This is a genomic window from Parablautia sp. Marseille-Q6255 (assembly GCF_951230155.1).
In the GTDB taxonomy this organism is placed as follows: domain Bacteria; phylum Bacillota; class Clostridia; order Lachnospirales; family Lachnospiraceae; genus Choladousia.
Genome location: NZ_CATNVD010000018.1, coordinates 1 through 57,671 on the forward strand (window position 1 = coordinate 1; position 57,671 = coordinate 57,671).

The window sequence follows — 57,671 nt, forward strand, 5'->3', positions numbered from 1 at the left end:
GTAAGATTAGAAGAGCTGGCTATGGAGTAAACCATAGCTTTTTATGATTTTCCTAAGTAAAGATTTGAAAATAATAGAAAAGAAAAACTTCCACTTAAGAAGAAATGGAAGTTTTTCAGTGCCCTTTAAACATGAGGGATACAGCGATTTTTTCTTTTTCTAACTGTCAAAGATGGGAGTATATCACAGCACCTGAAATTTTACTATAAAAACTTTTTCATTTCATTTACTTTTCACTTTTCTTCCAAAATCCGGCATGCTAGTCTGCTTTTACCAGCCTGGCAAATGAAGCAAACATTTTTTTGACACCGACACGGTCAAACTCTACCGTCACTTCGTAGTCTCGCCCGCCTTCAACAATCTCCTTTACTGTTCCTTCACCAAATTTAATGTGACGGACACGATCTCCTGCCGTATACTCCAGTCCCTGCGCTTTTTTTACCTGGAACTGCTGTGGAGCAAATACCTTTGCCTTAAATGTCTCCCGTGCCTGCTGATATGGCGTAACTGTTTTTTCCCAGGTGCGCTCCTTTTTCGCTGCCGTCTGATCTTCTTCCTGAAGCAGATTCTTTGGAATATCATCTATAAACCGGGAGACTCTGCTGTAATGTACCTCTCCGCGCACCATCCGCTGTCTTGCCGCAGTCAGATACAGTTTTTTCATTGCGCGCGTGATCCCCACGTAGCACAGTCGCCGCTCCTCTTCCAAATCCAGAGGATCTTCGGAGGCGATGCTCATATAGCTTGGAAATGTGCCATCCTCCATCCCAACTAAAAATACAACCGGAAATTCCAGACCCTTGGCGCTGTGCAGCGTCATCATCAGCACGTGGTCAGGATCCTCTTCCAGATCATCTATGTCAGCCACAAGCGCCACTTCCTCAAGGAATCCTCCCAGGCTGTGCGTTTCATTCTCCTGACTCTCATCATATGCCGCTGCCTTATTCAAAAGCTCATCAATATTATCTATCCGCTCCTGCGCTTCTTCGGTCCCTTCTGCTTCCAGTTCCCGTATGTAGCCCGTCACTTCAAGGACGTCTTCAATCAGCTCCTTTACTGAAAAAAATTCTTCCTTGCTGCGGAAGGTCTGGATCATCTGAACAAAATTCTGGAGTTTCATGACACTTTTACCAATGCCGGGAATCGTCTCGGCAACGCGCAGTGCGTTGTAAAAGCTTGCGTCATGAGCAATCGCGTACTCCTGCACGCGTGAAATTGTCGTTGCACCGATCCCACGCTTTGGTACATTGATTATCCTGCGCACAGCCAGATCATCCTCCGCATTCGCGATTGTCTTCAGATATGCCAGAACATCCTTGATTTCTTTTCTCGCATAGAAATTCACACCGCCTACGATCTTATATGGAATATTTGCAAGCAGGAATTTCTCCTCAAACATGCGTGACTGTGCGTTTGTCCTGTATAGGACCGCGCAGTCGCCGTATTTCCATGCGCCGCGACTGACCTGTCCGTTGATGATCCCTGAAACATATTCCGCTTCTTCAAATGCATTCATAAATTGACGGAATTTTACGCGGTCACCTTCTCCGTTGGCGGTCCAAAGCCGCTTGCTCTTTCTGCCTTTATTGTGACTGATCACTTCATTGGCCGCATCCAGGATATTCTGCGTGGACCGGTAGTTCTGTTCCAGGCGGATCACTTTTGCATCCGGAAAAAAATGTTCGAAATTCAGAATATTTCCAATATTTGCACCACGGAACTTATAGATGGACTGATCATCGTCACCAACTACGCACAGATTTCCATACTTGGAGGCCAAAAGACTCACCAGCTTAAACTGTGCTGTATTCGTATCCTGATACTCATCTACCATGATAAAACGAAATCGCTCCTGATAGTAGTCTAAGACATCAGGACAGCTCTGGAACAGCTCTACCGTCTTGCCGATCAGGTCGTCAAAATCCAGTGCGTTACAGCTGTGGAGCTGGCGCTGATATTCTTCATAGACCTCGGCCACTTTCTTAAGCCTGAAATCTGACTGCGCTTTCGCTGCATACTCCTCGGGACTTATCAGCTCATCCTTTGCGGATGAGATCATGCTCATGAACATGCGCTCCTTGTACATTTTCGTATCAATCTTCAACCGTTTGCAGATTTCCCGAACCACAGATTTCTGATCATCTGCATCATAAATCGTAAAATTTGTGCTGTAGCCGATCCGGTCTATGTATCTGCGCAGAATGCGGACGCAGGTGCTGTGGAACGTCATCACCCATGCTCTCTGTGCCTCCCCGTCCAGCATCCGGTTTACCCTGTCTCTCATCTCGGCAGCAGCCTTATTCGTAAAAGTAATCGCCATGATATGCCACGGGTCAATCCCCTTTTCCTCCATCAGCCATGCGATCCGGTGCGTCAGCACTCTCGTCTTTCCGGAGCCTGCTCCTGCCAGGATCAAAAGCGGTCCCTCATAATGACACACCGCTTCATACTGTTCCGGGTTTAAAGAATCATATATACTCATATTTTTCACCTTATCCATTCGTTTTTTATCTGCTTTCGTATCTGCCTGATCTGTATCTCTTTGCAGCGCTGCGGCTTTTCATCCTTACTCATCAAATTCTGCCACAACCGTATAACCGCTCTCGTCCGTCCTCACCTGTGTGACAACACCCTCTCGCACACTCAGGCGTTCCCGGTTTCCATAATTTGCAGACATTGCGATCGCCGGCTCGATTGTATAATACCAGCTTGACGGAAGGACACCTTCTGACACTGTAATCTTGTCCCCCGGCTTTACGAGTCCCTCCCGCTCCATTTTAAACTCCATTTCCCGCATCTTCCTATCCACTCCTTCGTCTGACAGGATACCTTTTACTCTGTTTTACTGTTTTACTGTTTCGCTGTTTTGCTGTTTCGCCGTTTTTCTCTCTTCATTTCTGCCTACTTATTCTAACTGATAGCCCTGTGACTTGCAAGCGCAATATTTCATTATTTACTACTTGTCATCTCGTTTCAAAAACTATATACTATATAGTATATTACCAGAGTCCGTGTACGGGATCTGTTTCCGTACGTGCATTGACTCTACTATACGTTCAGAGGTGATTTTATGCAGCAGGAATACACAAACCTACTCTCCGGTATCTTAAGTAAGATGGGCAACACGGATCACATACGTCTTGCGGATATTCCAGACATTGATTTATATATGGATCAGGTCACGCATTTCATGGAAGAGCATTTAAAAAGCTCCAAGCGATATGAGACAGACAAGATTCTGACAAAAACGATGATCAACAACTACACAAAGAACAAGCTTCTGCCTCCATCCGAAAAAAAGCGCTATACGAAGGAGCATCTGCTGGTGCTGATTTTTATTTATTATTTTAAATCCTTCCTTCCGCTTTCAGATATACAGGCGATCCTTCATCCCCTTACAGAACGTTTTTTCAACTCTGATGAAGAATTCGGTATTGAAGATGTTTACTCGGAGATTTATTCACTGGGGAAAACTCAGATCAGCGAAACCATCCATGATATTATGGACAACTTTCATTCTGCGGGAAATTCTTTCCGCGACTGTCCAGAAGAGGATCGGGAGTTTATGCAGATATTTTCCTTTATCTGTCTTCTGAGCTTTGATATCTATCTGAAAAAAGAAGTGATCGAAAAAATGCTTGATTCTCTGCCCCGGCACGTGACAGACAAAAACTCCGGTGATCATCGGCCCAAAAAGACTTCCTGAACTATCACAAAACCGCTGCCCGGTCATCCTGCCCGGTACAGCGGTTTTCCTGTCTGTCACTTCATCCTGCCTGGAGGTCTTAGTCCTCCTTTGTTTCTCTCGTATCGCCTGTCTTCAACCGGGAAAATACCATCTCATAGCCGTCATTTCCATAATTAAGCGAACGGTTCACACGGCTGATCGTGGCCGTGGAAGCTCCGGTCTTCTCTGCAATTTCAAGATAGGTCTTCTTTTCCTTCAGCATATGTGCCACCTCAAAACGCTGTGACAACGATAAAAGCTCATTGATCGTGCACACGTCTTCAAAAAACAGGTAGCACTCCTCCTTGTTCTTAAGGCACATGATCGCCTCAAATAGTTCATCCACCGCATCTGTACGGATTTTTTTGCTCATACTTCTACCCCTTCTCATCTTCGTATTCACTGCAGGTCTTCTGCCACGCCTCTTCTGTATTTTACCATGTTACTTTAACAGTGTAAAGCGATTAATATATTTTTTATATTCTTCCACACTGCGGTTTACGATCAGATGCTCCGGAAATCCCGTTTCCTCAATCAGTCTGTCTGCGAATTGGTGATCTCCGACATCAAATGCACAGTGCGAGTCACTGTTGACGATGATCTGCGTCCCGTATTTACGGCAGGCCTCCAGCATTTTTATATCATTTGGCACCGGATCTGTGCGGGATCCTTCTGGATTCAGGGAGCTGTTATTGAGTTCGAGCAGCACATGGTGCTCCTTCGCGGCTGCTGCCAGCTCATCATAATCCACCGGATACCGGCCGTCATCCGGATGCCCGATAATGTTGACCAGCGGATTTTCAACTGCCTTGATATATGCCCGTGTATTTTCCGCCATTGTGCCCGGGCGGACACACGGAATATGCATGCTGGCGATCACCACATCCATCCGCTTTAAAAGCCGTTCAGACATATCAAGTGTCCCATCATAATCCATAATATTTGCTTCCGTGCCAAATAAAACCTCGATCCCGCACATCGTTCTCGGCAAAACACGCAGATTCAGAAAGTAAAATTCATGACACGTTCCTGGCATTGCCATCGCATGTTCTGTCAGCGCCAGCAGCTCAAGTCCCTTATCCGCCGCTGCCTGAGCCATCTCCTGAATCGTATGATACGCATGCCCACTCGCGATCGTATGCGCGTGAGAATCCAACACATGTTTTCTCATCATGTACCCTCCTGTAAAAAACTGCAAAGTTTTGTATATATCCTGTATGTCACAATCCCTCCTGCACTGCAGAAGATTGCTGCCAAAATCTTAACATATGGAGAAAATTTTCCACACAGCAGAAAAAGCAGGACAGTGCACTGCATAAAGCCGCACATCTATCCCGCTTTATTATACCTTCATTTTCTCAAAATAGCAATCTGAGACACCTTCTGAATTCCTATTGAATTCCTGCTCGTGAATTTCCAGAGAATTGCTCGGGCTGTCCGCGGTCAGTCCTCCCATGGACGGATGCGGTACGTTACGTTCAGCCGCTCACAGAGTGCGCGGCACTGTTCTTCCTCTTCTTTTGTAAGCGTGGTATCCACCGTCGTCATCACAACACTGGGCACATATTTCCTGCTCTCGGTGGCAAACTCCAGCATGGCGTCAAAAGAGCGCTCCCCAAATCTGGAGCGCACCAGCTCATGATACCGGTCTGCATTCGGTGTATTCAGACTGATAGAAACTGTGTCGATCAGCCCTTCAAAAAGCGGTGCGATGTTCCTGCCGTTGACCAGGCTTCCAAGTCCGTTTGTGTTCACACGCAGCGGTTTATGATACGTTTCCTTTGCGAAGCGGGCGACAGAAAGCAGCACATCAAGCGCCTCTGTCGGCTCGCCAAAGCCGCAAAATACGATCTCTTTATACTTATCCATATCCCGCTTTTCCAGTTCTGCGATCACCTCCGCATAAGAGGGCTCATGCGTAAGCCACAGTGTACCGGATGCATCCATCTCATCCCTCGTCTGCCTCAGACAGAAGGTACATGCACATGGACATTTGTTTGTCAGATTTATATAAAGATTATCATATACCTCATATAAAATAGTCATTGCCGTATGCTTCATACCGTGTTTCCTCCTGCTCTTCCTTATAGTCCTTATCATACAGAGGTTATGGTATTTTAGGAATAACCAGTTTTATGAAGTTTGAGAATGCCAGTTTATTTTGCACATCCCTGCAGCTTCTCCAGTTTTCTGATACAGTATACACACATCGGCACCAGGTACAGACAAACAGACACCCAGGCCGCCTGATCAGCAAAGCAGATCGCCAGATATCCGAATACCGGCGTAAATCCAAGGCTTACGATACAGCGGGCTGCCATTTCGACCGCTCCGGCAAACACAGCTCTGCCGGAAAATCCCATCCCCTGGATCGCCTGACGCGATACATTGAGAATGCCGAGCGTCCAGTAAAAATATCCCATGCAGCGCAGATACTGTCCCGCCGCATCCATAACTGCTCCTGCTCCGCTTCCTCCTGATACGAACAGACCGGATAACTCCCGCCCAAAAAAGATCAGTACAAGCCCCGAAATTATACCGTAGCCGACAGACACTGCCGTACCTGCAGCGATCCCGCGGCGCACACGGTCCATGCGCTTTGCCCCGACATTTTGCCCGCAGAAGGTCGCGACTGCCGTAGCAAATGCGTCAAACGGGCACATAAAGAGCTGCTTGATCCGCACGCCCGCTGTAAATCCTGAGACATACACTGTGCCGAGTCCATTATTTGCAGCCTGCATGACCATGCTTCCGATCGCCGTGATCGAGAACTGCAGCCCCATCGGAAGCCCCATCAGAAGCAGCCTGTTCGTGTACTCCCGCCGCATGCCTCGATGCTCCCGTTCAAAACGCAGAGCCGGACATTTCTTTATAATAAAGATCAGACAGAAAAACCCGCTCATCGCCTGGGACATGATCGTTGCGATCGCAGCGCCTGCCACGCCCCATTTCAGCACAACAATGCAGAACAGATCCAAAACGATGTTCAGACATGTCGATACCGCAAGGAACAAAAACGGCGTCCTGCTGTCCCCCACCGCGCGCAGCAGCCCTGCCAGAAGATTGTATAAGATATTAAACGGGATCCCCAGAAAAATGATCAGCAGATATATGTACGCTCCATCGTAAATCTCCTCCGGCGTGGACATCATATGGAGGATCTGCGGACACAGGCAGGCGCAGACAACTGTCAGGACGACTGCGATCACAGTGGACAGTACCGCCGCATGATATACATAGATTTTCATGGAAGCATAGTCCTGCGCTCCGAAGCGCTGGGCGACCGGGATCGCGAAGCCGCAGCACATCCCAATACAAAATCCAAGGATCAAAAACTGGACGCTGCTTGAAGCTCCTACACTGGCCAGCGCATCTGTCCCCAGAAAACGTCCCACGATCGCCGCGTCCATCGTGTTGTACGTCTGCTGAAACAGATTGCCCAGAAGAAGCGGCAGCGCAAACTGCATCAGAAGCCCCAGCGGCTTCCCTTCTGTCATACTTTTTGTCATAACACTCTCTCCTCTTTCTCTTGCAGAAATGTCGCAAAATGCACCGACAGCTATCCCGCCTGTGCTATTTGCGACATTTTCATTCTAATCTTTTTTTCTGAATATGCAAGAGATTTTTCTGTCCGGACCCGCTTTTTTTCCTTCGCCTCTTTCTCCTTGCAAAAGCGGTGTTATACGGTCCGGACCGCTTTACAGATATGCTCTTAATTCTGTTACCAGCGCTTCCTCTGCCCCGATAATATCCTCTGTCAGCTTTTTTGCCTCCTTGTCTGCCGCCGGATACTGATGCAGGTAGCGGTACAGGGATTTGATCCCCATATTGCAGCCGTCCGTGAGCAGATCTGCCGCTGTGCGGTCAGACTCCTCTCCCGCAAGCTTCACATTCGTCTTTACCCATGACATTACCTTTGCCATCGCGGCAGGCTCCTTTCCGCTGTCGTGGCATTTAGCAAGATATTCGTGCGCTCTGTCGCCAAGGCGTTCGTGCGTCTGCCTGCTGTGCCGGAGCAGCTCCCGCAGCTTCCCTTCCCGTACATGGTCCATCACATCATCCAGTGATGAGATCCCCATCTTCACACCTGCATTGCACTCGCGCAAAAGTCTGACCGTATCGTCTTCCATGATCTTCCTCCTTATCTGCCGGACTATGCCTGCTGCCGGATTTTCCGCAGACCGTCCCTGCTTTACTGCTTTCTTCTGCATTGCTGTTCAGAAAAAGCATTTCCGGAAGATCTTCTTTTTATGTATGGCCGTTTTTATTTTATTAATAAATTCGGAAGCCATGTCACAATCTGCGGACAGTATGTACACAGGAACAGGACTGCGATCAGCGGTACCAGGAAAGGCAGGATCGACTTGTAAAGTGTATCCAGCTTGACCTTTCCGACATCAGAAATAACGAACAGACAAACGCCAAACGGCGGCGTTACCTGACCGATCATCAGGTTCAGTACCATGATCAGACCAAAATGTATGAGGTCGATCCCAAGCGGCTTCACGATCGGCAGCAGCACTGGAAGCATCAGTGTCAGGATCGCTCCCGGCTCCATAAACATACCGAGGATCAGCAAAATAATATTGATGATCAGAAGGATCACTGCCGGATTATCGCTGATGCTGAGGATGAAGTCTGCGATCTGTGCAGAGATTCCTTCCTTGACCAGCACGTATGTAAAGAGCGTTGATGTACCAATAATAAACAGGGTATTGGCTGAGGTGATCGCTGAATCCAGAAGGCATTTTTTGAATGTCTTCCAGTCCATCGTCCGATATACGAGGAGTGAGATCACCAGCGCATACGCTACTGCGATACTGGATGCTTCTGTCGGTGTAAACCAGCCCGTTGTAAAGCCTGCCAGAATGATCAGCGGTGTGATCAGTGAAAGCAGGGACGAACCAAACTGCTTTACCATCTGCTTAAAGTGGAACGGATGCCGCTCAAATTTATATCTGACTGCAAAAATAAATACGAGGATCATCAGCGCCACACCCATAAGCAGCCCCGGTATCACGCCTGCCATAAAGAGCTTGGCTACGCTGACGCTGGCCGTCGCACCGTAGATGATCAGCGGGATGCTCGGTGGAAAGATCGGACCGATCACAGAAGAAGCTGCTGTCACGGCAGCCGAGAATTTCGGCGTATAGCCGTTCTTTGTCATCGCCTCCATCTCGATCGTCCCAAGTCCTCCCGCATCGGCTGTAGCACTTCCTGACATCCCCGCAAAGATGATACTTGCGACAATATTCGCATGTCCCAGTCCTCCCGGGATCCAGCCGACCAGCTCTTTACAAAAGCTGAAGATTTTTTCCGTGATTTTTCCGGCATTCATCAGATTGCCTGCCAGGATAAACAGCGGGATCGCGATCAGCAGATAAGAGTCAATGCCGGTCACCATCTTCTGCCCGATGACCATCAGCGGGTATCCAAGGGAAAGACAGCCCAAAACAGCGCTGGCTCCAATCGAAATGCTGATCGGAGCACCGATGATCAGCAGTACGAAAAATGTGATAAAAAATATAGCCATGTCCTATTTCCTCCTTTATACCTGATCGCCGCCGCGGTTTATGATCTGATCCAACACCTGGTAAATGCTGTCCAGTACAATAAAGCCGCCTGCAAGAGCCATAGGGAGAAAGTGCCATGCCTTAGAAATAAACTGCATCGTAGAGAAATAGCTTGTGCTGTTGATCTTATACATTCCACAGTACGCAACAAGCATCGTCACTCCCAGACCTATCGCAAATATTTTACTAATGTACCAGAATACAAGCTGCCATTTTTTCGGCGCGCTCCTGTAAAAAATGTCAAGCGAGATCAGACCGTTGCGGTCGTACAAAACGATAACGCCGAGAAACGCCATCCACATAAACAAAAATCCACACAGCTCTGTAGAAAACCGGAAGCTTTTGTTGAAGAAGTTTCTGGCACACAGCTCTGTCAGCATCATCGCAACGATACCGACAACCAGCAGCATCAAAATCCCCGATACGATCTTGACTAAAATATCCAGTAATTTTCTGAAATTTTTCATTTAAGTCCTCCTGAAAATGAAAGTGAAGAAAAGCAAAATCAAAATCTGCCTGAAAAAGCCAGGACGCGCCGCCGCATCCTGGCTTTTTGTGCAGCTCTCACAATCCTCTAAACCATACCGGCAGATTCTTTCTTATCGCCGGACTGGCATCACGTTCATTAGTGTGCAAGAATCTCATCGAGGATCGCCTGGTCAAACCATGCCTCCTCTGCGTATCTCTGATAGTATTCCTCACCGCCAAGCTTATCCTTAAAGCTCTGGATATCCGGCTCTTCATCAAATTCAATACCCGCATCCTTCAATGTCTGTGTGGCAGCTTCATTATCCTCTGCGATGGTATCAAAAGAGTATTTTGCCGCTACTACTGCCTGCTCTTTCAGGATTGCCTGATATTCTTCCGGAAGTGAGCTCCATGTATCCTGATTTGCCGCCATCGTGCAGCCCATCCACATATAATTGATGAAGCTGAAGTATTTAATATCGTCATACGTTGCATTTGCCACCAGATGATAGGTCGCATTATCCTGTCCCTCTGCCGTACCGTTAGAAAGTGCGATCGCCAGCTCATTTAATGCAAGTGCGACCGGATTTGCTCCAAGCGTCTCCCAGCAGTCCAGATACATCTGGCTCGTCGGTACACGCAGCTTCAGTCCCTCTACGTCCGCCGCCGTATGAACTGCCTTATTTGTAGTAGATATCTGTCTCATACCATTGTCGCCCTCGGCAAGATATACAAGCCCTGTATCCGGAAGATCTGCAAAAATCTTTTCACCGATTTCTCCGTTTACTACTTCATAGGCCTCCTCTGCAGAGTCAAACAGGAAAGGAAGATCCAGGATCTTTGCATTCTCATAGAACTCTGTAAAGCCGGACGTACCTGCGAAGATCAGATCGATCGTCCCCATACGCGCAGACTGCAGCGCCTCTGCATCATTTCCGAGCTCACCGGAATGATGTACATCCAGTGTGATCTGACCGTCTGACGCTTCTTCTACCAGCTTTGCATACTCGATGATCGTCTTGGTCGGAACCGAGTTCTCATTTCCCGGCGAATAGATCGACAATGTCACCGGATCAAGAGAAGACAGATCTTCTGCACATGCTACATTAGAAAAAGCGGTGAGTGAAAGGGCTGCTGCCGCAAGCAAAGCTACTTGTTTCTTCATAATTCATTTCCTCCGTCATCATTTAAACTTTTACGTTCTTGTTGTAAGATTGTAGAACAACTTGTTGCTTATAGTATAAATACTACAGAAATAAAAGTCAATATAACAGAGTGCATAAAATATTTTGACCATTTTTGTCTATTTTCCACATTGATTTTTGTTCAAAACGTATGATATCATTCTCAATTGTAGGACAACTAGACATTCGACACTTTTAACTTATTTTTAACTTATAGAGATAGTTCAGAAACCATTTTAAAGCATTTTGACATTTTAAAGCATTTTAAAATGTTTTAAGCTTTCACCCTTTCACCGTTTCTGAACACGAAAGGAGAAACAGACAATGACAGGAAAAGATCCTTTATTTGACGTAACTGATAAGATCTGTATCGTGACCGGAGGGCTCGGACAGCTCGGAGCACAGTATGTAAAAGCGCTGCATGAAAGAGACGCAAAGGTTGCCGTCTGGGGCCGCCATATGAGCAGGGAAAGAGCAGAAAAGAAGTTTGCCGAGCTTGGTTTTACCTTAGATGAAAATATCCGCCTCTATCAGGTAGATATTTCCAAAAAAGACGACCTGAACCAGGCGCTCGACGACATAGAAGCCGTCTGGGGAGCGCCGGACGTACTTGTCAACAACGCCGGTATTGACACACAGCCAAGCGCCCCGCCAGAGGTATCCGGTCCGTTTGAAAACTTCCCGGAGGAAGTGTTCCGCGAGGTCGTAGAAGTCAATCTGGTCGGTACCTTCCTTGCCTGTCAGGCAGTCGGCGCACGTATCAAAAAGGCCGGAAAACCGGGCTCGATTATTAACATCGGCTCCATTTACGGCATGGTCTCCCCGATCCAGGATATTTATGCCTACAAAAAGGAGCTGACCGGTGTTCCATTTATCAAGCCGGTCGCATACTCTGCCGCAAAATCCGGTATTTACAATCTTACCCGGTATCTCGCAACCTACTGGGGCAAGGATAACATCCGGGTCAATACTCTGACGCCGGCAGGCGTATGGAGAGATACACAGGACGAAATTTTCCAGGGAAATTTCTGCGCAAGAATGCCAATGGGACGCATGTCGCGGGAGGATGAGTACAACGGCTCCCTGATCTTCCTGGCTTCCAGCGCTTCTTCCTTTATGACCGGCGCAAATCTCGTAGTAGACGGAGGATGGACCGCATGGTAAATAAAAAAGACCTGGAAAAAATTTTTTCTGCTCTGATCGTCCCGATGAATGAGGATCAGAGTATCAATTACGATGCGCTCAGAGAACTGATCCGCCAGCAGCTTGCTGATGGCGTGGAAGGCTTCTACGTATGCGGCTCCTCCGGCGAGGGGCTGCTGCTTTCCTGCGAGGAGCGCAAAAATGTCCTTGCTGTTACGGTGGAGACGGTAAAAGACCGCGTGCCTGTGATCGCCCATGTCGGAACGATCCGGACACAGGACGCCGCCGATCTGGCGCGCCATGCGCAGCAGACCGGCGCCTGTGCCATTTCCATGATCCCGCCCTATTATTACCATTTCTCTATGGACGAGATCCTCTCCTATTATGAGGATATCCTGCATGCAGTTCCAGGTATGCCGGGCATTATTTACAATATCCCGCAGTTTACAGGGGTAGAGTTTAATAAAGAAAACGCAGGGCGTCTTCTGGAGAATCCTGCGATCATCGGTATCAAGCACACCTCTCAAAATCTCTACGCAATGGAGCGGATGCACGACAGCTACCCGGATAAGATCCTCTTCAACGGATTTGACGAGCAGTTTATCGCAGCATTGCAGATGGGCGCTTCCGCCACAATCGGTACTACCGTAAACCTGTTTGCGCCGCTGTTCCTGAAAGCGCGCGAGCTGTTTTTGCAGGGGGAGAACGCACGAAGCGCCGAGATCCAAAAACAGATCAACGCCCGCGTGGAGACGATGTGCAGCGTCGGGATCTTTAATGCTGTAAAATATGCGTGGACGCTGCGCGGTATCCCCTGCGGTGACTGCCGAAAGCCTTTCAAACCGCTGACCGACGAACAAAAGCAGGTAATCCGGGCTCTGATGGAGGTTTAGCATCACATCGTTTCTTGTTTTTTATAGAAATATGTGCTATATTTTAATGGATAAAATCGATTGCTGAAGCGAGGTAAATATGAAGTCGATTGAAAAAGTATCTGTCGTACAGCTGGCAGAGACGGAAATTAAAAAATACATTCTCAGCGAACAGGTAAAGATCGGGGACAAGCTGCCGTCAGAAAAAAAATTCTGCGAAGAGCTGGGCATTGCCCGCGGTTCTGTGCGCGAAGCGCTGCGTCTCCTGCAGGCCAAGGGATATCTGGAGATCAGTCATGGAAAAGGCGCCGTTGTTCTGCGAAAAGAAGAGATCACCCAGGAGGAGATGGCTGTCTGGTTTCAGGACAATGAGGTAGAACTAAAAGACGTGATCGAAGTGCGCATGGCCATCGAGCCCATCGCTGTCCGCCTCGCGATCGACCGTTACACGCCAAAAGAGCTGGAACAGCTTAAAGACATCCATCGAAGAGCCGTCGATGCCGCCTGCTCTCACAGCATACTGGAAATGGGCGTGCTCGATGAGCGCTTTCACACCGCGATCATCGAATGCAGTCACAACAAGCTGCTGATCAGTATCAACAAGGAGATCGTAAAGACGCTCAAGCAGTTCCGGAAAAATACCTTTCAGATCGAAGGCAACATTGAAAACTGCATCCCCTACCACACTGCCATCCTGATGGCGATCGAAGAAAAAGATGTAGAGCGGGCGCAGCAGAAGCTTCTGGAGCATCTGGAGTGTGTCGCAAGTGATCTGGAGATGAGCAAGCTGAAAACATGGCACAAAAATGAGGACTCCCTCGAAGCAAATGAATAAAAATACCGCAGGCTTTCCGGTATCAGTCATGATCCTTGAAAACCTGCGGCATTTTTTTACGTCAGAAAGTCTTTGAGCCTCTTGCTCCTTGACGGATGGCGCAGCTTACGCAGCGCCTTTGCCTCGATCTGACGGATACGCTCTCTGGTGACGTTGAACTCCTTTCCAACCTCTTCCAGTGTGCGCGCGCGTCCATCTTCCAGACCAAAGCGAAGACGCACTACCTGTCGTTCCCTGTCAGTCAGAGACTCGAGAGCTGTCCCAAGCTCTGCGCGCAGCATGGAAAATGCTGCAGAATCTGCCGGGGAAAGAGCCGTATCGTCCTCGATAAAATCGCCCAGATGGGAATCATCCTCCTCACCGATCGGCGTGTCAAGCGATACCGGATCACGCGAGATCTTCAGCACCTCACGCACACGGCTGACCGGCACGTTCAGACGCTCTGCTACCTCCTCCGGGGTCGGCTCCCGTCCAAGCTCCTGTAAAAGTGTTCTCGTCATACGCAGCGTCTTGTTGATCGTCTCTACCATATGTACCGGAACACGGATCGTCCTGCCGGTATCCGCAATACCTCTCGTGATCGCCTGACGGATCCACCACGTCGCATACGTACTGAACTTATATCCCTTTGTATAATCAAACTTGTCCACTGCCTTCATCAGACCCATGTTTCCTTCCTGGATCAGATCAAGGAACGGCATACCTCTGCCGACATACTTTTTCGCAATGCTGACTACCAGACGCAGATTGGCCTCTGTAAGCGCCTTTTTGGCCTCTTCATCACCGGACTCTACACGCTTTGCCAGCTCTACCTCTTCATCACCGGAAAGCAGCGGGACATTACCGATCTCCTTGAGATACATGCGCACAGGGTCCTCTGTGCTGACACCCTCCAGCACGTCCACATCACTGATCAGCTCTATCTCTTCATTGTCAGACAGGAGAATGTCCTCCTCTGACTCCAGAAGCAAATCATCCTCCGCGTCATCTGGAGACTTTCCCTGCAAAATATCAATATGGCTTTTCTCGAGATACTCGAGAATCATATCCATTTTATCTTCTGTCAGTTCGATCCCGGTAAAGGCGCCAAGAATCTCATCGTATTCCAGTACATTCTTTTTCGTCTTCGCCAGTGCCTTAAGACTTTCCAGCGTCTTTAAAAACTGCTCCTGTGCTTCATTCATGAATGATCTCTCCTCATCATTGTCGTTCTCTCTAACATAACATTTTTGTCAATCGCTGTCAATGTCTGTACAAAAATTGCCAGAAAGATCCTGTTTACCTGTTGCTGCTCTGTGCGCTCATCACTGCTTGCTCTCTATCTGCGGTACGACGCTGCGCAGAGTGATCACCGGTCCTCCTGTATGCTCAATATATTCTCTCGTAATTTTTACGCTTCCGATATTTTCATCCTTCGGTATCTCATACATAATATCCAGCATAAATTCTTCGATGATCGCCCGCAGCGCGCGTGCGCCTGTCTTCTTTTCCAGCGCCTTCTGCGCGATCGCCTCCAGAGCGCCGTCATCCATCGTAAGCTCCACCTCGTCGAGAGCCAGAAGCTTCTGGTACTGCTTGATGATTGCGTTGCGCGGCTCGCGCAGGATGCGCACCAGCATCTCCTTTGTCAGCGCCTGCAGGGAAAAGATGATCGGAAGTCTTCCAATAAACTCCGGTATCATGCCGAACGTCCTCAGATCCTCCACCGTCACCCGCTGTAAAATATTCGGGTCTTCATCATATTTATCCTTAAGGTCTGAGAAAAATCCGATCGCTGCCTGTTTATTCAGACGTTCCTTTACAATGTCCTCCAGTCCCGGAAATGCTCCGCCGCAAATGAACAGAATATTTTTTGTGTTGACGGTTGCCATGGGGACCATCGCATTTTTGCTGGCCGCACCGACCGGCACCTCCACTTCGCTGCCTTCGAGCAGCTTGAGCATTCCCTGCTGTACCGCCTCGCCGCTGACGTCTCTCTGATTCGCATTGCGCTTCTTCGCGATCTTGTCGATCTCATCAATGAACACGATACCCTGCTCTGCGCGGTCAACGTCATTATCTGCTGCCGCCAGTAATCTTGAGATCACACTCTCGATATCGTCACCGATGTATCCTGCCTCGGTCAGAGAGGTCGCATCTGCGATCGCAAGCGGCACATCCAAAAGCCTTGCAAGCGTCTTTACGAGGTACGTCTTGCCGCAGCCTGTGGGTCCCAGCATCAGCATATTGGATTTTTCAATCTCAATATCATCTGCATCTGCCGTTCCGATCCGCTTATAATGATTATACACTGCGACAGAGATCACCTTTTTGGCATGCTCCTGGCCTACCACATACTCATCCAGCTTTGCCTTGATCTTGTGCGGTGCAGGGATCGCTTTAATATCAAACTCCTTTTTCGCCTCTTTATCCTTTGACTTTTTCTTTTTTACCTGCTGACGCTGGAAGCCCATGCCGCCAAGCAGATCGGAAAGATTGATCATACTGATGTTCGGTATGCCGGAGTCTTTGTTTTCATTTTTTTCACTGTCTTTCGGGTCCTGTTTCTCATCGCCCTCCCCGGTCAGTACGACCTGAGCAGGCATACTCATATTCATCATGTCCTGATAGGAGAGACCGGAATTCTTCATCGAGTCGATCGCGTTCTGCATACAATTTGCGCATACGCAGATGCCGCCTCCCATATCCACCATTTTTCCGGCCTTGCTCTCCGGTCTTTTACATAAGAAACAGATTTTTTCGTATTCGTCTTTTTTTTCTTCGTTATTGTGATCCTGCATTTTTTACTCCTGTTTATCCTGTTGTGCGGACTGCTCTGCTGCTTTCCAGTATCCCCTGTTCATGCTGCATTTGTATACGAGTTTTGGCGGAAGCCGCTTATAATTCTTTCCGAGCCGATAGCCCGCATATTTTGCCGCACTTTGTACCAAAAGCTTTGGCAGCAGATAGGCCCTGGCATGCTTCACAAGATATCCGGCCGTCTGTTTTACCATACGGATCCCCTCGCTCTCCGACTTTACACAGTCAAATACTTCGGGATGATCTGCCTGAGATACGCCGAGATCAAAATTCCTGTGAAACTGCTGTATGCTGCTGTAATTGTGAGAATGGATGACCCTTGCCTGCGCGCAGTAGGCTACCGCTCTGCCGCTTTGGATCAGCCTCGCGGCAAAGATCATGTCTTCATTGAAAATCGTATGGCGCACAAAGCCTCCCAGCTCCTCGTAAGCGCTCCTGCGGTACATCGCGCACACATTCGAGCAGAAATAGGTTTTGATCCCAAGCCCTGGCAGGTCGTCTGCCGTCTGAATCCGGCTGTCCGGTCCATAATTGAAGCTGCGCGTATATCGCTCGATCGCATTGCAGTCCCTGGCCGGAAGCTGTCTGGCATATGCTGCGCAGACATTCGGATCTGCAAACGGACGGCACAGCTCCAGCGTCAGCTGATCATCCGCCGGCACAGCATCCTGCGTCATAAACAGGATATACTCACCTGTCATTTGCATCGCCGCCATATGTCTCGTGCCGCCATGATCAAATTCCTCTTTTGTGATGTGTATTACCTGCGCGTCACGGATACCCTCCATGCAGCTCTCATCAAACAATTCTTCGTGCGTATTGACCAGCAGGATATGCTGCGGGCGAAGCTTCTGCGTTTCCAGGCGCCGGAGCAAAAGCCGCAGCTCCTTCCCCGGGCGATACACCGGAATGACCACATCAATTCTGGTATCTGGCATAAATCCCTCCGATGCTGTTTACTGGATCCCTGTATCAGAAATAATCTTGTTGCTGATCTCCTGTACGGTCTGGGACGGTGTATAATTCTCCTCCCCGAAGAGGTAGCTGTGCAGCTGCGTCACATTCGCTGCGAGATTGACCGGCACGACACAGTCGCCGGCAGCGATATTTGCCGCCTGATGCTCAAACGGGAAGCCCGTCGTATCTGCGATCTTGTACTTCGCGATCCCGGACGCCAGAGAAATGATCTCTGTATTGCTAAGGCTCGTTGACACGTAATCCATCATGACATTGACCAGCGGGATCAGTCCTGTCACGCCCTTTTCCTGCGCTTTCTGGAAAATCTTCTCCAGCACGACCCTCTGGCGCTCCGTACGTTTATAATCCCAGCCTTCCGTATATCGGATACGGCAGTACGCCATCGCCTGGATACCTGTCACCGTCTGCAGGCCAGGAGCGTCGATCGTCGTGTACGGGACTCCCGTCACCTCAGAGGTCTCTACGAGATAGCCGTTGAGCCAGCCCCTCTCCTCCTCTGTAATATCCAGCTCGATGCCTCCAAGCAGGTCCACTGCCTTGATAATGGCATTGAAATCAACTGTTACAAAATCCTTGATATCAAGGTCCAGGTTTTTGTTCAGCATATTGACAGAGCGCTCCGCTCCTCCTCCGGAAAAGCACTCGGTCGCCTTGCGGTATTCTCCGTTTGTATTGTCCAGGTACGTATCGCGGTATACAGACACCAGCTTGATCTCACCGCTGCGCTGATTGATGCTCGCCACCATGATCGTATCGCTGTTGGTGCCTCCCTCCAGCTGCCCGGAACGGGAATCCACACCAAACAGTGCGATATTGCGGTAACCCGATTTGACGATCCCGCTGTTTACCAGGACATCAGAAAGCTTTACACGATCCACGCGCCCAAGCTGCGCAAATGCAAAGATGCCAAGCGCCAGGATCAAAAGCAGCAGGATCTCTATGACAAGAAGCACCTTTCTGTGCTTCTTTTTTTTCTTTTTCTTCTTTGCCGGTCCCTGCGGATCCTGATAATATCCCTGCGGACCATTCTGCGGACCATAGCCGGGCTGTCCATAATATCCGCCCTGCGGCTGTCCATAGCCCCCCTGGCCCTGATATCCGCCCTGTGGCTGTCCGTAGCCTGCCTGACCCTGATATCCGCCCTGCGGCTGTCCGTAACCTGCCTGACCCTGATATCCGCCCTGCGGCTGTCCATAGCCTGCCTGACTCTGCGGTCTGCCCTGCGGCTGTCCGTAGCCTGCCTGACCCTGATATCCGCCCTGCGCTTCTCTGCGCCCTGTCTGGCCCTGATATCCATCCCGCTGTGTGCGGTCTGACTGCCGCATACGGCGTCCGCCGTCTCTGCCGGGCTGCTCATCCCTTACTCTTCGTTTTTCTGTCATGGCTTTCCCTTCTTTCAATATGCGTTCTTGTTTACAAATCCCTTAAATACGGTCAGAAACAGGATCTTAATATCCAGTCCGATCGTCCAGTTTTCTATATAATACAGGTCATAATCGATCCTTTTCTTGATCGATGTATTGCCGCGATAGCCGTTGACCTGCGCCCACCCGGTCATTCCCGGGCGTACCTGATGCTTCACCATATAGCGCGGTATTTCCTCACGGAATTTTTCTACAAACTGAGGCCGTTCCGGGCGCGGTCCGATCAGGCTCATCTCTCCCTTGAGCACATTAAAGAGCTGCGGGAGTTCATCAATGCTTGTCCTGCGGATAAACTTTCCGATCCCTGTCACACGGGGATCATTCTTGGTCGTCCATCCCTCTTTTTCCTCCTGCTTCGATTGTACCTCCATGGACCGGAATTTATACATCTTAAACGGACGGTTGTGAAGTCCCACACGCTCCTGTGTAAAGATCAGCGGCCCCTTGGAGGTCAGCTTGATCAGGATCGCAGTCAGAAGCATCACCGGAGAAAAAAGTACGATGCAGATGCTTGCTCCCACCAGGTCGAACACCCGCTTTACCATCATATTGAAGGTATTCGTCAGCGGCACATGGCGGATATTCACAACGGGAAGTCCCAGCAGATCCTCCGTATACGGCTTGGTCGGTATGATCTTGCTGTAATCCGGAATAAACTTTGTATGCACGCCGGATTTCTCGCACATCGCCACAATGTGCTCCAGCTTGTCGTATTCGTTCAGACCCAGAGTGATCGCGATCTCATCCGGGTGGCTGTCCTCCAGAATATGAGAAAGGCTCTCCGTAAACCCGAGCACCTCGATATTTTTGTAAAGCGTCCCCGCAACGACATTATCATCCAAAATCCCCAGGATCTTGTAGCCCCACTGCGGATTCTGTACGATACGGTCAATATACTCCTCCGCCGCGCGGCTGTAGCCGACAAGGATCACATATTTCTGATTCAGGCCGATCCTGCGCGCATTCATCAATACCATCCGCACGACATTGCGCTCGATAACAGTCAGCGTCACATTAAGGGCAAGGAATACACCCAAAACGATACGGGAAACATCGCCCTGCTTAAACCAGAACAGCGCCGCCATCAGTGTAAGGCCGCAGATCGTATTTGCCTTGAGGATATTTCCTCCCTCCAGCCGCCTGCCCTGTATGCGCTTTGGCGCGTACAGATTGCATGCATAGTACAAAAGCAAAAGGAATGGCACCACCATCAGAAGCACCATCAGGTATACCTCCGCCGGAAGTACCCCGACCTCATCTCTGTCTACAGAGCGTATCATGATATACCATGCGATCAGGTATGATATCACAATAACCAGCCCGTCTAAGACTACCTGAAGACGATTAAAATATTTTTGATTATCTCTGATCAATATCTGTCCCCCCTGTACTCTCCCGAACTCAGATACCCGCCAGACGGCGGACGATATTTATCCAAAGCTCACACTGTATTCTCAGATAATGGGGCAGATTCCTGCTCCGAAACGGTACCTTTTTGCTGTGTTCGCAAAGCCTGATCCCTTTGCCAAGCCCTGTCACGTACTCCCGGAAATACCCCTTCCGGGCAAAAAACACCGTCTTTATCAAAAATCCTGCTGCCAGAAACGGCAGGTTGAGCAGGATCTGCAGCCACGGCATGTTCTTGTATACAAGGTAAATACTGTTGCGCGAGGAATGCCGGATCTTAAATTCATTATAGATCGAACCGCTTGTCGCGCTCCCCACGTGATGCACCACAGCCTCCGGGATGTAGTAGTTGTGATAGCCCGCGATCTTTGCCCGGTACGCAATATCCACATCCTCCAGATACGCAAAATGCGCTTCATCAAACAGGCCGATCTCATCAAACACAGACCGGCGGTAGATCGCCGCCCCGGCACACGCAGAAAAAATCTCCCGGCGTTTCAGATAATGACGCACCGGCCGGTCCTTGCCGTACGCATACGCCCAGCCGAGCGCACAGTAGTAATCTCCCGCGTTGTCGATCAGTCCTGCATCCTGCATCTTTACCATCCGGGATGCACAGGAAAAACAGTCCGGGTGCTCCTCCATCGCAGCGATCAGCTCAGAGACAAACTCCGGCTCACAGACTGTATCATTATTTAAAAGGATCACATACGGCGTATCGGCTCTTCGTATCCCCTCATTGACCGCCCCGCAAAATCCCCGGTTCTGTGCAAAACAGACAAGCTCGACCTCCGGATAATGCGATTCCACCAGACGGACACTGTCATCCTCAGAGCCGTTGTCGATCAGCAGTACCTTAAAATCATGTCTGCTCTGCTCCCGCAGAGAATCAAGACAGCCTTTTAAATATTTGATTCCGTTATAATTCGGTATCACGACCGTTGCTTCCATAACGCGTCCTCTTTATCGTTTTTTCAGGGAGTAATCGCACGTTTTCAGAGAGAAATTCGGATTGTAGTAAGGATCCCCCTCCTGCAAAAACTGCTTCCAGCGCTCCTGCATAAAATTAATTTCGGATTGAAAGCGCTGCTGTTTTTCGGGAGTATCTTCATATCCGCGGCTCTTGGATTCATAGTGGTACAGCTCCACATTCGGCTCGTATACCACCAGATACCCCTGCTCCCTTACTCTCAGGCAAAAATCAATATCGTTGAAGGCGACGGCAAGCTTCTCATCAAATCCGCCGACTGCCTCCCATGCGCGCCGGTCCACCATCATACAGGCCGCTGTCACAGCGCTTAAATCCTGCTGCAGGATCGCCTTTCGCAGATAACCGCTGCGCTCCCTGGGCATGCCGACAAACAGCGCTCCCGCCACGCCTCCGATACCGACGATCACCCCCGCATGCTGTATGGTATTGTCCGGATAGTAAAGCCTTGCCCCGACAATACCGACTTTGCGCCGCTGGCACTGCCCGATCATGCGCTCCAGCCAGTCCGGCGTGATCACCGTAATGTCGTTGTTCAGGCACAGAAGGTATTCGCCTCCGGCAAATGTACTGCCGAAATTGTTGAGCGCAGAATAATTAAAGCCTTCCTTCCAGTAAACGACACGCACACGGTCTTTCCCGTCAATTTCTTTATAATAATCAAACGTTTCTTTTTCCGTACTGTTATTTTCGATAATGATGATCTCATAATTGCGGTACGTTGACTTCTCTTTTATCGAGGTCAGACACGCCCTCAGGGTATCCCTTTCATCCTTATTCGGTATCAGGATCGAGACGAGCGGTTCTCCCTCCACCCGGTACTTTACACGGTAAAATCCCGGAAACTTCGTATCTGTCACCTCTGCCTCTTCTCCGCAGCGTCTGATATGATCTGCCACTGCGCGCTTTCCCGCATCAAAGGCGTACGCTTTGCTGAGCGGATTGTCCGCCGTAGAAGCCTCGTGCACCCGCCAGTGATACAGCACCTTCGGCACGTGCGCGATCCGCTGTGTCAGCTCTGTACACCGCAGAATGAAATCATGGTCCTGCGCCCCGTCATACTCCTGCCGCAGCCCTCCGACCTCAGCAAGCAGCGCTCTTCGCACAACCAGAAGATGGCAGATGTAATTGTTTGCCCGCAGCAGATCCAGATTAAAATCCGGCTTAAAATTCGGCTGATACCGTTCCTTTGAAGCGCCTTTTATCTTATCCTCGTCTGTATAGATCACATCCGCATCCTGCTCTCTTGCCGCCAGCGCCACTTCAAAAAGCGCGTTTTCGCACAGCAGGTCATCGTGATCGAACAAAGCGATATACTCGCCCTTTGCCATAGCGAACGCTTCGTTTGTATTGCCGGATATGCCGAGATTCTTTTCCAGTCTTTTATAACGGATCCTCCGGTCTGACAGATACTCTCCGATCACAGACTGCGTCACGGATACATCCGGGCTTCCGTCTGCGATACACAGCTCCCAGTGCGGATACGTCTGCGCAGTGACAGACTCGATCATCTCCCGCAAGAACTGCTCCGGAGTCGCAAACACCGGGACAACGACACTGATAAGAGGCGGGTTCTCCCACTCCTTCTCCGTCTGCAGCGCCCGCTCCTGCGGCGTGAGCACATCCTTTTTGCACCAGTCGGCGTAATCCGTCTCGACCTCTTCAAAGCGCTCCGACAGACGGACCTGAAACTCCTTGAGCCCATACTGGCGCAGATACGCAAGCCCCTTTTTTACGGTATAGACATTCAGGCTTTTTACAACCTTCTTTACATCCATGCTTTTCCTCCATGCTGCTTCCAGAATACGATACGCCTACTGTCGGAAGAAGCTGTGTATCTCCTCCACCACACGCGCCCGGTCTTCCGGTCTGAGACCATAATACATCGGCAGCCGCAAAAGCCGCTCGCTCTCCTTTGTCGTGAAGCGGTCCTCTCCGTGGAAACGCCCGAACCGCTGTCCGGCCGGAGCCGAGTGGAGAGGCACATAGTGGAACACCGTGCTGATGCCACGTTCCTTCAGATACCGGATCAGAGCTGCGCGCGTCGGCTCATCTGCAAGCTTAATATAATACATATGGGCATTGTGCGCTGCGTAATCCGGCACGAACGGCTGCTCGATACAGCCCTGATCCGCCAGATCTTTAAGCTCCTTATGATAAAACTCGTACGTCTCCATGCGGTCTGCATCGATCGCGTCAGCCAGCTCCAGCTGCGCCCACAGATATGCCGCATTGAGGTCGCTGGGCAGATAGGAAGAACCATAATTTACCCAGGTGTATTTGTCAATCTGTCCCCGGAAAAACTTGCTCCGGTTTGTCCCCTTCTCCCGCAGGATCTCAGCAGCTTCCTTGCTCTCATCGCTCTGGAATACGAGCGCGCCGCCCTCTCCCATAGAGAAGTTCTTTGTCTCGTGAAAGCTGTAACAGCCAAAATCGCCGATCGTGCCAAGCGCTCTGCCTTTATAGTATGCGTCTACGCCCTGCGCCGCATCCTCCACGACCTGCAGATGATGTCTGCGCGCAATATCCATGATCGTATCCATCTCGCACGCTACTCCTGCATAGTGTACCGGGAGGATCGCCCGCGTCCGGTCCGTGATGGCGTCTTCGATCAGCGTTTCGTCTATGTTCATCGTGCGCGGGTCAATATCAACAAACACGAGCGTGGCGCCGCGCTGTACAAATGCGTCTGCAGTCGAGCAAAAGGTATAGGACGGGAGGATCACCTCGTCGCCCTCCTTCACTCCTGCCAGATGCGCCGCCATCTCAAGCGCATGTGTGCACGAAGTGGTCAAAAGCACATGCTTCACCTGAAAGCGCTGTGCCATCCAGTCCGAACAGTATCTCGTAAACTTGCCGTCTCCGCTTATCTTGCGCGATGCAACGGCCTCCTGCATATATTCAAATTCCTTGCCTGTAAATGGCGGTACATTAAAACCAATCATGATTTTCCTTCTCTCTGCAATAACGCAAGGCTCCAGGCACAATCTCCCCAAAAAACTGTACCTCGAACCGCCTCCTGCTTTTCTGTATTCAACTGATACCTACAATAATATTAAAATAACGCTTTTCTGTCAAGTCTGCCTTTTCAATCTAAGTAGCCCATGTTAAAATAAGCTTGCTTTAAATTTTAACAAAAGAAAGGTATCGCTATGTCATACATGAAAAAACTGTTCCAATCCAAGCGTTTTGTGTCCCTGCTCCTTGTATGGGGCATGCTCTTTGTCAGCTGTCTGGTCATCTTTTCTGACTTCCTCTTCGGAGATTCTCTTGCCGTCTTTAATGACGCAGGATCTGATACCCGTCAGCAGTACCTGATGCAGTATGCCACGATCGTGAACCATTTAAAAAACGGCAACTATTCTCTGTGGGACTTAAACAACGGCTTTGGGGCCAGTATGTTTTCTTTGAATATATCAAATATATTTCTGATCCCCGTATACCTGGCAGGCTACCTGTTCGGGATCGGCCGCATACCGGGAGTGATCGTTTACCTGCTGATCACACAGATCCTCCTGGCCGGCACAGTATGTTTTTTATTCCTTGATCAGTTTTCTTTCTCCGGGCGCAGCAAGATCATTGCTTCTTATTTATATGCCTTAAACGGCTATCTGCTGGTGTGGGGGCAGCATTATCAGTTTGGCTCCTTTGTGATCTTTCTGCCGCTTTTGCTGCTTTTCGCCGAGCGCGCGATCCGCAGGAAAAAATTCAGTCTGGGTATGCCGCTTACCGCAGCTGCTATGGTCTGCGCGAGCGTCTACATGTCCTATATGGCCTTTATCATGGCAGGCTGCTACCTCCTGTACCGCATGATCCTCCTGGATGAGGACCGCCGGGTGCGCATCCGTCAGTTTTTCATGCACTGCGCAAGCCTTGTGCTCGGTATCGGCATGGGCGCCTTTATCTTCCTGCCTATGGCATATTACCTGATGACAAACAGCAGCCGGCTGGACAGCAGTGTCCCGTTTCTGGAAAAGCTTGCAGGCTTTTGCTCTTTGTACGGCTCCGACTTCTATCAGACCGCATTCCTGCGCTCCTTTTCCTCGGTTGCTCAGGGACTTTCCGACTACAGAGGATACTCCAATTTTTACGAGGCCCCTGTACTGTTTTTCTCCGTGCTGTTTTTGATCCTTGCCTTTCAGTATATCTTTACGATACACAGGCAAAATGCAGCAAAAAAAGCAAAGGTTCTGCAATATACGGCGATCGCCTTTTTCATTTTCTGCCTGTTTACACGGCTGGGAGCGGCGGCCTTCAATGCCTTTGCCTATCCGTTCGCGCGGCATTCCTTTATTTTTATGCCGCTGTTCGCCATTATTTCGGCTTACACGCTGGATCAGATCCTTGTGCGCAGACAGCTCTGCCTGCCCGCGCTGGCGCTTTCAGCTGTCTACATAGCCGCAGCCGGATTTCTGTCTTTTTCCGAGGTAACAGAAAAAGCGCTGAAGGCAAACGCAGTCCTTTCTGTACTGATCGCTGTGTTCCTGTGCGCCCTTTTCTTCCTCACCGCGCACAAAAAGACGCTGCCTGCTGCCGCTTTCTTAAAAAGGCACAGCGGGATGCTTTCTCTTTTGCTGCTTGCATGCGCCATGCTCAATATGACGGCAGAGGGATATTTCTGCTATAACCGCCGAAATGTGCTCACCAGGACCGATCCGGTCTACTGGCAGAGCCTGTACAATCCAAATGTCACGCAGGCGCTCGAGTATCTCCATGAGACTGATCCCTCCCTCTACCGGATAGAGAAGGATTACTACGGCGGAAGCTTCTGCATGGACGGCATGGCGCAGGAATACCGCGGGATCAGCGCATATAATTCTACTCCAAACAGCAATCTGGAGGAGTTTGTCAATCTCGTGATCCCAAATTTCCCGATCATGGCACGATATGAATATTCCTATCGCCAGATTGGCTATTACACCGGTCACAGCACGCTCTTTGGTATAAAATATCTGCTTTCTCAGCAGCCTGATCTGCAGCTTGACGGTTTTACACTGCTCAAACAGTTTGGCGATATTTATATTTACCAGAACCACAATACCGCTTCCCTTGCGCGTTTTTATGCGGATACGGCAGACAGCGAACTCCTCCGGGACGCATATGGGACCCTGGATCTGGAACGCATGCTGCTGGAAACACTCTTTCTTGATGCTGCGGGCACTACAGATGGCCTGATCGGCAATCCTGCCGCTGACAATACCGACACGGCCAAAGCCGCCGAATATGGAAATACTGTCTCAAAGGACGCCGTGCTGGAAGAATACGCACTGGAAAAGCTTCCCGTCCGTATGAAAAAGATCAAAGCAGACGGAAGTACTGACTCTGTCACGATCCCGTTAAATGCGAGCGATCTGGAAGGATATGAGCGCACCTATCTGGAATTTGACATCACAGCGCCAAAGGTGAGCGACTTTGTCGTTAATGACGGACAGCCCATGCCGTATCATTTCCGGGTAAATGCCGGTGAGAAAAAACATGTGCAGCTCGCCATTCCTGGATCCGCAGATGCCATCACCCTCACCCGGGTAGACGGCTGCTTCGAAGGAACAGTGCGAAATATCCGCCTGCTCGGCTCCCGCACCTCCTGCACGCAGGATGCACAGTCCTCCGTTTTTATGGAGGATCCGGTCAATGATTCCAGCCTGAGCGGAACCGTCACAGCCGCGCAGGACGGCTATGTATTCCTGCCTGTCCCCTATGAAAATGGATGGAGCGCCGCCGTAGGTGGCACACAGGTGCCCATCCTCCGCGCAGATATCGGCTTTATGAGCATCCCGGTAAGCGCCGGTGAACACACCTTCACCTTCACCTACCATCAGCCGTATATGCAGGAGGGTATCGGTATTTCTATCCTCTGTATCCTGATCTGGATCTCTGTCCCGGTAAAGAGACGTCTCTGCGCCAAAAAGGCAGCCGGGAAGCAGGCCTGCTAGCAGATCCTCCGGCTTTTACCCGCTTTAGCGCTTCAGACGCCATGCAAAAAGGCTGCGGCAAACGATCATCTCCGGTAAACATACCGCCGGATGATTCTGCCGCAGCCTTATTTTGTCCTTTTGAGGACTGTTTTTCTTTACGCAAGCCAGCGGATCCCTGCTCCCTGTGCTTACTCCTTTTCGTCGATCAGATTGATCCTGTTCTGATGTCTGGGCGCTCCGGAAAATGGTGTATTCAGGAATGTGTCCAGAATCTTTACTGCCAGTCCCGGTCCTACCACTCTGCCGCCAAGCGCCAGGATATTCGCGTCATTGTGCTGTCTCGTAGCCTCTGCACAAAAGCAGTCGGTACAAAGCGCCGCGCGGATTCCCGGAATCCTGTTTGCTGTGATCGAGATACCGATCCCGGTACCGCAGATCAGCACGCCTTTCTCGCAGCTTCCGTCAAGGATCGCGGAAGCAACCTTTCTCGCATAGATCGGATAATCAACCGCCTGCGTGCTGTCACATCCAAAATCCTTGTAAGCGATCCCTTTTTCATCCAGATATTTTAAAATTTCCAGTTTTAATTCATAACCACCATGGTCACATCCAATTGCCAGCATTGTCTTCCTCCTGTCCGCCTGTGCTGTTTCTGCCAGTTTTTTTGCTCTTAATTTGTTTTCCTTTTCTGTTCTTTTTCTGTACCCTTTTCGGGGTCCTTTGTTCTTCTTTCTGTTTGCTTCCCGCCGTCGCTGACGTCCCTGCCGCTTATACCGGTCACTGACGGTATTCTTTGAGGATCTCCATAAATGCCTTTGTTCTGCCTGTAATATCCTCTCCAAATACTGCCGAGCCTGCGACACAGATGTTTGCTCCTGCTTCAAGCACACTGCGCACCATATCTGTCTTGATACCGCCATCCACCTGGATGTCCGTCTCCAGCCCCATCTGTGTCAGTCTCTGACGCAGCGTGCGGATTTTCTCGGTCATCTGAGGAATGTATTTCTGCCCTCCGAATCCAGGGTTGACTGTCATGATCAGGATCATATCCACATCCTCCAGCACGTGATCCAGCGCTGACAGCGGAGTCGCGGGATTCAGCGCCACGCCCGCCTTTACACCGCACGCATGGATCTGCTGGATCGCCCGGTGCAGGTGCTTTGTGGCCTCTGCATGCACCGTGATCCCGTCCGCTCCGCACTGTGCAAACCGTTCAATATAGCGCTCCGGCTGTTCCACCATCAGATGCACATCAAAAAAGCAGTCTGTGCATTTGCGGATGGACTCGATCACCGGCATGCCAAATGAAATACTTGGCACAAACATCCCGTCCATCACATCAATATGCAGATATTGTGCGCCTGCATCGACCGTCTGTGCAATGTCCTGCTCCAGATGACAAAAATCTGCTGACAAGATCGACGGCGCCAGAATATTTTTTCTCATAATCACTCTTCCTCCTCTGTTACTCCTGTGCTTCATCTGCCCGGCCGGGCAGGAACTCAGCCATTTACTGCTTCGATAAAACGGCCGAATGCCGCCTGCCCTTCCGGAGTTCTCTTATAAACCCCCGCATGCTCCAAAACCTTGCTGAATACAAGACCTACCTCATCCTCAATGATGCGGTCGATCGTGCCGCGTTCAAAGCTGCCGTATTTTTCCTTCAGCTCTTCTACCCAGTCTGCATGCTTTCCAAGCTCCTCATCCCCTGCAATATCACGGCCCTCAAGCATTGCCTCCTTGAGATGCTCCAGCTCATCCTTGAGACGTGCCGGAAGCACTGCCAGTCCCATAACCTCGATCAGACCAATATTTTCTTTCTTGATATGATGCAGCTCTGCATGCGGATGATATACGCCAAGCGGATGCTCCTTTGTCGTGATATTATTGCGCAAAACGAGATCCATCTCAAATTTTCCATCGCGCTTTCTCGCGATCGGCGTGATCGTATTGTGCGGCTCTCCATCTGTCTGTGCATAGATAAACGCAGCCTCGTCTGTATAGCCTCTCCAGACGTGGAGGATCTTATCCGCCAGATCAATGAGCCTTTCCGTATCCTCGCAGCGCAGGCGGAGCACAGACATCGGCCATTTCACGATCCCCGCCTCGATATCCTCATAGCCCGTAAAGGTCACCTCTGTCTCCACCGGCGCCTTTGCCATCGCGAACTCGTAGCAGCCGCCCTGAAAATGATCATGGCTCAAGATTGATCCGCCTACGATCGGCAGATCCGCATTTGATCCTACAAAATAGTGCGGGAACTGCTTTACAAAATCCAGCAGCTTGCCGAAGGTCGCACGCTCGATCTTCATCGGGATGTGCTGAGAATTGAAGACGATGCAGTGCTCGTTGTAGTACACATAGGGGGAATACTGAAAGCCCCAGCGGCTGCCATTGATCGTCACCGGAATGATACGGTGGTTTTGGCGCGCCGGATGGTTCAGTCTTCCTGCATATCCCTCATTTTCAATGCAGAGCAGACACTTCGGATAGGAGGTCTGCTTTGCCAGCTTTGCTGCCGCGATCGCCTTCGGATCCTTCTCCGGCTTGGAGAGGTTGATCGTAATGTCCAGATCCCCGTACTCCGTCGGAGAGATCCACTTGCGGTCCCGCGCGATGCGGTAACGTCTTATGTAGTCTGTATCCTGACTGAACTTATAATAAAAGTCTGTTGCCTTTTTCGGATCCTCACGGTACAGCTCCTGGAACCTGCGGATGATATTGGAAGGACGGTCTACCAGCAGACTCATCACCTTCGTATCAAACAGATCCCGGTAGCCGACTGTGTTCTCCTCTAATATCTTATGCTCATACGCATAATCGCAGATCTGCCCGAGTATCTGCGGAAGCTGTGCTATGATCTCCCCACTGCCCGGCTCATACGCACAGATCGCGCTGTGCGCACTGTCCTCCAGTGCATCGATCTGCAAAAGCTCCAGCACACGGTTTGTTGTGTATACCGCATCCTCCCGCTCGATCAGTCCCGTCTCCAGCCCGTACTGGATCAATTTTGCAATACTATCCTGAATCATCTGCCAAACCTCCTGTTTCTCATCCTGTATTTTACTTTTATCATTCGCCACTGATGCCCGAACTTTGCGAACTCTGCGAACTCCGCAGTGCTACCTCGGCAATGCTTCGCATTCCCTCGTCACGGGCTTTCGCCCTATGAATCCAACATCCGGCTCTCCCGTCTGCAAGCAGCCGGTGATCCGTCTGATGGATTCGCACTGCTCATTGCTTTCGTGAACATTGTATCATAGTTTTGGGGTTTGTAACACTATTTGTTTCTGATTTTTTGTGATTCGTCAGGCGTCTTTAAACGGCGCTAACCGCTCAGCCTGCTGTTTTTTCCGGTGCGGTTTCTTCTAGTAGACTTTTGTAAAAATCTCTGCTATTCTATCTTTATCTATCAGGAGGGGATGACGATGAGTGAATTGAAATTATATCGAAAGCGAATTATCCCTGATGAGTGTATTCTGCTGGAGAATGATGAGATACTGTATCATGACCAGGAGGTCATCATCACAAAATGGAACACGATCCGTCCTAAGAAAACGCTTTGCCGCGGCTACTCCTGCTACTTTATGGAACGCGGCTTTAAGGTGAGCAAATTTTACGATCACGAGGATCAGCTGATCAGCTGGTACTGCGATATCATTGACTACACCTTTGACAGTGACACAGATACTTATATATTTACAGATCTGCTTGTGGATGTGATCGTTTATCCGGACGGCTTTGTGCGTGTTGTCGATCTTGATGAGCTCGCAGACGCTGCGCGCGATGGTCTGATCACACAGGAGCAGCTCCAGCTTGCGCTGCGCCGCACGGACAAGCTGCTTGGCGTGATCTATAAGGGCGCGTTTGCAAAGCTGCAAAAATATATTGAGGATTATGAAGCAGCATCCGGCAGATAGCGGATCTGTACCAGTGTAAGTCCCTGCGGGCGTGCGGTATCTCCTGCACGGCTCCGGTCGCGTGCGGCCAAAATTTCGGGGATTTCCTCCGGCTCCATCATTTTGCTTCCGACACGCAGCAGCGTCCCGACGATGATCCGCACCATATTGTACAGGAAGCCGTTTCCGCGCACACGTATCGTGATCATCTCGCCGTCCCGCACCACATCGATGCTGTAGATCGTACGCACACGGTCTGTCACCTCCGGCTTGTTCGTGCAAAAGCTTGTAAAATCATGTGTCCCCACGAGGTAATCGGCTGCCCGCTGCATTCTGTCCACGTCAAGATCCCAGTAATAAAACAGCGAGTACAGTCTTGCACACGGATCCGGGAATCTGCGGTTGCAGATCCTGTACTCATACGTTTTCTCTGTATGACAAAAACGCGGGTGGAAATCAGAGGGCACCTCACAGGACTCCTGGATACGGATGTCCTCCGGCAGACGCGTATTGAGCGCATAGGAGATCTTCTCTGCCGGAATCCGGGATGAGGTATCGAACACCGCCACATTTCCGCGCGCATGCACGCCTGCATCGGTGCGGCTTGCCCCGATCACGCGGATCTCCTCTCCCAGCAGCTCGCTCAGATGCCTGTTCAGCTCACTTTCTATTGTCACACCGTTTGGCTGCACCTGCCAGCCACAGTAATTTGTCCCGTCATAGGCAACTGTAAGTTTCACCCGTTTCAATGTCTGTTCTCCTGTCTTTTACTCTTCAAATATGACTTTTCCTGAAACCTTTACAAAAGCACAAAGGAGGCTTCCTCAAATTGTCTGACTGAAAATACCATGCGCCACTCGACCTCCTCTGACACCGGCTCAAAATGCAGCGCAGAATACGCGATATGAATCGGCTCCCGAAAGTCTGTCCCCAGCACGATCTCTGTCGGTCCGTCTGCTCCTCCGATAATGCTGACGCCACTTGCCGCAGGATGCGGCTCACCCCCTCTTTGCCCGATCTCCCTTGGTCTGTCACTTTCTGCACAGTCAAAGAGAGATATCTTCTCCGTCGGTTCCGGCGAAACCGTATAGCTCATGGCAATATAGTGAGTCGGACAGACCAGTCGGGCATCTGCAAGCCTGTCTGAGGGGAGGCTCTGATGCTCGATCTCCTTTACCGTCAGCGTATGAGAGATCCCGCTTGCGGGACTGGAAAATGTAAAGCGATCCCCCACTCCGTGAAGCCGGACATGCGGCCCCGGGATCTGTACCGGCTGCTGCTCCAGTGTCAGAAAAAGCGTCCTGATTTCAGGTCTGCATCTGCCAGCCCAGCGAAATGCATTTCTGTAAATAATCCACCCAAAGGAATCATCCAGCCCATAATAGTCCATGATCCTTTTCACTTCCGGTTCCCTGCCGGCCTGATCCGGCAGAAAGGGATGAAAGCTCACAGAACAGCCGCGGGAAGCCTGCAGCATTTTTCCGTTCACCTCTATGCGCGGTCTGATATGCATGCAAAGAGGGTGCTCCAGCTCCATCTGCATCTGCTGCTCGCGGCTAAGACTTTCATACCAGCCTGCTTCCTGTCCCGGCTTCCACTTTTCCATAAAGCTGCGGATGCTTCTGGCACTGACCCGCATACAAAGATCAACGACAAGTCCCCTGCCGCAGGAATACACGCCCGGGATCACCCAGTGGTGCCCCGCCCATTCCAATTGCTTCCCGACCGGGATCTCTTTCCCGGCATGATCTCTGCCGTGATGCCCCCAGAAGCCTGCGTCGAAGTAAACCTTCCACTGCTCTTCCATCCTTACAGTCCCCACAATCCTGCAAAAAATCCGATCCGGTTCAAAAGGAACATTACCACAAGGTAGCCAAGCAGGATCAGGTATGCCATCTTGTCCCTGCCGTGATATACCAGCGGCTTCATCTTCGTCCTGCCCTCATCTCCGTGATACCCGCGCGCCTCCATTGCCATAGCGAGATCATTTGCACGCCGGAAGGCAGAAATAAACAGCGGGACAAGCAGCGGGATCATACTCTTTGCTTTCTGGATCAGACCGCCTGACTCAAAATCAGCCCCGCGCGCCATCTGCGCCTTCATGATCTTATCTGTCTCTTCCAGAAGGATCGGGATAAAGCGCAGCGCGATCGACATGATCATCGCGATCTCATGTACTGGAACCCGGATCTTTTTCAGGGGATGGAGCGCTTTTTCCAGTCCGTCTGTCAGATCGTTCGGTGTTGTCGTAAGCGTCATCACAGAAGAACCGATGACGAGATAGATCAGACGGATCGCCATCGACACTGCCATCTCGATTCCTTCCTTCGTGATCGTAAAGATCCAGAAGCTTACGACCGGAGTCCCCTTTATTAAAAACAGATTAAATACTACCGTAAACATCATCAAAAAGAAAATGGATTTCAGTCCGCGCAGCATAAAACTAAGCGGTACCCGCGAAACAGTGATGACCGCTGCTAAAAAAAGTGTTGCCCCGATATATGCCTCCACGGAATGAAAGGCAAATAAAGAAATAATAAATACCAGCGTGCCTGCAAGCTTCACGCGCGGATCCAGCCTGTGGATCACGGAGTTTCCCGGATAATATTGTCCTAATGTTATTTCTCTTATCATGATTTTTTCTCTCCCGCAGGTCTTTTCCCTTCCTGCTCATTTTTCTGACGGCCGCGAACGCAGTTATTTTAAAAATCGCCGTATCGCATCCGCCGCTTCCTCCACGGTTGTCGCATCCGTCGCAATATCCCAGCCCGCCTCCTGCAGCCCGTGCATCAGATATGTGACCTGAGGGGCAGCCAGCCCTACTTCCTCGAGCTCTCTGTAGTGATGAAACACCTCGCGCGGCGTATCGTCAAACATGACCTGTCCCCTGTTCATTACGATAATGCGTTCCACGTAGCGGGCGATGTCCTCCATACTGTGCGAGACGAGCAAAACAGTGATCCCTCGCTCCTCATGCAGCATTTTCACCTGATCCAGGATGTCATCGCGTCCCTTCGGATCCAGCCCCGCTGTCGGCTCATCGAGGATCAGCACCTCCGGGTTCATCGCCAGGATACCGGCGATCGCCACACGCCTTTTCTGTCCGCCGGAAAGCTCAAACGGGGACGACTTATAATACTTTTCCTTTAATCCCACAAGCTTTAACGCTTCATAGGCGCGCGCCTCGACCTCCTCTGCCGGAAGCCCGAGATTTTTGGGACCGAAGCACACATCTGTAAACACATCCGTCTCAAAAAGCTGATGCTCCGGATACTGGAATACGAGTCCGACTCTGCTGCGCAGCTGCTTTCTGTCGTATCCCTCCCCGTAGATGTTCTCTCCATTATAATATACTTCTCCTGAGGTCGCCTGAAGGAGGCCGTTCAGATGCTGGATCAGTGTGGACTTTCCTGATCCGGTATGACCGATCACACCGATAAACTGACCATCCGGTATTTCCAGATTAATCTCTTTTAACGCATGCCGCTCAAATGCTGTCCCGGCGCTGTATACGTAATTCAGATGTTCGATTTTAATTGCCATTTCTCTGCCCCTTCCGGTACTCCTCAAGCGCTGCCACCAGTTCCTCATTCGATAAAATCCCGTCCGGCAGATCAATGCCTGCCTTCTGGAGCTCGTGCGCGACCAGTGTCGCCTGCGGCACATCCAGCCGATAGCTCTTTAGCTCCTCCACACGAGAAAATACCTCGCGCGGCGTCCCCTGCATCACGATCTTTCCCTGATCCATGACAATGACCTTGTCCGCGTCAATGACCTCTTCCATATAATGCGTGATCAGCAGGACTGTAACGTGCTCTGATTTATTCAGGCCGTGCACCGTGCGGATCACTTCTTTTCGCCCATTCGGGTCCAGCATCGCTGTCGGCTCATCGAGAATGATGCACTTCGGCCGCATAGCGACCACGCCGGCGATCGCCACTCTTTGCTTCTGACCGCCGGACAGCTTGTTTGGAGAATGAGAACGGTACTCCCACATACCGACTGCCTTGAGGCTCTTCTCGACGCGCTGCCAGATTTCCTCCGTCGGGACTCCCATATTTTCCGGTCCAAAGCCGACGTCCTCGTCAACGATCGTACCAATGATCTGATTATCCGGATTCTGGAATACCATCCCGGCGCTCTGCCGGATATCCCACAGCTTTGACTCGTCCTTTGTATCATTGCCGTCTACGAGAAGCGTCCCCTCGCTCGGGAGCAATATCGCATTGATATGCTTGGCAAGCGTGGATTTTCCTGATCCATTATGTCCGAGGATCGCCACAAACTCCCCCTCCTGCACATCCAGATCAACGTGATCGACTGCGCGTGAGACGGACTCTACCCTTCCCTCATCATCCAGTTTAAAATAATCGTGCGCAAGCTTTCTTGCTTTAATAATTCCCATGATCTGCCTCCAGCTTTTTATGCCGTTTTCTCTGCGCGCCATCTGCCATGCGGCGCGTCTGCACCGGCGCGCCATGACGCCGCCCGTCTCTCTACAGCTTTCGCGTCGATCCTCCCAGGACCAGCTCCGCCTCAAAGATGCGCTGTCTGCGTACCGGCTTTTTCCGTATCAGGTCAAACAGCATCTGGATCGTCGCTTCCGCCATCTCCCGGCGCGGCTGACGGATCGTCGTGATCGAAGGCTCATAGTACTGTGCCACCGTAAGCCCGTCGTATCCGGCCACGGAATAATCCTCCGGAATCCTTTTGCCCGCATCAAAAAGCGCCTTGCAGGCTCCGATCGCCATGCTGTCCGACATCGCATAAATACATGTAAACTCTTTTCCAAGATTCAAAAGCTCTTTTGTCAGAGCATAACCATTTTCCATAGAATAGGTCGGCTGTCCGTCCTTTGTCCGCATCACGAGCGCATCATCATACACAATCCCGTACTGCTCAAGCGCCCTGCGGTAACCGTTTAAACGCTGCGCGCCGATGCTTGCATCCTGGCGCCCTGCCGCGAGCACTGCGATCCTGCGGTGTCCGCAGGAGCAAAGGTATTCTACCAGCCTGCAGCTCTCCCTCTCATCATCCACGGTCACGTAGGCTGCTCCGTTGCCAAGCGCCGCTGCATTTACGGTACTGATCACATACGGTACGGTAAGCTGCTCGAGCTTATCCGCCGTATGGCTGCTCAGTCCTCCAAGAAATACGATCCCCTTGAGCCGTTTTTCCTTCTCGAGCTGTACGGCAACATCCACCTCATCCTCGAATTCCTCCACATGCTGCAAGATAAAAGAATACCGCTTTTTTGTGATCTCCCGCTCAAATACCTGGATCATATCTGCAAAAAACGGGTTCGTGATCCCCTTTGCAAGCACAGCGATCGTATTTGAATCTATTCTTTTTAAATTGCGTGCACTGTTATTGGGTATATAATTATACTCCCGGATCGTATCCATGATCTTTTTCTTTGTGTCTTCGTTGATATCCGGATGATCATTGATCGCCCGCGACACCGTACTCACTCCGACTCCGCACAATTTTGCCACTTCTTTGATCGTCAACTGTCCCATGTGCCGGTCCTCCTTCCGATGACACAAATCTCCTCCGCCGTATGCGCCGCTGTATCTCATGTGCCGCTGTATCTCATGCACTGAGACAGACCGCAGCGCACGCACCAAAACACGTCGGAGTTTGCTGTGTCAAATTATAACAACTCGCCTCACAAAATGCAAGAAAAACAAAAGCCGCCTGCTGCAAAACAGATCCGGCGGATATGTCTCACAGCAGACAGCTCATTTTCTAGCAGTGTCTTCCATATAATTCAGCTAATCTGCCGATTTTCTGTATCAGCTCGTCCGTCAGGCAGCCCTGCGTCATCCTCCATCTCCAGTTTGTCCCGATCGTAGACGGATGATTCATCCGCGCCTGCGCCCCCAGGGCAAGGTAATCCTGCATCGGGATCACTGCCGTATCAGCCACGCTTGAAAGCGTCAGGCGGATAAACGCCCATACCGTCTCCTCGCGATCCTCATCTGTGAGGTGCAGGTACTCCGCAGCCATAGCCCGGTCCGCATCATTTAACTCATCATACCATGCGAAAAGCGTCTGGTTATCGTGGGTCCCCGTGTAGACGACACAGTTATGCGTATAATTATAAGGCATATAATCTCCGGCCTCCCTCGAATCAAACGCAAACTCCATCACCTTCATGCCCGGGTAGCCCGTATCCTCCACAAGCTTTATCACGCTGTCTGTCAGATAGCCGAGATCCTCCGCGATGATCGGCACCGTGCCGAAATGCGCCCGCAGAGCGTCAAACAGCTTCATCCCGGGACCCTTTTTCCAGTGCCCGCCTGCAGCAGTCCTGTCTCCGTACGGTATCGCATAATACTCATCAAAGCCGCGGAAATGATCCACGCGCACCACGTCATACAGCCGGAAGCAATGCTCCATCCGGCGGATCCACCACGCATAGCCGGTCTTTTCATGGTAATCCCAGTCATACAGAGGATTGCCCCAGAGCTGTCCGTCGGCAGAAAATGCATCCGGCGGGCAGCCTGCCACCATAGACGGTCTGCGGTCCTCATTATACTGGAACATCTCCGGGGACGCCCAGCTGTCTGCACTGTCAAACGCCACGTAGATCGGAATATCACCGATGATCCTGATCCCTTTTGCATTCGCATATGCTTTGAGCGCTGTCCACTGCCGGTCAAACTCATACTGCAAAAATTTATAAAAGCCGATCTCCTCTTTGCAAAGCCTGCGGTACCGCTCAACCGCCTCCGGCCTGCCAAGTCGGATATCATCGTCCCATTCTTCCCAGCTTTTCCCGCCAAAGCGCCGCTTGACCGCCATATACAGGCTGTAATCCTCCAGCCAGAAGGACTGTTCCCGCTCAAAGCGTTCAAACTGCGCATTGCCCGCAAGGCAGGCTCTGCCGTATGCAAGTTTCAAAACCTGGAAACGCACGCGGTACAGCTTTTCATAATCCACGGCCGTCTCCTCCTGCCCGTAATCCAGATCCTCATATTCTCCCGGCAAAAGCAGGCCCTCTTCCTTAAGCGTATCCAGATCAATGAAATACGGATTCCCCGCAAACGCTGAAAATGACTGATACGGGGAATCGCCAAATCCAGTAGGTCCAAGCGGAAGTATCTGCCAGTAGGTCTGCCCGGCGCGCTTCAGCTGATCTACAAACTCGTATGCAGCTTTTGAAAAACAGCCAATCCCGTACGGAGAAGGCAGGCTCGATACTGGCAGCAAAATTCCACACGTTCTCATATGTGTCCTCCTAATTATCTGTTTGCCGTTTCCGTATGTTCGATCAGCCCTTTACAGCTCCGGCAACCACGCCCTCGATGATATATTTCTGACATGCAATATAAAATATGATGATCGGTATGATCGCGATCACAAGCGTTCCCATCATGGCGCCCATATCTACAGAACCGTATCCGCCTTTCAGATACTGGACCGCCATCGGGATCGTCTTCCACCGCTTCTGGTCAAGCACCAGAGAGGGGAGCAGGTAGTCATTCCAGATCCACATCGCCTGCAGGATCGTCACTGTCACGCATGTCGGTTTCATGATCGGCAGCACCACGCGAAAATACGTCTGCAGCGGATTGCAGCCATCGATCATCGCCGCCTCCTCGATCTCCAGCGGGATCGACTTGCAAAAGCCCACGAACATAAACACTGACAGACCTGCTCCGAAGCCGAGATAGACAACAATGATGCCGACCGGATTCCCGAGCTTTAACATATTTGCGATCTTGGAAAGTGTAAACATAACCATCTGGAACGGCACGATCATGGAAAACAGACACAGATAATAAATCGTCGTCGTCACCTTCGTCTTCACCCTGCAGATATACCATGCCGTCATCGAGCAGAACAGAATGATCGCTGCCACAGAAAATACAGTAATAAATACCGAACAGCCAAACGCCTCAATCAAGTTTGTTTTCTCAATACCATTTACATAGTTATCCCAGCCGACAAACATCTTGTCTGTCGGGATCTGAAACGGCGCGCGGCTGATATATGCTTTTTTCTTAAATGAGTTGATAAATACAAGCACGATCGGGAATACCCACAGTACAGACAGTATGGAGAAAAAGAGTGTCCAGATCCACCCATGCTTTGCTTTTCTTGCGTTCATTACTGCTGCACCTCCTTCGACCTTGTCAAGTAGTTCTGTACCAGCGCGATAGCTGCCACAAGCAGGAAGAAGATCACTGCCTTCGCCTGTCCGACGCCTTCCCAGCCGCTCCTGCCATAGAACGTATTATAAATATTCAGCGCGAGCATCTCCGACATCTTTGACGGATCGCCGTCCGTCAGCGCCAGGTTCTGGTCAAACAGCTTAAACGAGTTCGTAAGCGTCAGGAACGTACAGATCGTGATCGACGGCATGACCATCGGGATCGTCACATTTTTCAGGATCTGACGCGGCGTCGCTCCATCGATCTTTGCCGCCTCGATCAACTCTCCCGGAATATTCTGGATACCGGATATGTAAATGATCATCATATAACCGATCTGCTGCCAGCACATCAGGATCACCAGACCAAGAAATCCGTAAAGCTCATCGTATTTGAGGTTGCGCTGGAACTGCGCCAGAATACCGTTTAACAGAAGCTGCCACACGTAGCCAAGCACCAGACCGCCGATCAGGTTCGGCATAAAAAATACGGTACGGAACAGATTGGTTCCCCGGATCTTTTTCGTCAGCGCCAGAGCTACCGCGAATGCCAGCACATTGATCAAAAGCACTGTCACGATCGTAAATAATGCGGTAAACCACAGGGAATGTAAAAATACATCGCTTGGATCGTTCCAGAAACGCAGATAATTCTTAAGCCCTACAAATTTTGCATCTGTCACTGTCGTAAACTCACAGAATGAAAGGTATACACCGAGTATGAACGGCGCGATAAAACCGATTGTGAATGCGATCATCGTAGGAAGCAAAAATATCGGGGCATATTTTTTCATAGACCGGTTGTTCATGTCTTCGTCCTTTCTTCTTTTTCAAAAAGGGATGCTGCCCTTATCCGATGACACCCTTTCGGGTATTTTCCCGGAAAACCAGCAGCATCCCCTTCTTTATCTTTTTCTTTTTATTTCTGAGTGTTGTGTCCGGTTACTTTGTAGCTGCTACCTCGCTTGCCCAGCCGTCAACGAATGCAGTAACTACGCCGTCCCATTCGCCTGTACCCTGTGCGTACTCAAGAAGCGCACTTCCTACGCCGTTTTTCCACTCCTCAGACGGCATCGTTGTGAAGCACCATGCAACAGATTTCTTTCCTGCATCGATGTACTCATTTGCTGCATCGAGAAGCGGATTCTCTGCGCCGTACTCATCTGTAAAGGTCGTAAACGGTGTCTCAAATCCCATCTCATTTGCCAGAGAAGCGCGTCCTGTGTCACTTGTAACTACCCAGTTCATGAAGTCAAGCGTTGCCTGGATATCTTCCTCAGAAGCCTTTGCATTTACACACCAGTAGTTCTCAGATCCTGTGCAAAGACCCTGATTCTCCTCACCCTCTACACCGATGTAGATCGGGAGCATGCCAAGATCCTCGTCTGCCACTTCGTTGCCTGTGATATCGCCGTATGCCCATGTACCATTCTGATAGAAGACTGCCTCGCCCAGTGCGAACTCTGCTGCAGCATCCTCTCCTGTCATGCTCGCGATCATAGACGGCTCACATGTCGCATTGTTGATATACAGATCCCAGACTGCCTTGTAATTGTCAAGGTAAGTACCCTTGATCGCATCTGTGGAAGCAATGCCGTCTGCCTGATACTCATAGTAGATCGGCAGGTTTGCCAGATGTGTCTTAAATCTCCAGTCAGAGGAAGAATCCATACCTGCAGAAGTAAATGCACCGAGCACGCCCAGCTCATCCTTCTTTGCCTGAATATCCTCAGCGACTGCCTTTAATGTCTCAAAGCTCGTGATCTCAGAAGCATCCTTGATCACTGCTCCTTCTGTTGCACAGTAGTCAGCCAGAAGAGCCTTGTTGTAAATAATGCCGTATGTCTCGATCACGTATGCGATACCAAGGACTGCATCGCCATCCTTTAATGCAAAGTCATCACTCTTTAAGTAGCTGTAAAGCTCGCTGTCCTTCAGATCATAGCAGTAATCCTTCCAGGATGCCAGTCCCACCGGTCCGTTTACCTGGAACATCGTCGGAGCCTCATCCTTTGCCATCTCGGATTTGAGCGTAGACTCATACGTACCGGAAGCTGCCGTCACAACAGTCACCGGAACACCTGTCTCCTCCGTATAAGCCTCTGCCAGTGCCTCCCACTGCTCTGCCTGCTCCGGCTTAAAGTTCAGATAATAAACAGAGCCTGCGGCCTCCTCTGCCTGAACCGGTACAACTGCAAGACCTGCTACCATCGCTGCGGACATCGCTGCTGCAAAATACTTTTTAAATCTTCTCATCATTTTACCCTCTTTCTTTTCAGGATGGTTGATAGTTCCTCTTTTTGGAATCGTTTTCGGTAACGTTTCCAACTCATGCACTTATACTAACACAAAATGAGAAGATGTGCAATAGCTTTTCCACATCTTCTCGTTAATTTATCTACTGTTTACAATTTTATTATCTGTTTTTTGTGCATTTTCGACATGAGCTGTAACAACTGCAGCACAGATCAGAATTGAAAATAGATAAACTGTGTAGCGTTATATCCCGGCCCGTATACGCCAAATACCAGAACGCCAAAAATCCCTGCAAAATAGACGAGCCACCGCAGCCACACGCCCTGGTGCGTCAGCCACTCGATCACCCGGATCCCGCGGTATTTACAGATATCCGCAAAGATCAGCACAGCGAGAGACAGAACCAGAAGATTGCGTGTCTGCGGCGTCAGTCCCATCACGGCAAGGTTATCTCCCCAGGTAAACCACGGCAGACTTCCCAGACCTGCGATCCTTTTGAGGATCTCCACACCCTGCGCAAAGGAAGCGCGGAAAAATACCCAGCTAATGTCTACCAGTACAAAGGTGATCAGCATCTGCAGCACGCGGTGGCTGGCTGCATGCCGGTCGACTCTGCAAAGGCGCATGATCCTCTCGCGCAGCGGGCGCAGCCACTCTCCGATGACCTGATACGCTCCGTTTAAGCCTCCCCAGATGACAAAATGCCAGTTTGCACCGTGCCACAGACCGCTTACAAGAAAGACGACCATCAGATTGAACCACTTGCGCACACGTCCCTTCCGGTTCCCTCCCAGAGGGATATACAGATAGTCCCGAAACCAGGTAGAAAGAGAGATGTGCCAGCGTCTCCAGAAATCTGCCACAGATACGGCAAAATACGGCGTATTAAAGTTCTCCATCAGACGAAAGCCCATGACCTTTGCCGCTCCGATGGCGATGTTGGAATAGCTGCCAAAATCACAGTAGATCTGAAAAGCAAACAGCACAGTCGCCACGAGCAGCTGAAAGCCTGTGCGCTCTGTATATGTATTGTAGACGCCATTTACCGCGATCGCCAGATATTCCGCCAGCACAACCTTCTGGAAAAATCCGTAAAGCATGAGCAAAAGCCCGTCCCTTACACGCTCAAACTCAAACCTGTGCCGCTCATTGATCTGGACCAGCAGATTTTTAGAACGCTCGATCGGCCCTGCTACAAGCTGCGGAAAAAAGGAAACGAACAGCGCATATTTGCAGAAATTGCGTTCTGCATAAATATCACGGCGGTATACATCCACCGTATAGCTGAGCGCCTGAAAGGTATAAAAGGAAATGCCCACCGGAAGGATCACATCGAAAACCGGCGGCTGTACCTCCAGCCCGACAATCCCCAAAAGCCTGACTGCCGTTGCCGCGGCAAAATCAAAATATTTAAAAAAGAATAATATCGCAAGATTACTGATAAATGAAAGCGCCACGTACCATTTTTTACGGCAGATACGCTTTTTTTCATCCGGAAGCTTTTCCGCTGAATCGATCAGAAGCCCTGACGCATAGGTGATCGCCGTAGAAGTCAGCATCAAAAGTGCGTATTCTGGATTCCAGCACATATAAAAGAAATAGCTGCACGCCAGCAGGAACAGATAACGCACCCGGTGCGGGATCACGTAATAGCAAAGGCAGACAACCGGAAAAAATACAAGAAATTCCAGTGAATTAAATAACATGTTGTTTCCTCCGAAAAATATTAAACATCATTTGGCCGGGGCTATCCCGGCCTATCTCCTACGCGCCCGCTTCAGGCGGATTTTCCATGACCCACCGGGCTTCCCGGTCATACTGCTTAAGATCCTCCTCCCAGGAGGCATATGCGCTTTCTCCCTTATGACCTTCCAGATCACAGTGCTCTGTCAGCCATTCTCCCAGATGCCGGGTCAGCTTTACCGCACCGTACGTATTCAGATGCGTCTTGTCCCGAAAATCCAGTGAAAAATTGATGATCTCAGGATAATCCCGCTGATAAAACAAGAATGGGATCCCTTCCCCGCTCAGATATTCCTCCAGCGTGAGATTTAGTCCCTGTCTCTTTTTATAGCGCCTGTTGTCTGTCTCCACTCCAAACGGAATCGCCATCATGACAAACTCTGCGTCATTCTCTTCACAAAGCTGTATGATCCTGTCCAGATATTTCATACTGTTTTCCGGAATCTTTGTGCTCTTCTTCGGGATCCCCGGATCCTCCAGCGCCACTGTCGTATAGTCAAGCCTTGCTCCTTTGAGAAATGGCTTTGTCACAAAATCATAGTCCTCCAGCTGTGACCAGCGGGAGTGGTACTTTAAAAACGGCAGGAAATACGTAAGCTTCTCTTTTATCCCTGCCTCCGGCAGCATCTCACGCACCATTTCTATTTTCGTTTTTCCAAAACGCATTCCGTCAAACGCCTGCCGCAGCCGCGCCTCGCCATTGTACAGCTTGCTGTTCCACAGATAATAGCTCTCCATGACAACGACCTTGGGCTTCTGGCGTGTAAATGCCTCTTTGAGGAGAAAGTACGAGGTTGCCGCCGTCTGCTCCGGACTGCCCATGACATAAGACGTGATCCCGTAATCACGCCACAGCTCATTTGGCTGTACCCCATAGTACAGATGACTGCTTCCAAGAAACAGGACATCCAGTGTATCCTCCTCTATCTCATAAAACGAATGTACCATATCCGTTGCCTCCGCAGTCTTTCTGCGCAGCACTTCACTGATACCGCAAAAAATCAAAATACCTGTAATCAGAAACAAAACCGTCCCCAGGATCCGTCTCATGCGCATAGTATGCACTCCTCTTTCTGTGTGTTATTTTTGTCTTTGGCACGTTTCATCCGGCAGCGCTGTTTCCCCGCTGCCTTCCTGCTGCCTTCGGTCTTCCCGAAAAACAGCCAGTTTATACTCTAGCATACTATAATTTCCTTGTAAACTGTTTCCCTGAAATCCAAGCTTTTTCGCAAGACGCAGAGACGGCTCGTTCCCGGCTGCGATCCGCACATATACCTTCTGCCAGTCCGTCCTCTCCTCCGCATAGGAAAGAGCTGCCGCACACATTTCTGTTCCATATCCCATGCGGCGGTATGCTTCATCCAGCATATACTGAAGCTCTGCAACCTCCCCATTTTGCGAAAACCCACAGCACCCGATCAGCGGACCGTCTTTTTTCCATACTCCCCATATCCCGTAGCCGAAAAAACGATAGGCATGTCCGATATAGGCAAGCAGCGTCTCCTGCCGAAAAAAATTATCCTCAAATCCGCCTGCCAGAGCCGCTTCCATCCCCTTCTGCGTACTGATCTGATAAAGGCGCGGGGCGTCCTGCGCTGTGATCTCCCGCAAAACGAGACGCTGTGTATACGCTACCGTGACCGGGCGGCCCGTCCCGCGCAAAAGGCATTCCTCCAGTACATCTGCATCCAATGCTTCCAGGGTATCCGTCACAAGCGCGGCTCCTTCAAAAAACCCGGAAATCCCGCACTGCCCATCCTCATCCTCGCACCCGATACAGATAAATCCTCCGGCAGCCAGTCGGGCAGCCACTCCCCGGTCATCCGTAATAATCACCGTGTTCATCCTGCTGACATCCTCACCAAAAACAAAAGCGCTGCCCTTTTCCTCCCGGACCCCTTCACCTGATGGCAGATCCCGGTACACCCTGCAGGTAATCCCTTCCAGAGAAAGGCTGGCAGACAGCTTCAGCACCTGCTGCTCCCGGGGCTCATGCAGTATCACTATCACCCGCTCCACGGCTCTTCCCCTGTTGTTTTCCACTTTACATCCCTCCATTTCTCATCTGCTGCCTCTTTCCGGCACTTTCATCCACCGCCCTGCCCGATCCGGTCCGGCTTTTCCACATCTTCCCCACGGTTTTTCCCCCTTCTTTGCTGTCTTTCCTGTTTTTCAAATACTTGCCTTCTTTTCCCGAAACGATTATAATAAGGACGGCATCATTTTAACAGGAAAATCCAATACAGAAAGGACTACAACTATGGCACAAAATCCAATCGTTACTATAACTATGGAAAACGGCAATATCATCAAGGCTGAGCTCTATCCGCAGATCGCTCCCAACTCTGTGAATAATTTCATCAGCCTGATCCACAAGGGCTTTTATAACGGACTGATCTTCCACCGGGTGATCAACGGCTTCATGATCCAGGGCGGATGCCCGGACGGCACTGGTATGGGAGGCCCTGGATATACCATCCCAGGAGAATTTTCACAGAATGGGTTCAAAAATGATCTGAAGCACACAGAGGGCGTCCTCTCTATGGCACGCGCCATGCATCCAGACTCTGCCGGAAGCCAGTTCTTCATCATGCACAAGACATCCCCGCATCTGGACGGCGCATATGCCGCATTCGGAAAGGTGACAGAGGGAATGGATATTGTCAATAAGATCGCTGAGACGGCAACAGATTTCCGCGACCGGCCGCTCGAGACACAGAAGATCGCCTCTATGACCGTAGATACGTTCGGCGTTGATTATCCGGAACCGGAGAAATCAGGAAACCGCTGATACAGGAAAGTGAGAACCTTCCTGTACCATTAAAAAGGGATAATGCCGGCAATGTGCATATCGCATATGCCCTGCATTATCCCTCTTTTCTTCTCTTTTCCAGAAATCTCCGGCCTTTTCTTTCCTCCTGATAAGAGTCAGGATCTGCCTATTCTACCGTGATCACCCAGGTTGTCTCATAGCTCCTGCCTGCATCCAGACGGGTAAGGTCTGCCTGCTGCGTAAGCTCCTCAACAATCCCGTCACGGGACGGCAAAGCACTCCACGGCTCCACACACACGTATGGCGCATCGCAGTTCGGTTTATGCCAGAAACCGATATACTGAAAATCCGGATAATCTACTGTAATACTCTTCTTGCCCTTATCACTTGCGATCTTCACACTGCGCGCCGCATTTTTCAGCACGATCGCATCCTGCGCAAACATCTCATGCCTAAGAGGAAGTCTCCTGTCATCTGCCAGCGGATAGATATCATCATGGCTGGTCAGGAAACACTTATCCGTAAATCCGATCCGATTCGGACGTGCCGGGTGAGAAAACTCAAGATAATAATCCTCAAAGGAAAGCCCTTCTTCCATGGGAACATTAAATCCCGGATGCCCGCCGATCGCAAAATACATCTTCTCTGCGCCCCTGTTTTCTACGCTGTTCGTCGTAAGCAGACGGTTTTTGTCCAGGCGGTATGTGATCCTGTAAGTAAACTCAAACGGATAATGCGCCTTCGTCTCCTCACAGCTGTCAAGGCGGAACGTGATCGCATCACACTCCTGCTTCTCCGCGGTCAATGTCATATATTTTACAAAGCCGTGGATGTTCATCTCGTACTCTTTTCCGTTTACCGTATACTTTCCATCTGTCATACGCGCAATATACGGGAACAGATTCGGCGCCTTGTCTTTCCAGTATGCCGGATCTGCCTGCCAGAGGTACTCTGTGCCGTCAGCACCCCTGATCGACTGCAGCTGCGCACCCTCATCGCTGACTTCTACGGTCAGAAACTCATTTTTTATCGTATAATTCATTTTGTCTCCTTTATTTTTCCTGCACTTCCAGGATTCCCATCGGACATGCCTTCGCACAAATACCGCAGGAAATACATTTTGATGCTACCGGAGAGGTCTCCGCCTTTACCATCACGCCCATCGGACAGACTTCAACACACTTACCACAGCCTGTACACAGCTTCTTGTCTACTACGTATACACCCTTGGCATTCTGCTTGATCGCGCCCGCCTCACAGTTTCTTGCACATTTTCCACACTGGATACATGTCTTTACTGTCGCATCCGTACCTGTCTTGGAAACAATCTGAATACAGGACTTCGCCGGATCAAACTCCTTGTAAAAAGCCTGTGAACATGCCTCCACACAGCTCAGACATGCCATACACGCTGTCTTGTCAGTAACTACTAATTTCTTCATATGTATACCTCCACTGTATAATAATATGATATAAAATAAATATCCCGCAAAGCGCAAAACCGCGCCAAGAGTTCTTTTCATTATACCATCAGAGGTGTACTAACGTCAATTTTAATTGTCTGGTTTTGTAAATTTGGTGAGTTGATCTCCTTTTTATTATATACGCACACGATTAACCGAGTGTGGAGCAAAATGAATTTCTCCCTTTTCAGCAAATTCTTTCCTTACCACAGGTACTATATTCATTTGTTCTATACTATTCCTGTCTGACACCTTTTTCGATGTAATTTCAGTAATCTCTGCTTCATGTGCCTCAAATTCAGTCTGAAGCACAAGCTCTTCTTCTAAGGACCGATTGACTACAAAAAGAATCCTATTCCCCTGGTCATCTAGGCAGACAACAATGTCTGCATACGGCACATCTTGCAATGGTTCTATATTTCCAATCTGTATTTCTGTATCATATGACTCACAGCTTACACAAGAATCTATAATTTGAGAAATTCTGCTTTCTGCATAAAGCTTCATGACATAATAGCTTGCTGTACCATATGCAGTTCCATTTTTACTCACGATAATTCCACCTGGCCAGCCATTCACTAAGTCTGAAATATTACACATTTTAAGTTTATCTGTATTTCTCAAAAACATATTCAGCATTCCTGCATTGAATATCGCCGCTTCCAGCGTTTGCTCGCGAAAAGAATCAATCAACGTTCCAAGGTTATACTCTGTGACAGCAAGCTTTGCGCGGGAATTTGAAGCTGTTACAATATCAAAGGTCTCATTTAATATTTCTTCATATTTTACTACCGATCCTGTCACTGCATAGTAAATATCTCTATTATCTACATGCCGTTTTTCCATAGCCTTTAATGTATACATATGTAAGCACAAAACATCAAGCTGAGTCCCTAAGACTGCACTAACTGTCTTATTCCAATCCTGAGAGCGACTGTCTCCATCTCCCGCACAGGCCATAAACACAATGCTATCATCCTTCTCTTTCATGGCATGGTAAAATTCTTGATATTTTTCTGCATACTCTAGAGCATTGCAATGACCGATCTCCCAATCTCCAAATGTCTCATTTCCAATATCCCAGTATTTGATATTATAGGGTTCCGGATGTCCGTTTTCTGCTCGCATCTGCCCATACTGTGTATCTGATGCGCCATTGCAATATTCAACCCATGCTGCCGCCTCCTGAGCAGTGCCGCTTCCAAAATTCACGCAAATCATTGGTTCACAGCCGACTGCTTTGCAAAATTCCATATATTCATCCGTGCCAAAACTATTATCTTCATAGCCGCCCCAATGACGGTTATGACGATACGGTCGCTGATCCCTTTCCCCTACTCCATCCATCCAATGATAGCAATCTGCAAAGCAACCGCCCGGAAAACGAATAACTGGAGGACACAGCATTCTTATATGTTCATAAACCTGCGGCCAAATTCCATGTTTGGTATTTGCAGGCATCAACGATGCTCCATCGAGCCACACCGTTCCTTCTCCCAGTAATCGAATTTCAAAAATGCCATTTGTAGTCGGCCGTCCCGCCTCAAATTCAAAGTCAAACCGCTGCCATTGCTGCCCTGCTACAAATCTAACACTGTGATAGCTATAGCCATCCCCATCTTTTACACTTATCTGAATTTGCGCCGTATCTTCTGACTTCGCCCATATATGGCCGTTGTACGTTTCTTTTTTTAAGAACAAATTGCCCTGCGCGACACCGACATAACCATCATAATCATTGTAACACATAAGTTTCTGCGACAATCCATCCTTTGCCAGAGAAGGATTTTGATCCAAGGTTATGTCAAAGGAATTATTATACCCTGTACGATACCAACCTTCTGCAATGTTCGGATTTCCGTCAACAACTCCCTGCGGTATCTTCTTTCTTCTGTCAAATCCTCTGTTCTTTAAAAGCTCTGCCCACATTCCATCGTCAATACAATCTCTCATAAATTCAATAAAATGGCCGAAGATCAATGGGTTTGCCTGTCTCAAACTTGTTTTTTTCACTTTCAGCTTTGCCTTCTTCATATTATCATCCTTTCATTCCTGTCATCGCTATTCCCTGCACAAACTGCTTTTGAGCAAAAAGATATGCAAGCAAGATTGGAAGAAGCGACAAACATGCACCTGCCATAATCACGCCATACTCCACAACATGAGTTCCCATAAACGTTGCCAATCCCGCCGGCAGTGTTTTCATACTTTCATCAGTAGTCAATATCAATGGATACAGAAGGTCATTCCACTGATACATAAAGTGAAAGATAAACAAAGAAACAATGGCCGGCTTGCATAACGGAACCATAATTTTAGCAAAAATACGGAACTCACCGGCTCCATCAATCCGCCCTGCATCCTCCAGACCTTTTGGAAGTGATATAAAAAACGAACGCATCATAAAGATACCAAAAGCATTTGTTGCTCTTGGAAGCAGTAATCCAAGATATGTATTTGTCAGATTCAATTTAAAAATCTCTACAAACAGAGGAATCATAATTACCTGAAATGGTATCATCATAGTTCCCATTACAAGTAAAAACATAATATTTTTGCCTGGAAATTTCATTCTGGCGAAAGCGTATCCCGCCATAGTATCAAACAATAAGGAAACACACGTTACTGAAGTTGCAAAAATAATAGTATTCTTATAGTAATCCATAAAGGGGATTCTTTTCCAAATATCAATATATGATTGCAGCCCAAAATGTCCAGAAAAAAGTTTTGGAGGAAAAGCAACAATATCAGCCTCTGCCTTAAAAGAAGTTACCACCATCCAAAGAAACGGATATAATACAACAAACAATAAAATTCCCAGCACCAAAATTCTGAGCAACCAGCCTACCCTTTTCCCGGTATGTCCTGTCTTCATTTTAACTCCTCCTCTTATGCCAAATCTTCTTCGCCTTTTGTCATTCGTTTAAACGTCAATACAGAAGCAACAAATGTGATCAGGAATAATGCCACAGCAATCGCAGATGCATAACCCATATTGAAAGAATCAAACGCTGTACTATAAATCAACTGCACCAAAGTCTGTGTCTTAAACAAAGGACCGCCCTTCGTCATAACGTACACCTGATCGAATACCTGAAATGACCCTATGATAGCATTCACAATGGTAAAACTAAGTGTAGGCATTAGCATCGGAACCGTAATACGTTTGAACTGCTGCCAGCTAGTCGCACCGTCAAGTTTCGCCGCTTCATAATAAGATTCATCAATACCATTTAGTCCCGCCAGCAAAATAACCATATTAAACCCAAAATTTTTCCAAACTCCCACCAAAATTACTGCTGGCATAGCTAATGTCGGACTATTTAATACATTGACCGGCTCAAAACCAAATAAGGTAAGCCAATAACTAAACATTCCCACATCCGGGTTAACCAGAAAGCTCCAGACAATTGACACCACCGTCATAGAACATATTGCCGGTAAAAAAAATACGGATTTGCAAATACTTGAAAACCAGCCTTTTCGTTTTACCAGCACAGCTGCGCCCAGTGCCAGTCCAATCAGTAGCGGCACAGAAAACACTGTATAGTACAACGTATTAAACAAAGCGTTCCAAAAACGCTTGTCCTGAACGAGTTTTATATAATGATCAAATTTCTGAAATTCAATGTGATTAAACATCATGTCAAACTTCAAAAAGCTAAAAACAACCGCTATGATCAGAGGAACAAATACGAACACCGTAAAAATAATCATAGATGGTGCCACAAATAGCAATCCTGCCCGTTCTCGCTTTTTTTCCAGTGTAACTCTTTTCTTCATAATCTTCCTCCAGTAATACGTAATCTGCCCTTAAATTTAGGAGTGGGGGACGCTTTTATGTTCCCCCATTCCTCTCACTGTCTGTTAATTTTTTACTACTACTGAATCAGGCTCTCAATAACTGCATTGGCCTCATCTAATGTTTCTTGTACATCTGCATTCTCAAGTAATATCTTCTCAAATGCCGGAACAATCGCCTGCGTATCTACTTCAGCAAAATTTGTCAGCTGCTGCAAATACATCTTGCTTTCATTTGCCGACTTAGCAAATTCTGCAATATATAGGTTCTCCGCCAGTCTCTCGTCGTCAGCAATGTCTGTTCTTGCTGGCGGGAATCCTGTTCCAAGGCTCCACTTTACCTGTGTATCTTTCGAATTCCACCATCCGAAGAAATCATAAACTGCTTCCTTTTGCTTGCTGGAAGAAGTCAGATACATACCCACACCATTTGCCTGTGTAATCTGTTCCTGCGGCCCTGCTGGTGCCTGTGCTACCCCATAATCAATTCCTGCATCCGTAAATCCGTTCGTTGCCCATGGACCACAGAAATACATTCCTAGCTTCTGACTTTCAAATAGTTTATCAATTTCTCCACCAGTCAATACCTCTGGACCAAACTTCTTATCTCTGATATTCTCTGCCCATCTCGTGATTGTCTCCACATTCTCTGGACTATTAAATACTGCTTTACCATCTTTAATAATGTCACCACCATTTCCCCAGAGCATAATACACCACATCGGTGTAGTATCCTTTACTGCCATATCAAAACCATATTTATCTGTATTATCCACAATCTGCTGTGCATACTGTTCCAATTCCTCCCATGTAGTTGGCGGCGCTTCCGGATCCAGCCCTGCTTCTTCAAAAATTGTCTTATTATAATACAAGAGCAGTGTCGCAAAATTCATTGGAACACCGTAATACGTTCCATCATATTTCAAGTTTTCTCTCAATGTTTCCGGAATAACAGATTCATCAACAATGCCTGCTTCATATACATCATCTATTGGCACAAATGCTCCTGGCTCCGCATATGTGCCAATCCGCTCTGTTGCCATTGCCAAAATGTCCGGCCCTTCCCCTACCGGGAGTACTGTGGCAAGCTTCTGATAAAGACTATCCCATGGCATGATTGTCATCTCAACCTCAATGTTTTTGTCATTTGTTTCATTATACTCATTTACCAAAGCCTCCAGCGTTTCTTTATCAGAGCCAGTAAATCCATTCCAAAATGTGATAACTGTCTTTTCTGCGCTTTCTTCTGCACATACGTGTGTCGCCATCGGTAATACCATAGCTGCTGCTAATACAACTGCAAGTATCTTTCTTTTCATGTCTTTTCCTCCTATGATTATATAGTTTTATCTGATAAGCGCCTCGCGCTCCATCATTCCAGCTTTCTGATGATCCGTGCAACCTTTTCCGGGGCAATTTTATCCGAATGATCCATATACATATGACCGTTTTGTTCCTGTTCAACATCTGTCAATTGGGTCATACAGAAACCGCAAAACTGTCCCATTTCCAAAACAGTATCAATCAGACTCTCTAAACGTTTCAAATATCCCTCCTCATTCTGTTCCTCAGCCCCGTATCCCCAACCATTTTCGTTGTTTCCATATGCGATTCCACCAAACTCACTAAGCATTAATGGCTGTCCTTCATACTGATACCCTTCTGCAAATGCATATCTTTCTCCATTAAAAGCTCTTCGATTGGCCAGATTTTCTTCTGGATACCTCCAGTTTCGTTTTAACTGCACTCCATCTGACGCATAATCATGCAACGTAATAATATCTGACTTTGTATGCTCCCAGCCATCATTGCTAATTACAGGTCGCGTATCATCCAATGCCTTTGTTATGTAATAAAGCGATTCTGTAAAATTCTGCGCCTTGCTGTCTTTAATGACACGCGGAATCCCCCAGGATTCATTAAACGGCACCCAAGTTATAATAGACGGATGATTGTAATGCTGCGTTACAATATTTATCCACTCCGAGGTTACCTTAACGATTGCAGCATTGTTTAGTTCATAAAAAGATGGCGCTTCACACCAAACCAGGACCCCTTTTACATCAGCCCAGTAATAAAAACGTTCGTCTTCAATTTTCTGATGTTTTCTGACTCCGTTATATCCATATGCAAGAATCTCATCAATATTTTTTCGGATTGCCGCCTCATCAGGAGGTGTCATTCCTGAATCCTTCCAATATCCCTGATCTAGGATCATTCTCAAATAATAATCCATATTATTAATCTGAATCCTACATCCTCGGGCAGATACCTTTCTAAGGCCAAAATAGCTTCCCACCTCATCAACCAGTATCCCATTCTTATAAATTCTCACACATACATCATACAAATGCGGGGACTTCGGGCACCAATACTTCACTTTCCATTTCACATTATCGTTTTCAAGTGAAAAGCGTCTGGAATAGCTGTCTTTCACAAGCACTTCTTTCTGACTACATACCAGTTCCTCCTTATAACTGATGATTGTTTCCACCTCTACCGTATCATCACTGGAAGTACAAAAGATGCGATACTCCAAATCTACAGCATTTTCATCATACCTTGGAATTATATGCAAATGTTCTAAGTATGTCTTACTGACAGCCTCTGCCCATACACTTTTCCAAATACCTGTAGTCTGCACATACCAACAATCGTAATTGTTTTTTAACCAGCGCTGCTTACCTCGAGGCTGTATAGTAGAAAGACTATCACTCACCCGCAATACCAGAATGTTGTCTCCCTCTTTCAAAAAGTCCGAAATATCAAATGAAAATCTTGTATATCCTCCTTCGTGACTGCCGGCAAATACGCCATTTACCCAAATCTCTGTCTTATAATCAACGCCTTCAAAATTTAAAATTACATTTTTTCCCTGTGCGCAAAGACTTGCAAAATTAACATTCTTGCTATACCATATAGTTTCATGAGGTTCCAAACAGCCAATACCGCTCTTTATAGTCTCATAGGAAAAAGGAACCATTATTTTTTTATCCTCAAAACCATTCTGCCAGCCAGAGGCAGTTCCTACTTTTTGATCATCAAAACGAAAATTCCATTCACCGTTTAAATCAAGATAGGAATCTCGAACAAATTGTGGTCTGGGATAATTTTCCCGATAATACTTTGTCATATTTCTTCCTCTCTTTATTTCACTTTTACTGTATAATCACTATAATATATTTTGTATATTTTGTCAATATTCTTATTGTTTTTATTTACTTTTTTATATATTTTGTACAGTTTTATTGTTTCGATCCATTTATTTATTACAGTATTATTATAATAAATTGATTTTTCTATTTTGGTATGATACAATACATTTTGAAATTAACAACAATGCTATTTTCATCCGCGGAGGCTTCTCATGAACGCTACAGAAACAATAAACTCAGGAAAAATCAATCGACACATCGCTCTAACCCTGGATGACCCCAACCACTATAGACCACTCGAGATTATCGGAAAGGCACTTTCCTCTCCCGTGCGCTTGAAAATGCTCTATCTTCTTAAAAATGACTCTTTAAATATTATAGAACTTGCGCAGGCATTACAAATCCCTGTATCTTCTGCCGCTTTTCATGTAAACCTTCTAGAAGAAGCCGGACTGATTACCGCCGAAATCCTCCCTGGCGTCCGTGGATCTCAAAAAGTATGCAGCTCCAGAGCACAGGATATTCACATAGCCATAAATACCGCTTCACAGCAAACGCCTTCTCGTTCATTTTCTGTGGACATGCCAATAGGTAACTATTTTGATTTTAAAATCCATCCTACCTGTGGGATGGTCGACGAAAATACTTATATTGAATCTTGTGACGATGTTCGAGCCTTTTATTCACCACGCCGTATCTCCGCCCAATTAATCTGGTTCCATAAGGGATTTATCGAATATCGTTTTCCCAACCATTTCCTGATTGATTCAAAGCCAACCTTTCTTTCATTCAGCCTGGAAATTTGCTCAGAAGCACCCGGATATCGCAATGTATGGCCTTCGGATATCACATTCTTTATTAATGATGTTGAGCTTCTAACTTATACCTCTCCAGGAGATTTTGGCGGACGACATGGCAAGCTGACCCCCGCCTGGTGGACCGACGGAAACACACAATACGGACTGCTTAAAACAATCGGAGTAAGTGATAAAGGAGTCTCTTTAGACGGCATATTAATAACTGACAACATTACCATCGACTCTCTTAGCCTCCCTACCATGCCTTATATTTCTTTTAAAATCGCAATCAAGGAAGATGCTATACACACCGGTGGAATCAATATTTTCGGGAAATCTTATGGAGATTACTCTCAGAATATTATTATGTATATTGACACACAAAACTAACTTTACAAAAAAAGCAGACTCCCTACGGAATCTGCTTTTTATATTCAGAACTTTTCTAATTAAACCAGCTCAAGAACTACTTCCATCGCTGCGTCACCTTTACGCTGACCAATCTTTACGATTCTTGTGTAACCACCGTTACGGTCTGCATACTTCGGTGCGATCTCATCGAACAGCTTTGCTGTCAGGTCGATCTCTTTTGTATTTTTCTTCTTTCCTGCTGCCTCAGCCGGAACCTCTTTTACCGGATAAAGAACCTTCAGCATCTGACGACGTGCGTGCAGTCTGCTCGGCTTATCCTTTTTGATCTCCTTCTGAACCTCATCGTATACGGTAACTTTCTTTCCGTCTACTACTTCTTTGACTCTCTTACCGTCTTTGTCCTTGCGGGCAACCTTTGCTGTAACGGTAACTGTCTCATAGTTGTCTCTCTCTTTTACTGCGAGTGCGATAAGACCTTCTGCGATCTTGCGAACTTCTTTCGCCTTAGACTCTGTAGTAACGATCTTTCCTCTGTAGATCAGAGCTGTTACCTGATTGCGGAGCAGAGCCTTTCTCTGGTCTGCTGTTCTGCTCAGTTTTCTATATCCTGCCATTATAATATTTCCTCCATTCTGGAACGCATAGCCACACTCTTCGGATTTTACTGACTACACGCTGTCTTGTCCATCGTGTATATACGCCGCTCCTCTCCATCCGGAAAAGCGGCTGGCTTCTCAACCGCTTCGCCTGTCGAGAAGTATCGGACATCCCGCTTCGCCCGTATGTCCTTACTCGTCGCTCGGATTCAGTGATAACCCAAGCTCTTTCAGCTTGCCAAGAACCTCTTCCAGGGATTTGCGTCCGAGGTTGCGGACCTTCATCATATCCTCAGATGTTCTGTTGCAAAGCTCTTCTACTGTATTGATACCTGCGCGCTTCAGGCAGTTGAAGGAACGTACGGAAAGCTCCAGCTCGTCGATGTTCATCTCGAGAACCTTTTCTTTCTCGTTATCCTCTTTTTCAATCATAACTTCTGCTGATTTTGCATTTTCAGAGAGGTCGATGAAAAGCCCCAGATGTGCGCTCAGCACCTTTGCTGCAAGACTGACTGCCTCATCCGGCTCCAGCGTTGCATTTGTGTATACATCCAGTGTCAGCTTATCATAATCCGTAATCTGTCCTACACGCGTATTCTCAACAGTAATATTCACACGCTCAACCGGAGTATAGATCGCATCTACAGCGATCACGCCGATCGGCATATCCTCTGTCTTGCCTTTTTCAGCGCTGACATAGCCGCGGCCCTTTGTGATCGTAAGCTCCATATAAAGCTTACTGTCTGCGCCGCCATTTAATGTCGCGATCACCAGATCCGGATTCATGATCTCAATATCCTGATCTGCCTGAATATCTCCCGCCGTCACTACGCCTTCGCCTTCGAATTCAATATACGCAGTTTTCGGCTCGTTTGTCTCACTGTTGTTTTTGATCGCCAGTGATTTGATATTCATGATAATCTCTGTGACGTCTTCTTTTACGCCAGGGATAGAGCTGAACTCATGCAGTACGCCATCGATCTTGACCTGGCTTACAGCAGCGCCCGGCAGAGAAGAAAGCATGATTCTTCTCAGAGAATTTCCAAGCGTTGTACCGTAGCCTCGCTCAAGCGGCTCTACTACAAATCTTCCAAATCTCTTATCTTCTGACATTTCTGCTATTTCAATTTTCGGTTTGTTGAAATCGAACACTATTCGCCCCTCCTTACTGGGAATGTGATATTCTGAGGGTTTCTTATACTCGCTGTGCTTCCCCGACTACGCTGCCGCACGTCCTTGCCCCGGGCATTTGCCCTGCCAGGCAGCATTTGCGAAAATCTGCTTTTTGAGCAAGCTCCCTGCATCTGCGACTGACTGCCAGCTGGCACAGCTCATAGCTTTCGTG

General features: G+C 48.7%; 52 protein-coding genes. 8 read left to right on the forward strand and 44 right to left on the reverse strand.

The window, feature by feature from the left end; all coding sequences use genetic code 11:
- Positions 1-259: 259 nt before the first annotated feature.
- Positions 260-2,482 carry a DNA helicase PcrA gene (gene pcrA, locus QOX44_RS14155; protein ID WP_283683980.1) on the reverse strand — a complete coding sequence of 741 codons (2,223 nt, stop codon included), beginning with the start codon at positions 2,480-2,482 and terminating at the stop codon, positions 260-262.
- Between the two features lie 84 nt (positions 2,483-2,566).
- Positions 2,567-2,797: a hypothetical protein gene (locus tag QOX44_RS14160; protein WP_283683982.1), complete on the reverse strand. Its 231-nt coding sequence runs from the start codon at positions 2,795-2,797 to the stop codon at positions 2,567-2,569.
- A 273-nt stretch (positions 2,798-3,070) separates the two neighbouring features.
- On the opposite strand from QOX44_RS14160, the gene QOX44_RS14165 reads away from it, so the two are divergent.
- Positions 3,071-3,706 (forward strand): DUF1836 domain-containing protein, encoded by a 636-nt coding sequence (locus QOX44_RS14165; RefSeq protein ID WP_283683984.1) that lies wholly within the window; start codon positions 3,071-3,073, stop codon positions 3,704-3,706.
- A gap of 79 nt (positions 3,707-3,785) precedes the next feature.
- Here the strand turns inward: QOX44_RS14165 and QOX44_RS14170 are convergent, their stop codons facing one another.
- The 8 genes from QOX44_RS14170 to QOX44_RS14205 all read right to left on the reverse strand — a co-directional run bounded on the left by QOX44_RS14170 (position 3,786) and on the right by QOX44_RS14205 (position 10,933).
- A complete protein-coding gene (locus QOX44_RS14170) occupies positions 3,786-4,100 on the reverse strand; it encodes a YerC/YecD family TrpR-related protein (protein WP_283683986.1) in 315 nt (104 codons plus the stop codon).
- A gap of 69 nt (positions 4,101-4,169) precedes the next feature.
- The gene (locus tag QOX44_RS14175) at positions 4,170-4,901 is read right to left on the reverse strand and encodes a phosphatase (RefSeq protein ID WP_283683988.1); all 732 of its coding nucleotides are present in this window, start codon (positions 4,899-4,901) and stop codon (positions 4,170-4,172) included.
- Positions 4,902-5,170: 269 nt separating this feature from the next.
- Positions 5,171-5,788 (reverse strand): TIGR04100 family radical SAM protein, encoded by a 618-nt coding sequence (locus tag QOX44_RS14180; protein ID WP_283683990.1) that lies wholly within the window; start codon positions 5,786-5,788, stop codon positions 5,171-5,173.
- A gap of 95 nt (positions 5,789-5,883) precedes the next feature.
- On the reverse strand, positions 5,884-7,236 hold the full coding sequence (locus QOX44_RS14185; RefSeq protein ID WP_283683991.1) for an MATE family efflux transporter: 1,353 nt from the start codon (positions 7,234-7,236) through the stop codon (positions 5,884-5,886).
- Between the two features lie 189 nt (positions 7,237-7,425).
- Positions 7,426-7,857 (reverse strand): hypothetical protein, encoded by a 432-nt coding sequence (locus tag QOX44_RS14190; protein ID WP_331488417.1) that lies wholly within the window; start codon positions 7,855-7,857, stop codon positions 7,426-7,428.
- A gap of 134 nt (positions 7,858-7,991) precedes the next feature.
- Positions 7,992-9,260, reverse strand: coding sequence for a TRAP transporter large permease (locus tag QOX44_RS14195; protein WP_283683992.1), 1,269 nt, complete (start codon positions 9,258-9,260; stop codon positions 7,992-7,994).
- 15 nt (positions 9,261-9,275) lie between these two features.
- Positions 9,276-9,767: a TRAP transporter small permease gene (locus tag QOX44_RS14200; RefSeq protein ID WP_283683994.1), complete on the reverse strand. Its 492-nt coding sequence runs from the start codon at positions 9,765-9,767 to the stop codon at positions 9,276-9,278.
- A 158-nt stretch (positions 9,768-9,925) separates the two neighbouring features.
- Positions 9,926-10,933, reverse strand: coding sequence for a TRAP transporter substrate-binding protein (locus QOX44_RS14205; RefSeq protein WP_283683996.1), 1,008 nt, complete (start codon positions 10,931-10,933; stop codon positions 9,926-9,928).
- 343 nt (positions 10,934-11,276) lie between these two features.
- Here QOX44_RS14205 and QOX44_RS14210 point away from each other — a divergent pair, with 343 nt between their 5' ends.
- The 3 genes from QOX44_RS14210 (at position 11,277) to QOX44_RS14220 (ending at position 13,802) form a co-directional block, all read left to right on the forward strand.
- Positions 11,277-12,116, forward strand: a complete 840-nt coding sequence (locus QOX44_RS14210) for an SDR family oxidoreductase (RefSeq protein WP_283683999.1) — start codon at positions 11,277-11,279, stop codon at positions 12,114-12,116.
- Positions 12,110-12,988 (forward strand): N-acetylneuraminate lyase, encoded by an 879-nt coding sequence (locus QOX44_RS14215; RefSeq protein WP_283684001.1) that lies wholly within the window; start codon positions 12,110-12,112, stop codon positions 12,986-12,988. The genes QOX44_RS14210 and QOX44_RS14215 overlap by 7 nt, the downstream gene beginning before the upstream one ends.
- A 79-nt stretch (positions 12,989-13,067) precedes the next feature.
- Positions 13,068-13,802, forward strand: a complete 735-nt coding sequence (locus tag QOX44_RS14220; RefSeq protein ID WP_283684003.1) for a FadR/GntR family transcriptional regulator — start codon at positions 13,068-13,070, stop codon at positions 13,800-13,802.
- Positions 13,803-13,858: 56 nt separating this feature from the next.
- Here the strand turns inward: QOX44_RS14220 and rpoD are convergent, their stop codons facing one another.
- The 8 genes from rpoD to rffA all read right to left on the reverse strand — a co-directional run bounded on the left by rpoD (position 13,859) and on the right by rffA (position 24,343).
- Positions 13,859-14,986 (reverse strand): RNA polymerase sigma factor RpoD, encoded by a 1,128-nt coding sequence (gene rpoD / locus QOX44_RS14225; protein ID WP_283684004.1) that lies wholly within the window; start codon positions 14,984-14,986, stop codon positions 13,859-13,861.
- A 120-nt stretch (positions 14,987-15,106) separates the two neighbouring features.
- Entirely contained in the window at positions 15,107-16,582 is a 1,476-nt protein-coding gene (gene clpX / locus QOX44_RS14230; protein ID WP_283684006.1) for an ATP-dependent Clp protease ATP-binding subunit ClpX, read from the reverse strand.
- A gap of 3 nt (positions 16,583-16,585) precedes the next feature.
- Positions 16,586-17,539 (reverse strand): glycosyltransferase family 2 protein, encoded by a 954-nt coding sequence (locus tag QOX44_RS14235; RefSeq protein WP_283684008.1) that lies wholly within the window; start codon positions 17,537-17,539, stop codon positions 16,586-16,588.
- An 18-nt stretch (positions 17,540-17,557) separates the two neighbouring features.
- Entirely contained in the window at positions 17,558-18,961 is a 1,404-nt protein-coding gene (locus QOX44_RS14240) for an LCP family protein (protein WP_283684010.1), read from the reverse strand.
- A 14-nt stretch (positions 18,962-18,975) separates the two neighbouring features.
- Complete coding sequence (locus tag QOX44_RS14245; protein WP_283684012.1) at positions 18,976-20,376, reverse strand: undecaprenyl-phosphate glucose phosphotransferase; 1,401 nt, start codon at positions 20,374-20,376, stop codon at positions 18,976-18,978.
- 28 nt (positions 20,377-20,404) lie between these two features.
- On the reverse strand, positions 20,405-21,361 hold the full coding sequence (locus QOX44_RS14250; RefSeq protein ID WP_283684014.1) for a glycosyltransferase family 2 protein: 957 nt from the start codon (positions 21,359-21,361) through the stop codon (positions 20,405-20,407).
- 12 nt (positions 21,362-21,373) lie between these two features.
- Positions 21,374-23,176: a glycosyltransferase family 2 protein gene (locus QOX44_RS14255; RefSeq protein ID WP_283684016.1), complete on the reverse strand. Its 1,803-nt coding sequence runs from the start codon at positions 23,174-23,176 to the stop codon at positions 21,374-21,376.
- A gap of 36 nt (positions 23,177-23,212) precedes the next feature.
- Positions 23,213-24,343: a dTDP-4-amino-4,6-dideoxygalactose transaminase gene (gene rffA, locus QOX44_RS14260; RefSeq protein ID WP_283684017.1), complete on the reverse strand. Its 1,131-nt coding sequence runs from the start codon at positions 24,341-24,343 to the stop codon at positions 23,213-23,215.
- Between the two features lie 207 nt (positions 24,344-24,550).
- Here rffA and QOX44_RS14265 point away from each other — a divergent pair, with 207 nt between their 5' ends.
- Positions 24,551-27,331, forward strand: coding sequence for a YfhO family protein (locus tag QOX44_RS14265; protein WP_283684019.1), 2,781 nt, complete (start codon positions 24,551-24,553; stop codon positions 27,329-27,331).
- Positions 27,332-27,501: 170 nt separating this feature from the next.
- Here the strand turns inward: QOX44_RS14265 and rpiB are convergent, their stop codons facing one another.
- From rpiB to galT, 3 genes are all read right to left on the reverse strand, one after another.
- Positions 27,502-27,936 carry a ribose 5-phosphate isomerase B gene (gene rpiB, locus QOX44_RS14270; protein WP_283684020.1) on the reverse strand — a complete coding sequence of 145 codons (435 nt, stop codon included), beginning with the start codon at positions 27,934-27,936 and terminating at the stop codon, positions 27,502-27,504.
- A 154-nt stretch (positions 27,937-28,090) separates the two neighbouring features.
- On the reverse strand, positions 28,091-28,759 hold the full coding sequence (gene rpe / locus QOX44_RS14275) for a ribulose-phosphate 3-epimerase (RefSeq protein ID WP_283684021.1): 669 nt from the start codon (positions 28,757-28,759) through the stop codon (positions 28,091-28,093).
- 56 nt (positions 28,760-28,815) lie between these two features.
- On the reverse strand, positions 28,816-30,345 hold the full coding sequence (gene galT, locus QOX44_RS14280) for a UDP-glucose--hexose-1-phosphate uridylyltransferase (protein ID WP_283684022.1): 1,530 nt from the start codon (positions 30,343-30,345) through the stop codon (positions 28,816-28,818).
- Positions 30,346-30,741: 396 nt separating this feature from the next.
- On the opposite strand from galT, the gene QOX44_RS14285 reads away from it, so the two are divergent.
- Positions 30,742-31,233, forward strand: coding sequence for a DUF402 domain-containing protein (locus QOX44_RS14285; protein WP_283684023.1), 492 nt, complete (start codon positions 30,742-30,744; stop codon positions 31,231-31,233).
- On the opposite strand, the gene truA is transcribed toward QOX44_RS14285, so the two are convergent.
- The 14 genes from truA to QOX44_RS14355 form a co-directional block, all read right to left on the reverse strand.
- Positions 31,209-31,961 (reverse strand): tRNA pseudouridine(38-40) synthase TruA, encoded by a 753-nt coding sequence (gene truA / locus QOX44_RS14290; RefSeq protein WP_283684024.1) that lies wholly within the window; start codon positions 31,959-31,961, stop codon positions 31,209-31,211. The two genes, QOX44_RS14285 and truA, sit on opposite strands and share 25 nt — an antisense overlap.
- A 50-nt stretch (positions 31,962-32,011) precedes the next feature.
- Entirely contained in the window at positions 32,012-33,019 is a 1,008-nt protein-coding gene (locus QOX44_RS14295; RefSeq protein ID WP_283684026.1) for a hypothetical protein, read from the reverse strand.
- A 2-nt stretch (positions 33,020-33,021) separates the two neighbouring features.
- Entirely contained in the window at positions 33,022-33,846 is an 825-nt protein-coding gene (locus tag QOX44_RS14300) for an energy-coupling factor transporter transmembrane component T family protein (RefSeq protein ID WP_283684028.1), read from the reverse strand.
- A 63-nt stretch (positions 33,847-33,909) separates the two neighbouring features.
- A complete protein-coding gene (locus QOX44_RS14305) occupies positions 33,910-34,755 on the reverse strand; it encodes an energy-coupling factor transporter ATPase (protein ID WP_283684030.1) in 846 nt (281 codons plus the stop codon).
- Positions 34,745-35,617 carry an energy-coupling factor transporter ATPase gene (locus QOX44_RS14310; protein WP_283684171.1) on the reverse strand — a complete coding sequence of 291 codons (873 nt, stop codon included), beginning with the start codon at positions 35,615-35,617 and terminating at the stop codon, positions 34,745-34,747. The genes QOX44_RS14305 and QOX44_RS14310 overlap by 11 nt, the downstream gene beginning before the upstream one ends.
- A 91-nt stretch (positions 35,618-35,708) precedes the next feature.
- Positions 35,709-36,731 carry a LacI family DNA-binding transcriptional regulator gene (locus QOX44_RS14315; protein WP_283684032.1) on the reverse strand — a complete coding sequence of 341 codons (1,023 nt, stop codon included), beginning with the start codon at positions 36,729-36,731 and terminating at the stop codon, positions 35,709-35,711.
- Between the two features lie 229 nt (positions 36,732-36,960).
- Complete coding sequence (gene malQ / locus QOX44_RS14320; protein WP_283684034.1) at positions 36,961-38,445, reverse strand: 4-alpha-glucanotransferase; 1,485 nt, start codon at positions 38,443-38,445, stop codon at positions 36,961-36,963.
- Positions 38,446-38,488: 43 nt separating this feature from the next.
- Positions 38,489-39,328 carry a carbohydrate ABC transporter permease gene (locus tag QOX44_RS14325; RefSeq protein WP_283684036.1) on the reverse strand — a complete coding sequence of 280 codons (840 nt, stop codon included), beginning with the start codon at positions 39,326-39,328 and terminating at the stop codon, positions 38,489-38,491.
- Complete coding sequence (locus tag QOX44_RS14330) at positions 39,328-40,179, reverse strand: carbohydrate ABC transporter permease (RefSeq protein ID WP_283684037.1); 852 nt, start codon at positions 40,177-40,179, stop codon at positions 39,328-39,330. The genes QOX44_RS14325 and QOX44_RS14330 overlap by 1 nt, the downstream gene beginning before the upstream one ends.
- A 133-nt stretch (positions 40,180-40,312) precedes the next feature.
- Entirely contained in the window at positions 40,313-41,593 is a 1,281-nt protein-coding gene (locus QOX44_RS14335; RefSeq protein WP_283684173.1) for an ABC transporter substrate-binding protein, read from the reverse strand.
- 245 nt (positions 41,594-41,838) lie between these two features.
- The gene (locus QOX44_RS14340; RefSeq protein ID WP_283684038.1) at positions 41,839-43,332 is read right to left on the reverse strand and encodes an MBOAT family O-acyltransferase; all 1,494 of its coding nucleotides are present in this window, start codon (positions 43,330-43,332) and stop codon (positions 41,839-41,841) included.
- Positions 43,333-43,390: 58 nt separating this feature from the next.
- Positions 43,391-44,425, reverse strand: coding sequence for a hypothetical protein (locus tag QOX44_RS14345; RefSeq protein ID WP_283684039.1), 1,035 nt, complete (start codon positions 44,423-44,425; stop codon positions 43,391-43,393).
- A 24-nt stretch (positions 44,426-44,449) separates the two neighbouring features.
- Positions 44,450-45,412 (reverse strand): GNAT family N-acetyltransferase, encoded by a 963-nt coding sequence (locus QOX44_RS14350; RefSeq protein WP_283684041.1) that lies wholly within the window; start codon positions 45,410-45,412, stop codon positions 44,450-44,452.
- Between the two features lies 1 nt (position 45,413).
- Positions 45,414-45,545: a hypothetical protein gene (locus QOX44_RS14355; protein WP_283684043.1), complete on the reverse strand. Its 132-nt coding sequence runs from the start codon at positions 45,543-45,545 to the stop codon at positions 45,414-45,416.
- Between the two features lie 84 nt (positions 45,546-45,629).
- Here QOX44_RS14355 and QOX44_RS14360 point away from each other — a divergent pair, with 84 nt between their 5' ends.
- A complete protein-coding gene (locus QOX44_RS14360; RefSeq protein ID WP_283684045.1) occupies positions 45,630-46,160 on the forward strand; it encodes a peptidylprolyl isomerase in 531 nt (176 codons plus the stop codon).
- A gap of 148 nt (positions 46,161-46,308) precedes the next feature.
- On the opposite strand, the gene QOX44_RS14365 is transcribed toward QOX44_RS14360, so the two are convergent.
- The 7 genes from QOX44_RS14365 to QOX44_RS14395 form a co-directional block, all read right to left on the reverse strand.
- Positions 46,309-47,184, reverse strand: a complete 876-nt coding sequence (locus tag QOX44_RS14365) for an aldose 1-epimerase family protein (protein ID WP_283684047.1) — start codon at positions 47,182-47,184, stop codon at positions 46,309-46,311.
- Positions 47,185-47,194: 10 nt separating this feature from the next.
- Positions 47,195-47,584, reverse strand: coding sequence for a 4Fe-4S binding protein (locus QOX44_RS14370; RefSeq protein ID WP_283684048.1), 390 nt, complete (start codon positions 47,582-47,584; stop codon positions 47,195-47,197).
- 156 nt (positions 47,585-47,740) lie between these two features.
- Positions 47,741-49,354 (reverse strand): alpha-L-arabinofuranosidase C-terminal domain-containing protein, encoded by a 1,614-nt coding sequence (locus tag QOX44_RS14375; RefSeq protein WP_283684050.1) that lies wholly within the window; start codon positions 49,352-49,354, stop codon positions 47,741-47,743.
- A gap of 289 nt (positions 49,355-49,643) precedes the next feature.
- Positions 49,644-50,480: a carbohydrate ABC transporter permease gene (locus QOX44_RS14380; protein ID WP_283684051.1), complete on the reverse strand. Its 837-nt coding sequence runs from the start codon at positions 50,478-50,480 to the stop codon at positions 49,644-49,646.
- A 14-nt stretch (positions 50,481-50,494) separates the two neighbouring features.
- Positions 50,495-51,388, reverse strand: coding sequence for a carbohydrate ABC transporter permease (locus QOX44_RS14385; RefSeq protein WP_283684053.1), 894 nt, complete (start codon positions 51,386-51,388; stop codon positions 50,495-50,497).
- A gap of 98 nt (positions 51,389-51,486) precedes the next feature.
- Complete coding sequence (locus QOX44_RS14390) at positions 51,487-52,725, reverse strand: ABC transporter substrate-binding protein (RefSeq protein ID WP_283684054.1); 1,239 nt, start codon at positions 52,723-52,725, stop codon at positions 51,487-51,489.
- 53 nt (positions 52,726-52,778) lie between these two features.
- On the reverse strand, positions 52,779-54,539 hold the full coding sequence (locus QOX44_RS14395; protein ID WP_283684056.1) for a glycoside hydrolase family 2 protein: 1,761 nt from the start codon (positions 54,537-54,539) through the stop codon (positions 52,779-52,781).
- A gap of 234 nt (positions 54,540-54,773) precedes the next feature.
- Here QOX44_RS14395 and QOX44_RS14400 point away from each other — a divergent pair, with 234 nt between their 5' ends.
- Positions 54,774-55,748 carry an ArsR/SmtB family transcription factor gene (locus QOX44_RS14400; RefSeq protein WP_283684058.1) on the forward strand — a complete coding sequence of 325 codons (975 nt, stop codon included), beginning with the start codon at positions 54,774-54,776 and terminating at the stop codon, positions 55,746-55,748.
- 59 nt (positions 55,749-55,807) lie between these two features.
- On the opposite strand, the gene QOX44_RS14405 is transcribed toward QOX44_RS14400, so the two are convergent.
- A complete protein-coding gene (locus tag QOX44_RS14405) occupies positions 55,808-56,344 on the reverse strand; it encodes a bL17 family ribosomal protein (RefSeq protein WP_176850124.1) in 537 nt (178 codons plus the stop codon).
- Positions 56,345-56,518: 174 nt separating this feature from the next.
- A complete protein-coding gene (locus tag QOX44_RS14410; RefSeq protein WP_283684062.1) occupies positions 56,519-57,478 on the reverse strand; it encodes a DNA-directed RNA polymerase subunit alpha in 960 nt (319 codons plus the stop codon).
- Between the last annotated feature and the right edge of the window lie 193 nt (positions 57,479-57,671).

Excerpts from the sequence above, each read along its gene's own strand:
- pcrA (WP_283683980.1), bottom strand. The coding sequence starts at position 2,482 with ATGAGTATATATGATTCTTTAAACCCGGAACAGTATGAAGCGGTGTGT.
- QOX44_RS14160 (WP_283683982.1), bottom strand. The coding sequence starts at position 2,797 with ATGCGGGAAATGGAGTTTAAAATGGAGCGGGAGGGACTCGTAAAGCCG.
- QOX44_RS14165 (WP_283683984.1), top strand. The coding sequence starts at position 3,071 with ATGCAGCAGGAATACACAAACCTACTCTCCGGTATCTTAAGTAAGATG.
- QOX44_RS14170 (WP_283683986.1), bottom strand. The coding sequence starts at position 4,100 with ATGAGCAAAAAAATCCGTACAGATGCGGTGGATGAACTATTTGAGGCG.
- QOX44_RS14175 (WP_283683988.1), bottom strand. The coding sequence starts at position 4,901 with ATGATGAGAAAACATGTGTTGGATTCTCACGCGCATACGATCGCGAGT.
- QOX44_RS14180 (WP_283683990.1), bottom strand. The coding sequence starts at position 5,788 with ATGAAGCATACGGCAATGACTATTTTATATGAGGTATATGATAATCTT.
- QOX44_RS14185 (WP_283683991.1), bottom strand. The coding sequence starts at position 7,236 with ATGACAAAAAGTATGACAGAAGGGAAGCCGCTGGGGCTTCTGATGCAG.
- QOX44_RS14190 (WP_331488417.1), bottom strand. The coding sequence starts at position 7,857 with ATGGAAGACGATACGGTCAGACTTTTGCGCGAGTGCAATGCAGGTGTG.
- QOX44_RS14195 (WP_283683992.1), bottom strand. The coding sequence starts at position 9,260 with ATGGCTATATTTTTTATCACATTTTTCGTACTGCTGATCATCGGTGCT.
- QOX44_RS14200 (WP_283683994.1), bottom strand. The coding sequence starts at position 9,767 with ATGAAAAATTTCAGAAAATTACTGGATATTTTAGTCAAGATCGTATCG.
- QOX44_RS14205 (WP_283683996.1), bottom strand. The coding sequence starts at position 10,933 with ATGAAGAAACAAGTAGCTTTGCTTGCGGCAGCAGCCCTTTCACTCACC.
- QOX44_RS14210 (WP_283683999.1), top strand. The coding sequence starts at position 11,277 with ATGACAGGAAAAGATCCTTTATTTGACGTAACTGATAAGATCTGTATC.
- QOX44_RS14215 (WP_283684001.1), top strand. The coding sequence starts at position 12,110 with ATGGTAAATAAAAAAGACCTGGAAAAAATTTTTTCTGCTCTGATCGTC.
- QOX44_RS14220 (WP_283684003.1), top strand. The coding sequence starts at position 13,068 with ATGAAGTCGATTGAAAAAGTATCTGTCGTACAGCTGGCAGAGACGGAA.
- rpoD (WP_283684004.1), bottom strand. The coding sequence starts at position 14,986 with ATGAATGAAGCACAGGAGCAGTTTTTAAAGACGCTGGAAAGTCTTAAG.
- clpX (WP_283684006.1), bottom strand. The coding sequence starts at position 16,582 with ATGCAGGATCACAATAACGAAGAAAAAAAAGACGAATACGAAAAAATC.
- QOX44_RS14235 (WP_283684008.1), bottom strand. The coding sequence starts at position 17,539 with ATGCCAGATACCAGAATTGATGTGGTCATTCCGGTGTATCGCCCGGGG.
- QOX44_RS14240 (WP_283684010.1), bottom strand. The coding sequence starts at position 18,961 with ATGACAGAAAAACGAAGAGTAAGGGATGAGCAGCCCGGCAGAGACGGC.
- QOX44_RS14250 (WP_283684014.1), bottom strand. The coding sequence starts at position 21,361 with ATGGAAGCAACGGTCGTGATACCGAATTATAACGGAATCAAATATTTA.
- QOX44_RS14255 (WP_283684016.1), bottom strand. The coding sequence starts at position 23,176 with ATGGATGTAAAGAAGGTTGTAAAAAGCCTGAATGTCTATACCGTAAAA.
- rffA (WP_283684017.1), bottom strand. The coding sequence starts at position 24,343 with ATGATTGGTTTTAATGTACCGCCATTTACAGGCAAGGAATTTGAATAT.
- QOX44_RS14265 (WP_283684019.1), top strand. The coding sequence starts at position 24,551 with ATGTCATACATGAAAAAACTGTTCCAATCCAAGCGTTTTGTGTCCCTG.
- rpiB (WP_283684020.1), bottom strand. The coding sequence starts at position 27,936 with ATGCTGGCAATTGGATGTGACCATGGTGGTTATGAATTAAAACTGGAA.
- rpe (WP_283684021.1), bottom strand. The coding sequence starts at position 28,759 with ATGAGAAAAAATATTCTGGCGCCGTCGATCTTGTCAGCAGATTTTTGT.
- galT (WP_283684022.1), bottom strand. The coding sequence starts at position 30,345 with ATGATTCAGGATAGTATTGCAAAATTGATCCAGTACGGGCTGGAGACG.
- QOX44_RS14285 (WP_283684023.1), top strand. The coding sequence starts at position 30,742 with ATGAGTGAATTGAAATTATATCGAAAGCGAATTATCCCTGATGAGTGT.
- QOX44_RS14295 (WP_283684026.1), bottom strand. The coding sequence starts at position 33,019 with ATGGAAGAGCAGTGGAAGGTTTACTTCGACGCAGGCTTCTGGGGGCAT.
- QOX44_RS14300 (WP_283684028.1), bottom strand. The coding sequence starts at position 33,846 with ATGATAAGAGAAATAACATTAGGACAATATTATCCGGGAAACTCCGTG.
- QOX44_RS14305 (WP_283684030.1), bottom strand. The coding sequence starts at position 34,755 with ATGGCAATTAAAATCGAACATCTGAATTACGTATACAGCGCCGGGACA.
- QOX44_RS14310 (WP_283684171.1), bottom strand. The coding sequence starts at position 35,617 with ATGGGAATTATTAAAGCAAGAAAGCTTGCGCACGATTATTTTAAACTG.
- QOX44_RS14315 (WP_283684032.1), bottom strand. The coding sequence starts at position 36,731 with ATGGGACAGTTGACGATCAAAGAAGTGGCAAAATTGTGCGGAGTCGGA.
- malQ (WP_283684034.1), bottom strand. The coding sequence starts at position 38,445 with ATGAGAACGTGTGGAATTTTGCTGCCAGTATCGAGCCTGCCTTCTCCG.
- QOX44_RS14325 (WP_283684036.1), bottom strand. The coding sequence starts at position 39,328 with ATGAACGCAAGAAAAGCAAAGCATGGGTGGATCTGGACACTCTTTTTC.
- QOX44_RS14330 (WP_283684037.1), bottom strand. The coding sequence starts at position 40,179 with ATGAACAACCGGTCTATGAAAAAATATGCCCCGATATTTTTGCTTCCT.
- QOX44_RS14335 (WP_283684173.1), bottom strand. The coding sequence starts at position 41,593 with ATGTCCGCAGCGATGGTAGCAGGTCTTGCAGTTGTACCGGTTCAGGCA.
- QOX44_RS14340 (WP_283684038.1), bottom strand. The coding sequence starts at position 43,332 with ATGTTATTTAATTCACTGGAATTTCTTGTATTTTTTCCGGTTGTCTGC.
- QOX44_RS14345 (WP_283684039.1), bottom strand. The coding sequence starts at position 44,425 with ATGCGCATGAGACGGATCCTGGGGACGGTTTTGTTTCTGATTACAGGT.
- QOX44_RS14360 (WP_283684045.1), top strand. The coding sequence starts at position 45,630 with ATGGCACAAAATCCAATCGTTACTATAACTATGGAAAACGGCAATATC.
- QOX44_RS14365 (WP_283684047.1), bottom strand. The coding sequence starts at position 47,184 with ATGAATTATACGATAAAAAATGAGTTTCTGACCGTAGAAGTCAGCGAT.
- QOX44_RS14370 (WP_283684048.1), bottom strand. The coding sequence starts at position 47,584 with ATGAAGAAATTAGTAGTTACTGACAAGACAGCGTGTATGGCATGTCTG.
- QOX44_RS14375 (WP_283684050.1), bottom strand. The coding sequence starts at position 49,354 with ATGTGTTACAATGATTATGATGGTTATGTCGGTGTCGCGCAGGGCAAT.
- QOX44_RS14380 (WP_283684051.1), bottom strand. The coding sequence starts at position 50,480 with ATGAAGACAGGACATACCGGGAAAAGGGTAGGCTGGTTGCTCAGAATT.
- QOX44_RS14385 (WP_283684053.1), bottom strand. The coding sequence starts at position 51,388 with ATGAAGAAAAGAGTTACACTGGAAAAAAAGCGAGAACGGGCAGGATTG.
- QOX44_RS14390 (WP_283684054.1), bottom strand. The coding sequence starts at position 52,725 with ATGAAAAGAAAGATACTTGCAGTTGTATTAGCAGCAGCTATGGTATTA.
- QOX44_RS14395 (WP_283684056.1), bottom strand. The coding sequence starts at position 54,539 with ATGACAAAGTATTATCGGGAAAATTATCCCAGACCACAATTTGTTCGA.
- QOX44_RS14400 (WP_283684058.1), top strand. The coding sequence starts at position 54,774 with ATGAACGCTACAGAAACAATAAACTCAGGAAAAATCAATCGACACATC.
- QOX44_RS14405 (WP_176850124.1), bottom strand. The coding sequence starts at position 56,344 with ATGGCAGGATATAGAAAACTGAGCAGAACAGCAGACCAGAGAAAGGCT.